Genomic DNA, 57,671 nt, shown 5'->3' with positions numbered 1-57,671 from the left:
GGGCGCGATGGGCGTGGTCTACCGTGCCTTCGATCCGCTGATCGAGCGCACGCTGGCGTTGAAGACCGTGCACCGCGCCGTGGCGGACCCGGAGCAGGCGCAGGAGATGCTGCAGCGCTTTCGCAAGGAGGCGCAGGCCGCAGGCCGGCTGATGCATCCAAATATCGTCGCGGTCCACGAATATGGCGAGACCGACGACATTGCCTACATCGCGATGGAATTCGTCGACGGCTGCCCGTTGTCGGACCTGGTGGCCGGCGCGCCGCTGCCGCTGGCGCAAGTCACGGCGTGGATGGGCGACCTGCTTGCCGCGCTGGGCTACGCCCACGCGCGCGGCGTGGTGCACCGCGATGTCAAGCCGGCCAATCTGCTGGTGACGGCCGACGGCCGCATCAAGGTCGGCGATTTCGGCATCGCCCGCATCGAGTCCTCGACGCTGACGCAGACCGGCGCCATGCTCGGAACGCCGAGCTACATGTCGCCCGAGCAGTTCCGCGGCGATACCGTGGATGGCCGCAGCGACCTGTTCTCGGCGGCCGTCGTGCTGTACCAGCTGCTGACGGGCCAGCGCCCGTTCTCCGGCTCGGCCGCCACCGTGATGCAGCAGGTGCTCACGCAGACGCCGCCGCCACCTTCGCACTGGAACGCCGCGCTCGGCGCCGGCATCGACACCGTGGTGATGCGCGCGCTGTCAAGGGAACCGGCCGCGCGCTTCGCCGTCGCCGCCGACTTTGCGCAAGCGCTGCACGATGCGGCGCGCGATGGCGCTGCGGCGGCCCTGCCCGTGCATGCAGACGTCGGCGACAGCGACGCCACCGTGCTGCGGGCCGGCACCCCCGCCATGGCGGCCCGCCTGTCCGCCGTACCCGCCGCGCGGGAAACGACGGCCGATCTGACCGGTTGGAAGATGGCGGCACTGCCACGGCTCGAAGCCTTGCTGGCCGCGCAGATCGGGCCGCTGGCCAGCCTGCTGCTGCGCCGGCTGGCGGCCAACGCGCCGGACTTCGGTGCGCTGTGCGAACGCCTGCTGCCGCACATCCCGTCGCCGGCGGCACGCGCCGCCTTCGCGGCCGAACTGGCGGCGCTGGAAAAGACCCTCGATGCGGCGCAGCGCACTGGCGGCGGCACGCAGCCCGGCGCCATGGTGCAGCTGGATGACACGCAGCCGCCCGGCGCCGATTTCGGCGCGGCGGTGACAGCGCTGCTGGCCGAGGAAATCGGCCCGATCGCGCGAATCGTCGTCAAGCGCGCCCTGCTTCGTGCGACCGGCCGGCTCGCGCTGCTCGACCTGGTCGCGCAGCAGATCGACGCGCCAGCGGCGCGCTCCCGCTTCCTCGAACAGGCACGCGCCCTCACTGGCCAGGTGCCATAGCGCCCGGCGTTGCGCCCAACATCGCGCCGAACTGGCCGGCAGGCGGCAGGCCGGCACTGATCAGCAGTGCCGGCGCCATGTGCGGCGTCCCTTCCGTCCAGAACACCGCCCGCCCGGCCAGCCCGGAAACCGGCAGCAGGCGCGCCAGCGCCGCCGCGGCTGCCTGTCCGGCATCGAGCGTGACCCAGGCCGCTTTTGGCTCCGGTCCCGGCTCCGGTCCCGCCACTTGTATCATGGCGGGGGGCGCCAGGGCCGCCAGCGCGGCGGCCAGGTCGGCCAGAGGGAGCGCGCCGCGCATCGCCTCCACGCCCAGTCCCGCCAGAGAGTCGAACCATGCCGCGCCGGCGCCTACCAGTTCGTGCAGCGCGGTGCCGTCGTCGAGCGTCGCCCCGACGGTCAGCGGAAAATGGCGCCCAACCCGGTCGACGCTTGGCACCACGACGCCGGCGACCGCAGCGCGGCCGCACAACCCGGAGGCCAGCGCGAAACGCCATACCGGCGCATGCAGGTACAGCCCGATCCAGTCCTCCCCAAGCCGGGTGCGGCTGTCTCGCATCCCTTGCTGCAGCCACGTATCCCATGGCTGCACGAATTCCGGCGGCAGGCCGCGCAGCGTGAAGTCGCCAAGGCTGGCGACCTTGCCGTACCAGCCGATGTCGCCGACGCCGGCCGTCACAGGCCTTGCGGGCACGCGAACTGCGTCGCATCGCGCCGGAAGGGATTGATCACGCTGCCGGCCGTCAACTCGTAGGCGGCCTTGCGGGCATCGATGCCGAACTCCAGCCGAAAACGCTCCGCCTGCATGACATCGAGCGTGGCGCGATCGATCAGGCGCAGCCAGGCCCACAGGCCCTCGGTACGCACTTCGGCGCCATTCGCCGGTACCGCAGCGAGCCGCGATTGGCCGCCTCCGCTGCCAGGGACCGCGAGGGACACCGTGCGCCCGGCCTGGCCGCGGGTGGCCGGCACCTGCTGGCCATCGATTTCCAGCATCAGCGACGTGATGCCGGGATCCAGCGGCAGCGGCCGCAACGTAAACCGCAGTGACGGCGCCGCGCCGCCGGCAGCAAAGAACATGTCGCGCAGCCTCGCGCCGCGCTGGAACGCGTCCAGCGCAGCCTGCGAGACGCGGGCCGGCCCGGCCGTCGCGCGCCAGCGCCAGCGCGGCCCGCCGCGGTCCACGAATGGCGCCAGTTCCTGCACGAAGAAGCCATCCAGCATGCCGCCCGGCGCGAAGAATCTGGCGAAGTCGTCAGGCGTGACATCGCGCAGGCTGCCGCGGTCCAGCGGATAGCGGCCGCCGATCGCCGCACGGCAGAACTGCCCCGGGCCGCCTTCCCACAACGCCGCCAGCCTCTCGCGCTCGCCGCCCTGCGCCAGGCCATTGCCTGCCTCGGCGATGCCTTGCAGGATCGCCGGCAACGGCGCGGCCCGCCCTTCGCCGGCCCGCTTCAGCTGCAGCAGCGCGCCGGGCGCCGGCGCCGGGGCTCCGCTGCGCCGCGCGATGGCGGCCGAGTCGAAGTACTGCGCGGCATCCCTGACCAATGCCAGCGCCTGGTCGAGCGGTGTCGGCGCCGGGCCGGCGACCAGCCGGTGCAGCGGTGCGAAGTGCTGGTCGACCGGATGCGGCGCCGCCCCATCGGCCTTGCGGCCCGCGGCGCCAGCGTCGATCGCGCCCAGCGCCGTTTCGCGTGCCGCCCGGGAAAGCAGTGCCCGCAACGGCGACCCGTCACCGCCCAGCGCGTTGCCGACCCGCGCCGCGCTGTCGAAGTCGGCCAGCGGTACCGGCCGCAGGTCGGCCAGGAACCCGTCCCAGGCGCGGACATAGTCCTCGTGGTAACGCTGCAGCACCGCCGCGCGGACAGCACCCGCATCGGCTTCGCCCGCCGCGCCCTGCTGGCGGTCCAGTACCCAGTTGTCGCGCGCGATCGCGGCGCCGGCCTGCGCATGCAGCGCCAGGAAGCGACGGTAACCCGCAACGCTGTACACGCCGCTCACGCCTGTCGACAGCGATGCGCCGCTGGCACGCGCCAGTACACCGGAACCGTCGCGCCCCAGCACGCCATTGACGGAAAACACCGGCAACCGCTCACGTTCCAGCTGATGCGTCATGCGGCTGTACAGGCGCTCGGCAAGCGGCATGTCGGCCAGCACGCGCCGCGCCTGCGCCACCAGCGGGCCATCGAGCTGCACCGGGTCAGGCGCGCTGTCGTCCTCCAGCAGTGCGGCCAGATGGGCGTGCAGCTGGCGCGGGCCACTCCCCTGCGGCAGGCGCTGGCGCCACTCCGCTTCGACCCACGCCTGCACGGCGGCCGCATCGAAGTGCTGACGCTGGCCGAGCATCAGGTACGCGCGCAGGGTTTCGTACAGCAGGTCCTGGTCGCCCGCCGCGCCGCCGCGCAGCATGTCCTCCATGCGCGCGACGATGCGCGGCAGCAGCACGCTGCGCAGCAGGCGCCGGTACGCCGCCACGGCGCCGTCGCCGAGCTTCTCGCCCTGGTACAGGCTCATGCGGTCGAGCACCGGTACGGCGCGCTCTCGTTCGGCATCGCCGGCTGGCAGCGCACGCGCCGCATCCAGCAGCGGCAGCATGGCCAGCTCGTCGCCGTCCAGGGGCATCGCGGCGATCTGCCGAGCCAGCGCATCGGTGGCCGCGCCGGCGCGCTCCACCAGCCTGTCATTGCGCAGGTAACTGGTGCACAATGCCGCACCAAGCAGGAACGCCAGCGCCGCCGCACCCGCCAGCAGCGCTGTGCCGGCCATCCGCCGCCGGCGTGCCGCCCGGGCATTCAGGCCGGCCAGACCCGCTTCGCAGAACACCACCTCGCGCAGCAGGCGCGTCAGGAAGAAACTGCGGCCGCTGTCCGGTGCCGGCGGCAGTGCCCGGTTGCCGAGACCGAACGATCCCGCCAGCGATGCCATCACGCGGTCGATCACCGTGCCGTGCTGGGTGCCGCTGGTGAAATACACGCCGCGCAGCAGCGCCGGCTGCTCGAAGCGGTTACCGGTGAAGACGAGTTGCAGGAAATTCTCCAGCGCGCCTTCGAGGGCGGCGAACTGCTGCGGAAAGCCGTGGATCAGCGCGCGGCGCGCCAGGTCGCGCTCCTGCTGCAGCCGTTCCAGCAGGCGCTCCTGCAGTCGCTGCGCGAGCGCGCGAAATTCGGTGGCGAATGCGCCCAGTGCCTGGTCAGGCATGCCATCAGCGGCCAGCGGAAACGTCATGCCCCATACCTGCGCGCGCTCTTCGCGGCCGAGCGGCGCGAAAAACTCGCCGAAGCCCGCCAGCAGGTCGCTCTTCGTCACCATCACATACACGGGAAATGCCATGCCGAGGCGTTCCTGCAGCTCCTGGATGCGCATGCGGATCGCCCGTGCCTGGGCTTCCAGCCCCGCCTGGCCCTGCTGAAGCAGGTCGGCCACGCTGATGGCCACGATCACGCCGTTGATCGGCCGGCGCGGCCGGTATTTCTTCAGCAGCGCCAGGAAGCCGTTCCACGCGGCGCGATCCACGCCGGCCTGGCTGTCCTGGGTCGTGTAGCGGCCTGCCGTGTCGAGCATGACCGCTTCGTCGGTGAACCACCAGTCACAGTGGCGCGTGCCACCGATGCCGCCGACCGCATCCGGCCCCAGCGCCTCGGCCAGCGGGAAACGCAGGCCGGACCGGGTCAGCGCCGTCGTCTTGCCGCTGCCGGGCGCGCCGACGAACACATACCAGGGCAGTTCGTACAGGTATCGCCGGCGCATGCGCCAGCCCGGATTGGCAGAACGCAGCACGGCGAGCGCTTCGCGCATGCGCCGGCCCAGCGCTTCCAGGTCCGCCGCGGCCGCACCGGCCCCGCTCCGGGGTGGTGGGTTCGCCGGTGCCGCCACGCCATCGGCCAGCGCGTCGTGGCGGCGCCGCGCCAGCCATGCGCGGCACGCGATCCAGCCGGCGGCCAGCAGCGCCAGCGCCGCCATCAGCAGCCAGCGACTGGCGGCCGATGCGAACGGCGCCCGTCCACCGACCTGGAGGAACGGCGCCTCGAACCACACGAGGCAGGCCAGCAGGACGGGCAACAGGACAAGGCCAGGCGCCAGCATCGATGGCTTGCCCGGCAAATGGGATATGAATCGGTTCATGTCGTTACATTCAGGTGCAGGGTTAGCGTAATGCCGGGGAGGCGGTGACGACGATATCGACACGGCGGTTGCGGGCGCGGTTGGCGGCACTGTCGTTCGGGGCAACCGGCTCGGTGTCGCCACGGCCTTCGCTGGCGAAGCGTTCCGCCGCGCCGGCCCGTTCGGCCAACAGCGCCGTCACGTTGCGCGCCCGTGCCTTGGACAGATCGAAGTTCGACGGCAGGCGTGCGGATAGCGCGGGGCGTGTGTCGTCGGTATGACCGGTGACCACCACCCTGCCGGGCACAGTGGCCAGCGCGTCGCCGATGCGGTGCAGCACGGGCAGCAGGCGCGGCGCGATCTCGTCGCTGCCGGAGGCGAAGCCGCCGTCGCCGCGCAGCGTGATGACGGAACGGCCGGCGCTTTCCGTCACCTCGACCGCCCCGCTCGCCACATCGGCCGCCAGCAGACCCGCCAGGCGTGCCGGAACGGGACGCTGTGCCAGCGGGACGACCGCGCGCGCCGGCGATACGTGAACCTGCGCGCGCAGCGCTGCCAGCCGGGCATACACGGGGTCCGATTGCCGGCCGAGCAGCCAGCTGAAGGTGAGCTGCAACAGCAGCAGCGACAGTGCCGCCCCGCCGGCCACCAGCCACGACGCCCACGCCGGCCCGCTCGACTGCGCCTGCGGCTGCCCGCGCCAGTGCGGCGACAGGTCCTGTTCGTGGGCCCCGCGCTGGCGCGCGATCAACGCGAGCAGGCGTTCGCGCAGCAGCGCCAGCTGCTCGTGGCCACGCTCCATCACCCGGTAGCGCCCTTCGAGCCCAAAGGCCAGGCACAGGTACATCAGCTCCAGCACATGCAGGTGCCGGCCCGGGTCGGCGCTCAGCCGTTGCAGCACGACGAAGAATTTCTCGCCGCCCCACGCCTCGTTGTGGAATGCCACGAGCAGGCTGCGCCGGTTCCACACGGCGGCGCCCCAGGGCGTGCCCGACACGGTTTCGTCGATCAGCGTGCACAGCGCATAGCGGGCGGCGGCGATCGTCTCCGCTTCGAGGCCGGCACCGCGGGCGTCGGCCTCGAAGCGGCGCACGGCGTCGCTGAGCCGGCCGCGCAGCACATCCAGGTCGGGTGCCGCCGCCGCGCCGCGCAGCGGCAGCACCAGCCCGAGCAGCGGGTTGGCGGCGCGCACCAGCGGGTTCAGTCCCGCCCCTTCCGGCAACTGGCCGGCGGCCACGCCCAGGTTCGCCGGCTGCGCGGCTTGCCGGCGCATCGGGTCCGGCTGAACGGGCGCCAGCGGAGCGGCCGGGCGGCGCGCGCCCGGGTTGGGCACCAGCAGGGTGCGGTCCGGGTCCAGCCCGGTATCGTGGTGGTCGTCAGGCTGCATGTCGGGATGTCAGGTTGCGGATCGCCCAGAACTGCAGGCGCAGGCCGGGGAAACTGCCGGCGATGTGCATGGCGAAGCCGGCGGAGTTGTTCAGTTGCTGCCAGTAGTCGCTGCCGCGGTCGAGTTCGAAGTACGTGTGGCCGGCAAGGTAAGGCAGCTGGCGCGGCGCGACCGGCAGCGGGCGCAAGGGGATGCCGGGCAGTTGCAGGTTGACCAGGTCGCGGATGGTTTCCACCGAACCGATCTTCACTTGCGGCGGAAAGCCGCTGCGTACCGCATCGGGCGCCACCTGCGCCTGCACCGCCAGCACGAACTTGGCCGACCGCAGCAGCTCGCGGTCCGGCAGCACGGCGACGCGGATGCCGAACTGGCGCTCCTCCAGCGTCAGCGCGACCGCCTGCGGATCCATCACGGCCGACAGCGAGCGGCGCAGGTCGAGCATCAGCGGCAGGAAGCTGGGCGCGATCGCGTCGTGGCGATACGGCGGATACTGCGGCGCGCGCTTGTCGGCCCGGGTGAAGGTGGCCAGCTCGCCCGCCAGCGCGCACAGCGCGCGGTACAGCTCTTCCGGATGCAGCGCCGCCGTCTGGGCCAGGTGGGCCACCGCCGGCTCGCTGCGGTTGAGCAGCTGCAGCAGCAGGAAATCGGCGATCTCGCCGGCGCCGCTGGCCTGCGGCTGCGCGAGCCGCGCAGCCAGCGCTTCGGCGCGCTGGTGCAGCAGGCCATGCAGCTCGGCGAGGAATCCGGCCAGCGGCGGCGCGGCGCGCAATGCCAGCGCCGGCGGGCAATACGCCGAATCGAGCACCACCTGGTTGTCGGCACGTCGCTCGATCACATGGGCGATGCCCAGCGTCGCGCAGCCATCGGCCACTCCCTCCTGCAGCGCCAGCCGCAGGCGCAGCTTGCCGATCTCGACGCGGGCGCTGATATCGAGTCCGTTGCTGTCCCATACCTCGGCCTCGGCGCGGCGGTGCCTGGCGCCGCTTCCAGCACCATTACCGGCACCATTGCCGGCACCATCGCCGTCGTCGACTTCGGGCACGCCGTGGCGGCGCAGCGGCAGCGCCAGCACCACGGTCATGTCGCGTGCCTCGGGCGGCACGTCCAGTGGCAGCGGGATATCCCCGTCGCCGCCCAGCCCGAATGGGGTGCCGTCCGGCAGCACGCCGCTGCAGGCGCGCAGCGCAATCTTGCCGAGTGCGAGCTGCGGCACGTCCAGCTCGATGTGCGTCAGGCCCCATGCATACGGGCGCAGCGCGCCGGCTCGGCCCTCGAGGGCCGCATCCAGGTGACGGTCGTGCTGCTGCATGTGCTGCGGCTGCAGCAGCATGCCTTCCGACCAGATGACTTTGCTATTCCACGACATGGCTGCTCCCTGGTGAAGTTGAATGATGGCCGCCGCGAAGCCGTTCGACCTGCTGCTGGTAGGCGACGGCGAACTGTTCGCCGAACAGGCGCTGCAGGTCGTCGTCGGCGTCGCGCACCAGCTCACCGTAGGACGCCACCAGGCGGTCCCACAGGCGCGCCTTGTGCCGGGCCGGCAGCAGGCGATCGAGACGGCCGCCGGTAGCCAGCCGCTGCTCGACCCGTGCCGGATCGAAACGCTGCACGACGACGGCCAGCGCGGCGCGCATGCCGGCGATGACGGCCAGCTCGTGCGCCTTCAGGTCGTCGAACGCGGCACCGAAGGCCGCCTGCGCCGCCAGGTAGCCAGGTGCCTCGGCGCCCAGCATCTGCGCCAGCGCCGTATCGGCGTCCGGGAAGAATTTCAGGGGGTTGTTGGCACGGGAGGCGATCATCGTCATGTCAATGTGGCTTTCCCGCTTCGTCAGCGCGCGCGCCGTCAGCACTTCCATCGTCCCTCGGGTGGCCGCGCGCAGCAGTGCGCCCGCCAGCCGCGCAGTCTCCTCGGGCGGCCGGTCGGCGCGCCACTGCGGCAGGCCGAGGCCTTCCATCAGCGCACGCAGCACATCGCCGCCGCCGGCCGGTGTTGGCGATGGATGCGTCGGGACTGGTGCCGGCACGGCGGGAGGCGCCGTGGTGCGTGACGGAACCGCTGGCGCCGGCGCAGCAGCGGAACGGCCGGCAACGAACAGGCTCGCCAGCGGATCATAGTCGGCCGGAATCGACGGCGGCGCGTAGGCCTGGCGCTCGGGCGGCAGGTGGTCGGCCGGCGTGCCGGTGCCGGCCGGACCGATGGGGATTGCCGGTGAATCCGGCAGCAGCCCCAGCGGATCGACGGGCGGCGCATCATCGCCGTTGCGCAGGATGCCGGCCACGGCCAGCGCATCGGCCGGCCCGGCTGGCGGTGCCAGGAAAGAGGCCGATGGCGGCGCAATGAAAGGCACCGATGGCGGTGCAGCAAAGCGTGCCGGCGCGGCGATCATCGTCGCCATCGCATCCGGCTCCGGCACGGCCGGCACGGCTGCCAGCACGGCAACGTCCAGCAGGTAGTCGCCGATCGCCACGAGGTCGCCGTCGGCCAGCGCGGCGGTGGCGCCCGCGCCCAGCGGCCGGCCGTTGACGAGACTGGGATTGGCGCCCTGGTCGGCCAGGCAGAACTGCCCGTCCGTCACCATGACCACCGCGTGCACCCGCGAGATGTACTTGCCGGGGTCGTCCAGCGCCAGCAGGTTGCCCGCCGCCCGTCCAACGGTGCCGCCCGCGCCGTCGAAGCGCGCTTCCAGTGCGGTGGGCGGCGGCTCGCCGCGGTAGCTGCGTACCCGCAGCACCAGGACGGCTGCGGCCTCCCCGCTGTTCGTATCGTTCATGCCTTCCCTTTCAGTGATGTCCATGGCGTTCATTGCTTGCCGTCGTCGGCTTCTCGCGGGTCCGCCGGCCGCGCCGGCGGCAGCATCGTGGCGGCCAGCACTGCAGCGGTGGCTGCCGTGGCGGCCGACGGCATCGGGATCGGCATGGCTGACGCCACGATCATCGCCGGCCCGATGGTGAGGAAACTGGCGCCGGCCTTCAGCGTGATCGTGGCGCCCGCCTCGATGACGACATTGGTGCCGCCCTTGATATGCAGGGACGTCCCGGCGTGCAGCCCGGCCCGCGTGTCGCCCGCCAGTACCATGTCGGCTCCGGCGGACAACGCCATGGCGCCGTCGGTCCGTTCGCGGCGCACGCCGCCCACGGCCAGGTGCCGGTCGCCACCGGTCCTTTCATAGCTGTCGCCCACGGTCAGCAGGTGGCGGTCGCGCCCGACCCAGGCAAGGAAGTCGCGCCCGACCCGATGCTCCAGATCGCGCTGGGCATGCATGTAGAATTGCTCGGCGCCCTTCCTGTCCTCGAAGCGCAGCTCGTTGTGGCCGCCGCCCCCGGGCGACGATTCGCTACGGACCGTCGAGCGCGTGGCCGATGCCGGCAGCGGATACGGCGGCATGTTGTCGGCGTTGTACACGCTGCCCGTGACGAGCGGGCGGTCCGGGTCGCCCTCGAGGAAGCTGACGATCACCTCCTGGCCGATGCGGGGCACGAACATTGCGCCCCAGCGCCGCCCGGCCCAGCCCTGGGCCACCCGCACCCAGCATGAACTGGCTTCGTCGTCGCGCCCGGCGCGGTCCCAGTGGAACTGCACCTTGATGCGGCCGTATTTGTCGGTCCAGACTTCCTCGCCGGCCTTGCCGACGACGATGGCGGTCTGCGGACCGAACACCACCGGCTTGCGGGTAGCCAGCGGCGCCCTGTAATCGCGCTGCTTCGGCATCACGTCGAAGGCGCACGTGAGCAGCGGCTCAGGCTCGGCCGGCGAGGTCGCCTGGTACGGGTCGGAAGCGAGCACATAGTCGGCCGCCACGACGAGGAATTCGCCGTTCTGGTCGGCGCGCGGATGCTCGGCAAGCCGGAACAGCGTGCCTGGAAACAGCCCGCGCGCACGCGTGGCGCCGCGCACTCGCTGGTAGCTGGTGTGCAGCGCATCGAGGCGCACGCGGGCAGCGGCGTCGCCATCGGCCCGCGCGCTGAAATTGCCGGGCCAGTCGAACAGTTCGTGGTCGGCCTGCGCGTGGCCGCGCACGGTGGCGGCCTTGACCAGCAGATTGGCGGCGGGCTGCTCGAAATCGAAATCCTTCAGGACCTGCACCCCCGGCTCGACTTCGGCGCCCATGTGCCACTCGTACACCACTTCGCTCTCGCGCATCGCGTGGTCGGCGGCCGGCATGTACAGCAGGCTGGCATAGCCGGGCGCCGGCGCATGGGCGGCGTAAGAGTCGGCCAGCACCAGCGTGTGGCGCCTGGCATCGCAGCGGAAGAAGTAATAGATGCCCGCCGCCTCGAGCAGCCTGCTGACGAACTGGAAATCCGTTTCGCGGTACTGCACGCAGTAGGGCAACGGCCGGTAGGCGCCGCCCAGGCCGGCCGTGTCGACGTCGGCGATTGCATACGGCGCAAACACGGCCTTGACGATGTCGGGCACCGACTGCTCCTGGAAGATGCGGCAGTCCGACGAGCGCGTGAGAAACCACAGCCACGGCCTGACCGTGGCCTGGTACGTGCTGAAGCGCCCCTGGCGCCCGGTCAGCGCGAAGCGCGTGACGAGGCCTTGGAAGTACCGCGTGCCGCCGCGCGGCAGCGCGATGCCGACGGACAGCGGCGTCGCCAGCAGCGCGTCCGGCTGCAGGTCGGCACGCTCGCTGTACAGCTCGAGATCGTAGCGGCTCAGCTGCGACAGCGCCTCGCTGCCGCGCATGCGGCGCAGCAGCAGCACGTCGGCACCGAGCACGCAGGCGACGTGGACGTCGCGCCTGTCCTGGGTGGTCGCCATCGCCTACCGGCTCCCGTAGTCGTAGGCCAGTTCGCCATCGCGCACCTCGACGGCGACGCTGGCGATGGCGGCGCGCGCGTCCGTGCCGGCGTCGAGCAGGCGGCGCAGGAACTCGGCGCTGAGCGCCGGCAGCAGCGTGTTGGTCAGGATCGCGTCGATCATGCGTCCGCCGCTTTCCAGCTCGGTGCAGCGGCTGGCCACCAGCGCCACCACCGCGTCGCTGTACGAGAACGGCACGCCATGGCGCTCGGTGATGCGGCGGCCGATCCGGTCGAGCTGCAGGCGGATGATGGCGGCCAGCATGTCGTCGCCCAGCGGGTAATACGGCACCGTCACCACCCTGCCCAGCAGCGCCGGCGGGAAGACCTGCAGCAGCGGTGCCCGCAGCGCCGCTGCGATCGTCTCCGGGTCAGGCGCCGCGTCCGGATCCCCGCACAGGCGCGTAATCAGCTCCGTGCCGACGTTCGTCGTCAGCAAGATCAGCGTGTTGCGGAAATCGATGACGCGGCCTTCGCCATCCTCCATCCAGCCCTTGTCGAACACCTGGAAGAACAGTTCGTGCACGTCGGGATGGGCCTTTTCCACTTCGTCGAGCAGCACTACGCTGTACGGCCGGCGGCGCACGGCCTCGGTCAGCACGCCGCCCTCTCCGTAGCCGACATAGCCGGGCGGCGCGCCCTTCAGCGCCGATACCGTATGCGCTTCCTGGTATTCGCTCATGTTGATGGTGACGAGGTTCTGCTCGCCGCCATACAGGGTCTCGGCCAGCGCCAGCGCTGTCTCGGTCTTGCCCACGCCCGACGTGCCGGCCAGCAGGAACACGCCGACCGGCTTGCCCGGATTGTCGAGCCCCGCGCGCGCGGTTTGCACGCGGCGGGCGATCATGTCCAGGGCATGGCGCTGGCCGATGATGCGGCGGCCCAGCGCATCGGCCAGGGCCAGCACGCCGGCCACTTCGTCGCGCATCATGCGGCCGACGGGGATGCCGGTCCAGTCCTGCACCACCGCCGCCACGGCATGGCGGTCGACCGTGGCCAGCACCAGCGGCATCTCGCCCTGGCACGCCGCCAGCTCGTCCTGCAAGGCGCGCAGCGACTCCAGCTGCTGCTGGCGCGACACCTCTTCGTCCTCAGCCGCGTTGCCGGTCTTGCATTGCAGCGCGGCACGCAGCGCCAGGATGCGTCCGACCAGCGCCTGCTCGGCGGTCCAGCGCGCGGCGAGCGCCGCTTCGCGTTCCCGTTCCAGCGCCAGCGCATCCTGCAGCTGCGCCATCCGCCCGCCCCCGTCGATGCCGATGGCCGCTTCGCGCCGGACGATGTCGCGCTCGGTTTCCAGCGCGGCGATGCGGCGCCGGCTGTCGTCGACCTCGGCAGGCATGGCGTGCAGCCCGATCGCAACGCGCGCGCAGGCGGTATCGAGGACGCTGACCGCCTTGTCCGGCAACTGCCGCGCCGGGATATAACGGTGCGACAGCCGCACTGCGGCGTCCAGCGCCTCGTCCAGCACCTGCACGCCATGGTGGCCTTCAAGCGCCGAAACGATCCCCCGCATCATCAGCAGCGCGCGCGCCTCGTCGGGCTGGTCTACCTCGACTGCCTGGAAGCGCCGCGACAGCGCCGGATCCTTGTCGATGTGCCTGCGGTACTCGGCGAACGTGGTGGCGCCCACCGTGCGCAGCGTGCCGCGCGCCAGCGCCGGCTTGAGCAGGTTCGCGGCGTCGCCGGTGCCGGCGGCGCCGCCCGCTCCGACCAGCGTGTGGGTCTCGTCGATGAAGAGGATGACGGGCCGGTCGCTGGCCTGCACGTCGTCGATCACGGCGCGCAGCCGCTGCTCGAACTCGCCCTTCATGCTGGCGCCGGCCTGCATCAGGCCAAGGTCGAGGGCCAGCAGGCGCACGTGGCGCAGCGCCGGCGGGACGTCGCCGCGGGCGATGCGCTGGGCCAGGCCCTCCACCACGGCGGTCTTGCCGACACCGGCCTCGCCGACCAGGATCGGGTTATTCTGGCGGCGGCGCATCAGGATGTCGATGACGCGGCGGATCTCGTCGTCGCGGCCGACGATCGGGTCCATGATGCCGGCACTGGCCTGCGCCGTCAGGTCGGTGGTGAAGCGGGCCAGGGCCTCGCCCTTGCCTGGCGCCGTCGCGGCGATCGCGTCGGCCGCCGTACCCGGCTCGCCGCCGCCTTCGCCGCCACCCATGTCCGCTTCCGGCGATGTGGCGAGCAGCGCCGCATGCCGCTCCACCAGGTCGTCGGTGCCGATCCGGCCGAACTGCGCCGACAGGCCGAGCAGGGCGTTGCGCAGGCCGCTGGTCTTCAGCAGCCCGACCAGCAGGTGGCCCGAACGCACCCGCGCGGCGCCGAACATCAGCGTGCCGTACACCCACGCGCGCTCGACGGCTTCCTCCAGCTGGTGCGACAGGTCGGTGATCGACGCGGCGCCGCGCGGCAGCCGGTCGAGTGCGGCGATCAGGTCCGCCAGCACCCGGTCGCGTTCGATGTCGTACTCGCGCAGCACGCGGTGCAGGTCCGAATCCGGCGCCTGCAGCAGCTGGTGCAGCCAGTGCGCCAGTTCGACGTACGGGTTGCCGCGCAGCTTGCAGAACACGACGCTGCTCTCGACGGTGCGGTAGCACAGCGTGTTCAGTTTCCCGAACAGGGCGGTGCGGCTGATGTCAGCCATGGGAATCTCCTTTCGATAGTGTTGCATGGGGTGGGCCGCTGCGCAGGCGCAGCTGGCGATCGTCATGGTCGGGTGCCCGCGAGCCGAGCCAGGTGCTCCAGCCGAGCCGGGACTCCCGGCCCAGCCGCAGGCGTGGCACCGTTTCCCTGGCGATGACCGGCACCAGCTCCCAGTCCAGCGCCGGGCCGGCGTACAGGCGCACCCAGTCGGCCAGCTGGCGCATCCCCGGCGTGCCGGGCAGCAGTTCCCGGGCGCGCTCGAAGTCCAGCGGGCCGACCAGCAGCCGGAAGCGGTGCTGCGCGTTCCAGACCCGCGTGCCCAGCACCGTGTCGTGGCCGAGCCGCACGGGGTGCCGTCCGCCGCGCAGCCGCGCCAGGCCATCCGCCGGCAGGCGCAACCAGCCGCCGGCGAATTCCTGCACCGCCACGGGTGCCTCCAGCCAGTCGCCGAGGATGGCCGCCAGTCCGGCCGCGCTGCGCTGGTGCGGTCCGAGCCGGCCGGCATAGTGCAGCTTGGCGTGATCGGCCACGCCGTCGCGGGCAAGCAGCGACGGCATGCCGATGCCGACCAGGGCGCCGACATAACGGGCATACGGGTCGTCGCCAGGGCGGTCGAAACCGACCGCCGGCTGGGCGCTGGCCCACGCGCGGTACAGCAGCGTCATCATCCGGTGCTGCAGCATGTCCAGGAAGCGCGCCGGCGTGGCGTCGTCATGGTGCCGCGCGCGTTCGCGGATGTATTCGGTCAGGTGCACCGGCATCGGCCCGTTCGCGCCCAGCAGGCCGAAGAAATGCAGCAGCAGTCGCGGCGCCTTGCCCTCCCCGCCGGCTTCGCCGTCGCCGCCAACCTCGCGTTCAAGCGCGGCCAGCATGTGGGGCTCGAACGCCAGCGAAGGGTGCTGGCCGAGCCGCAGCGCCTCGTCGCACGGACGCCGGGCCATGCCGATGCGCGGCAAGGCCGGATGCGCGCATTCGACCAGCCGCAGCGCGGCGTAAAAATCGAACGACGCCGGATCGGCAGCCAGCTGGTCCAGCAGTGCTACAGCGTCGCGCATCGCCCCACCCTGGCCGGCCAGGCCATCACGAGTCCCCGCGCCGCCGTGTGCAGGCGGGTTTCGGTAAAGCTGTTCAGGCTCGTGTACTTGGCGAAGAACTGTTCGAGCAGCATGCCGAGCACGAACACGCCGCTGCCGGTGAAGGCCGCGTCGTCGAACTCGACGGTGACCAGCAGGCCACGGCCGAAGCTCGCCGGCCCCGGCAGCGGCAGGCGGCGTACCACCGCTTCGGCGCGCACCGCGCGCAGGCCGTCGATCTGCCGCTGGGCCGCCAGATCGCCGCGGGCGCAGTACAGGCGCAGCATGTCGCGCAGTGCCGTGGCGCCGGCGCCGCCCGGTTCGTCGAGCAGCGACAGGTAGTTCAGCGACAGGTGGCTGGCCAGCCGCCAGGCCGTCTCGCCCTGCGCATGCGATGGCGTCGGCACGCTGGGCCCGGCCACGCAGCGCACCGCGCGCACCGGCGCGCCGGCGCCGAGCGTGAAGTCGGTGCGGCCGGCGCCGAGCGTCATGCCCAGCACCAGGTCGCGGTTGGTGCACAACGTTTCCACGCCCAGTTGGCGCAGCTCGCCGTTCCACGGCGCTGCGCCCGCATCGACCAGCGTCAGGAACACTTCGCTGCCGACATAGCCGGAACGCGCGCCGTCGCGCTGCTGGCGCGCCGACAGCAGGCGCGCATCGCGCCGCACCTGGTAATACGCGCCGGACCGGGCTCCCTGCAGGTCGTTGGCGCGGTAGAACGGCTGGAAGGCCTGCACCGCGCCGCTGCCGCTGCCGTAACCTTTCACGCCGAGCACCTGGTATACCTCGAAATCCATGGGCCGCGTGCGGTCCGGCACGACGTGGAACTCGGCCTGGCGATCCGACAGGTGGATGCGGTCGGCGTTCCTGGGAAACAGGTTGATCGCCGGCGTGCAGTACAGGCCGAAACTGGCCGTGTCGACGGCCTGCTCGAGGGCAGAGTCGCACCTGCGCAGCAGCACGACGATGTCGACCTCGTTGCCGGAGCAGTGCCGCAGTGCCGGCCCCAGTGCGCCCAGTTCGACGAACATGAAGCGCTGCGGCAGCGCGAAATACTCCTGCAGCAGGCGGTAGCCCTCGAACGTGCGCGGCCCGTTCGGCAGCAGCGCCTCCTGCTCGGCGCAACCCAGCGGGCGCACCGCATCGGCCGGCACGAAGCTGTGCGATGCCGCCTGTTTCGTCTCGCCGGCCGGTATCACGACGATGCCCGCGACGTCTGCCACGAGTTGCTCCAGCAGGCGGCCGGGCACCGCCTCGCTGCCGCGCAGGAACAGCGGCAGCGCGTCCAGCGACAGGTCGGCGAACGCCAGGCCGGCACCGCAGCGAAGCCGCAGCCGCAGCGCCGCCTTCACCGGCTCATTCGTTGCCAAACGCGAGAGGTCGATGCCGTCGAGCTGCTGGCCGCAAGGCCGGTAGCTGGCGTGGACCAGTTCGACCGGCCACAGCGTGACGTCGTGGGCGGTGCGGAATTCGCAGACCGTCTGGTCGCCCTTGCCCAGCATTCCGTGCAGCGCGCTGCCGCGCGCCACGCGGTAGCCGTGCGCGAGGCTGCCCTCGTCCATGTCCGGCTGCAGCTGGACCACCGCCATCGACGGCGTCGGCGCCAGGTAGTGCGGGTAGACCAGCTCCAGCAGGTGGTTGGTGAAGCGGGGGAACTCGGCGTCGATCTTCAGCTGGACCCGCGCGGCCAGGAAGCTCACGCCTTCCAGCAGCCGTTCGACATACGGGTCGGCGCAGGCTTCCGTCTCCAGGCCGAGGCGCCCGGCAATCTTCGGGAAATCGCGCGCGAACTCGCCACCCATGCCGCGCAGGTGTTGCAGTTCGGCCTCGTAGGCACGCAGCAGGTCCGGATTCATCGCAGTCCCGCCGCATCCAGGTCGAACAGCCGCACGGCACCCAGTTCGAGGTCGAGTTCGGTGCGGACATATAGCCGCTCGGGCAGCGGCAGCCCCCACAGCTCGCCCTGGATCTCGAACGCCAGGTGGTTCAATCCGGCCGCCGACCGGCCGCTGGCGACGACGACGCGCACGCTGTCACGCAGGATGCGCGGCTCGAAATCCCAGATCGCCTGGCGGATCGCCCGTGCCACTGCATGGCGGTCGAGGCTCGACGCGGTCTTGCCCGCCAGGTCCGGCAGGCCGAAATTGAGCACCGACTGTACCGCCAGCGGCGCGGCCTCGAACGCCACCGCGGCGGCGGCCAGGCTGGTGGTGTTGAGCAGCCAGCCCAGATCGCGCAGCACGGCCGCGCGCAGGCCGCGCAGCGACAGCACGCGCTGCTCGCGCGACTCCAGCGGCGCCTCGCTGGAGTCGTCGCTCAGGCGGTCCAGCAACGCGGGCTGCAGCCGGTCGCGGCTCAGCAGCTCAGCCATGTCGGCTTCCGTGGCGGCTTGCCGGTCGTGTCATCGGGAGCGCGCGCATCAGAAGGTCGCGTTGGTTTCGAGGTCCCACTTCTTCGGCGTGCCGGTGACGACCTTGTCGCCCGTGAACGAGTCGTACTGGTAGCTGATCTTCGTGAAGTTGATCGAGAACGTCTCGCTGGGCCGTTCACCGCCGCTGCTGACCGAGTAAGAGCTGACGATCGCTTCCTCCAGCTCGATCTTGAGGAACACCTGCTCCTTCTTGTCGGCGCCGCCCGTATGGATGAAGTGCAGCTCGGCCTTGCCCAGGCTCATGCCGCAGACGGCCTGCATGAACAGGTCCGCCGAGGCGATGTCGGTAGCCTTGCTCAGCGAGATTTCGGAGAACGACGGATTGCTCGTATCGCGGTCGGCACCGCCACCACTGCTGGAGATGGCGCGGCCGACGCCCATCTGGATGGAATCGATGGTGATCCACTCCGTATGGCCGGCAACGGTGGACGTGCCCTTGATGGGCTTGGCGAATTTCAGCAGAATCATGAGTTACCTCTGGGTTGGAAATGTTGGTGGACCGCGCGCGGCTCAGCTCTTGGCGGAAGGCAGTTTCGACACGAGACGCAGCGACACGGTGAGCCCTTCGAGCTGGTAGTGCGGGCGCAGGAAGAACTTGGCGCCGTAGTAGCCGGGGTTGCCCTCGACCTCCTCGACCAGCACTTCGGCGCCGGCCAGCGGCTTGCGCGCCTTGTCGGCATCGGTGGCGGTGGCCGGGTTGTGTTCGACATAGCGGCCGATCCAGTTGTTCAGCCACGTCTCCATGTCGCTGCGCTCCTTGAACGAGCCGATCTTGTCGCGGACGATGCATTTCAGGTAGTGGGCGAAGCGGCACGTCGCGAACAGGTACGGCAGCCGCGCCGCCAGGTTGGCATTGGCGGTGGCATCCGGATCGTCGTATTCGGCCGGCTTGTGCAGCGACTGGGCGCCGATGAACGCCGCCAGGTCGCTGTTCTTCTTGTGGACCAGCGGCATGAAGCCATTCCTGGCCAGTTCCGCCTCGCGCCGGTCGCTGATGGCGATCTCGGTCGGGCAGGTCATGTCGACGCCGCCATCGTCGGTCGGGAAGGTGTGCACCGGAAGGTTCTCGACGGCGCCGCCAGATTCGATGCCGCGGATCTGCGAGCACCAGCCGTAGCGCTTGAACGAGCGGTTGATGTTGACGGCCATTGCATAGGCCGCGTTGGCCCACGTGTAGTCGGCGGCGCGTGGCGCGCCCGTGGTTTCCTCGAAGTCGAATTCCTCGACCGGGTTGGTGCGGGCGCCGTATGGTGCGCGGGCCAGGAAACGCGGCATCGCCAGGCCGACATAGCGCGCATCCTCGGATTCGCGGAACGAGCGCCACGCGGCATGTTCGGGCGTCTGGAACAGCTTCGCCAGGTCGCGCGGGTTGGCCAGTTCCTGCCACGAATCCATCAGCATCACGCCGGGATCGGCGGCGCTGATCAGAGGCGCGTGTGCGGCCGCCGACACCTGCGCCATCTGGGTCAGCAATTCCACATCCGGCGCGCTGTTGTCGAAGTAGTAGTCAGCCACGAACGCGCCGTACGGCTCGCCGCCAAACTGGCCGTATTCTTCCTCGTACAGCTTCTTGAAGACGGGGCTCTGGTCCCACGCCACGCCCTTGAACTTGCGCAGCGTGCGGTGCAGTTCCTGTTTCGAGATGTTCAGCACGCGGATCTTCAGCGTTTCGTCGGTCTCGGTGTTGGTGACGAGGTAGTGCAGGCCACGCCAGGCGCTTTCCACGGCCTGGAAGCCGGGATCATGCAGCACATGGTTGATCTGCGCGGTCAGCTTCCTGTCGATCTCGCCGATCAGTCCTTCGATCGTGGCGAGCACGTCACCGCCGACGACCGCCGCCCCCTGCAGCGCCTGCTCGGCCAGCGTGCGCACCGCATCCTCGACGGCGTCGCGCGCCTTGCCGGAGCGGGGCTTGAACTGCTGCTGCAGCAGGCTGGCGAAGTCGTCGGATTCCAGCACGGCGAGCGCCGGCGCGGTCTGTTCTTGCATCATGTTCATCGGTCATTCCTGTGGTTGTGAATCGGCTTGCCCCGACACGCCGGCGCCGGCCGGACGCGGCACGGCGGCCAGGGCCTGCATCAGCGCCGGGTCCCGCAGCAGCCGTGCGATCAGTTCCTCGGCACCGGTCTTGCCGTCCATGTAGGTGAGCAGGTTGGCAAGCTGGCTGCGCGCTTCGAGCAGCTTGCGCAGCGGCTCGACCTTGCGGGCGATCGCGCCAGGCGTGAAGTCGTCCATGCTTTCGAACGTCAGGTCGAGCGCCAGGTTGCCCTCGCCGGTCAGCGTGTTGGGCACGCTGGCAACCACGCGCGGCTTCATTCCCTTCAAACGGTCGTCGAAGTTGTCGACATCGATTTCGAGGAACTTGCGCTCTGCCACCGGCGGCAGCGCTTCGGCCGGCTTGCCCGACAGGTCGGAGAACACGCCCATGACGAACGGCAGCTGCACCGTTTTCTCGGCGCCGTAGGCTTCGACGTCGTATTCGATCTGCACGCGGGGTGCGCGGTTTCGCGCAATGAATTTCTGACTGTTTTCCTTGGCCACGATAAGCTCCATTCAAGTGTGGACGTTCGACCGGGCGCCCGCGTCAGCGCGGGCCCGGATGCTTTGACTACCGATACGGTGGAGGTGCCGGCTATGGCGCCGGGCGCACGCCGCTGACCTGCGCCAGCTGGCCCAGGCCGTCGGGCGCGAGCTCCCGCAGCAGCTCGATGAAATTCTTGTCGACCAGGCCGATGGCCCGTTGCAGCAGCAAGGGCACCGGGCTGGCCGGTTCGTGGCGCGCATACCAGCCGCATACGCGTTCGAGCTGGCGCACGACATCGGCGCGGCTGGCGATCTCGCCATCGCGCGTCACGGCCGGCGGTGCGGCCGACCCGCCCTCCTGCACTGGCACATCCGCGCTCTCCGCGGCAGGGCCGATCCTGTCGCGGTAGGGGCCGATCGCCTGCAGCGCGCGGCGCAGCAGCCCGGCGAGCGGCGCGGTATCGAGGCCGGTGCCGGCGGGCAGCCGCGCGGCCAGTTCCGTGTCGATGGCCAGCACGCTGCCGGCGGCCGATTCCAGCGCCGCCGCCGTCGCGGCCAGCGTCTCCGGACCCGCCGCGGCGATGGCGGCTTCGATCACCACCGGCGCCGCGGCGGACGCGCCCTCTCCGTTCGCCGCGTTCTCGAAGTCCTGCAGCGCGAAGGTACCCACCGTACGCGCCGAAACCAGCGGCGCGGCGCGCAGCTCGCGCAGCAGGCCATCCGCATGCACCAGCGCGGCCAGCGTGTTGATACGCAGCGTGGGGTCGAAATCGTCAGCGGGGTCGAGTTGCGGATGCACGTCGTCCCACTGTGTTGCCAGAAGCGCGGCCACCAGCGAAAGCCCGGCCGCCAGGCCGGCGATGCCGTCGAGCCCCAGCAGCGCACGCGACAGGTGCACCGCCACGCGCAGGTCGCGGCTAGTCGCCAGCAGGCCCAGTGCCTGCTCGCGGATCGCCTTCCAGTCCGGCGCGGTGGCCACCGTGATCGTGCTGCCGTATTGCACCTCGGGCTTGCCTTTGACGGCTTCCTCCAGCGCCAGGAACCGTGGATCGTATTCCAGGTTCGCGCCGCAGGGCCGGGCCTCGTCGAGTGGTGCGGCCAGGGCCGCGATGATGGTCGGGTTGGTATCGTTCATATCGCTGTTCGCTTGTCATGACGACTTACGCAACGGCGCTGCGATTGGACGCGGACGGCCGGCTTTTTTTCTTGCGGCTGCCGGCACCTCGTCGAACCGCACCAGCACCGCCGTGACGTTGTCGCGGCTGGCGTACTGGCGCGCCAGGTCGAGCAGGCCCGCGCACGCTGCATCCAGCGGGGCCCGGCGGCACAGCAGCGCCGCGATCTGCGCATGCGGTACCCAGCCATGCAGGCCGTCGCTGCACAGCATCAGCAGGTCTCCCGCGCGCACGTCGTGGAAGGCCAGCTCGGGGACCACGCCGGGCGCCGGGCCGATCGCCTGCAGCAGCAGATTGGCCGGCGGCAGCGTACCCGGGGCGCCCGACTCCAGCGCCAGCTGGTACGCGGTCTGGTCGCGCGTCAGCTGTGTCAGCACGCCGTCGCGGCAGCGGTACAGGCGACTGTCACCGACATGGAAGGAAACGATGGCGTCGAGCCCGGGCTGGAACTGCAGGCCGGTAAGCGTGCTGCCCATGCCATGGCCCTCCGCATGGCCGCGCGCACGGTTCGCCTGGTACAGCGCCGTATTCGCGGCCTCGACGGCCTGGCGGAGCACGACCAGGCGATGCCAGCGCGGATCGATGTCGGTGGCATCGGCATCGGCACCCGGCGCCGACCGAGTCGCTTCCGCTGCGTTGCCGGCCAGGTGGCGCACCAGTTCGGCCAGCGTGCCGGTGCTGGCGAACTCCCCTTCGGCATGGCCGCCCATGCCGTCGGCCACCGCCGCCAGGCGCAGCGCGGCATCGATGACGAAACGGTCTTCGTTGCGCTGGCGTACCGCGCCCGCCTCGCTGGCGGCGCCGGTGCGCATGGCCAGGCGGCCTACCAGAACTTCACGCATGGCCCCGTCAGCACGAATGGGCTGGCCGGTACCGCGGCCGCGGGGTCCGTCTCGAAGCTCACGGCAAGGCGCGGTACCATGGCGAACACCTGTTCCGCCGGCGCGCCCAGCGTAACCGTGCGCATGCCGGCGGCGGGCACGTTGGCGATCGCCATCGGCGCGCCCCGGGCCGGCAGTGCCCACAGGCGCGCCACCCGGCCGGGCGGAACCGCCAGCGGCTCACGCAAGCGTATCGTCATCGTTTCGCCGTGGCGGTGCGACCCGACCGTCACGATCGGCGTGCCGACGTCGTCGGACAGGATGCCGACATAGCTGGCCGGCAGCGCGGCCGACATGTGGTGCATGCCGAACATGTGGGCATTACTGGACACGAAGGTGACGGCAACCAGGCCGCCGAATGCAAAGCCAAGCGCCGGGTTCAGCCAGCGGCGCTGCCAACCGCGCCAGAACGGGCGCGCGGCTGTATCGGCCGCGGCCGGGGCGCGCAGGCTCGCGGCGATCCGTGTCCACACGGCAGCTGGTGGGGCCACCGGTGCGATGGTGCTGAACAGAGGATCGAGTCGGTTGTTCCAATCGGCCACCGCGCGCTGCACGCGGGCCGAGTTCGCATGCAGGTGGGCGAAACGGCGCCGCGCGCGGCCGGCCATTGTGCCCAGCACGTAGGCGCCCGCCAGTTTTTCGAGCAGCTCCGGGCGCTCGTAGTTCATCGCGATCTCCCGGCCAGGGCCTGGCAATCCGCTTCCAGGCATTTCCTGAGCCGGTCCAGTCCGCGGCGCACCCACGCCTTCGCCGTCCCCAGGGGGACGCGCAGGTGCGCCGCCAGTTCGGAGTGCGACAGGCCGTTGTAGAAGGCCAGCGCCAGCGACTGGCGTTGTGCCGGTTCGAGCTGCGCCATGCAGCGGTTGACGGCAACCGTCTCGGTGGCGGCCGCGAACAGTTCGTGCGGATCGGCATGGGCGGCGTGGTCCGCCTCGGCGTCCTCCGGTCCGTCGAGACCGGCCTCGAGCGGTTCGGTGAGTTCCGTTTCGGTCCTGGCCTTGCGCAGCCGGTCGAGCGCCTTGTTGCGCACAATGCTCATCAGCCACGTCATCGGCGTGGACAGGCCGGCGGCATAGGTGCCGGCCTGCTGCCAGACATTGATATAGGCATCCTGCAGGGTTTCCTCGGCCGCTGCGCGGCTGCGCAGGAAGCGCAGGGCGACGCCGAACAGGTGGGCGCTGGTCAGGTCGTAGAGCTGCCGGAAGGCCGCCTGGTCCTTCAGCGCGACGCGGCCGAGCAGATCGACCAGGCGCTGGTTTTCGGGGGTGTGAGTATGCATGGTCCTGGTGATTGAGTGGAGTGCCGACATGGCATCGGCACCGCGCTCGTTGCGTGGTGCCGATGCCGGACCTGTCTACCTACGCTGCGGATCACTGCCTGGATGCACGATCGTGCGGTGGGTGGCCACTTGTTCGTATCACACGTCGATGTCGCTGGAATAGCGGCTGGATGCAAACCCTCTGGCGTCGCAGGAGAAGACGATCTTGCTGTTGGCCTGCTTCGGCACATGGTCGCCCGGGTCTTTCGACCCATGCCGGCGCGTGGTCTTTTTTCCCTCGCTGTCGACGATCACGTTCTGGACCCGGGCGTGGACCTGGTTGCGCAGGCCGTGCTGGCACAGCCGATGAATCAGGTCGCGGGCAAACGACTGTTCGCTGAGGGCCGTGGCATTGATCGCGGTGGCGTCGGAATGCACATGCGCCATCCCCCTGCCAGCCTGGCAGGAAGTAATGTTGACCTTGCAGTTACTGGCGAATCCCATGCCGACCAGGAAATTCGCCATTGCCATGCCCCCGATGCCGCAGACGGTCGCCAGGCTGCTGTTGCCGTGGCCACGCAGGATAAGTTCCGACTGATCGGTAAGGGCCGTCAGTCTCGTCCTGAATTCCCGCAGCGCGGATGCCGGCATCAATTCGCTGGGCAGGACCATCTGGCTGCTTATTCCAACCGGCATGTAGTCGTGGTAGGCGTTCCCTCGCGCGCACAGATAGGTCAGGGTGTCGACCACCCATCCATCGCCCTTCAACCGCTTCCGCAAGGCGGCGGTGCCGTCATCGATCGACTGGTCACCGTTTGCACCTGTCTTGTCCATGAACTGGATGATCAGGATCTTGTCCACGTTTCTCATTGTTACCCCTCGGGAGATGCCGCTGTACTAATAAGGCGTACCATCGATCTTGCACAGTAGCCTGGCGTAATCGGCGTGCCCTGTCCCATTTCCCTGGGGCCCGGCGAAGGCGGCCATGTGTTCGCCCGCAGTCAGCTCCTGCCATGCAGGCCCGGGGGCAATCTGGCGCTTGGCCCATGTCACGGCAGTGCCATACTCCTTTGTCATCTTCTGGACACGCAGCCAGTCCAGTTCGGTGAACGCCGTACTCTCCAGGACCGCCTTGACGAACTTCTGCACGTACACCGAGCGCGCGCACTCGCTGAAGAGAAGGATGACGACGCTGCGATGCTGTTCATTCCCGTCGGCATAGAGATTCGGGCAGTTCAGCGCTTTCTCGATCACTTTGGGAGTCAGGAGGCGCGGCCATTGATGGTTGTATTTGTCCTCCGGCCAGAATTTCACCGCCTGGTCAGGGCCGCCCGCGGTCGCACCGGTGACCTTGAAATTCTCGCGCTCGACTTGTATGAAGCCGTTCCTGGGCTTGTATTTCGTACCATAGGGGATTCTCCAGGCCTTTCCTGTGCCGCTTACGCCGACGGGGCGCGCGGTTCCTTCGTTCTGGTGCCATGCGCGCATGGCCTGGACCATTGCGGAATTATCGAAAACTTCGGAGTTGATCCTGAAAATCGGTTCCGTGTTTGCCATTCGAGAGCCTTTTTCTGAGTAATGTCTGTGACGATCAGTGCCTGATCGGCGTCTGCACTATGTACGACGGGCTTCCACGGTTGGATGCGCCGGCCGCGTCCTGTTTTGCCGCCAGCCGTTCCCGCCCGATCCAGCCGCGCTGCGCCAGCCGCTCGGCAACATGGCGGGCGATCAGCGCGTGCTCGAACGGCGTGGGGTGCACTTCGTCGGCGAACATGTAGCGTGCGACATCCTGCGCGACAAGGTTGTCGGCGGTGCACACGAGCGAACTGCCATCGAGCGGGTTGGTCCCGCATGCGGGGGTGGACGTGTTGGTCAGGCCGTGCCGCGCCGGGTTCAGCACGTGTTCGCGGCTCAGCGCACGCAAGTCCACGTACAGAACGCTGGCGTTGCCGGCCACCCGGGTTGCCAGCGTTTCGTTGAACGCATCGACCATCGCCTCGACGAGCTGCCGTACCGGCTCATCCAGTGGCACGACGCCCGGAGACATGGCGAGGTCCGGCAGGTTGTTGACGACGACACGGGTGGCGCCGCGGCCCACGATCCGGTCGCTGACGATGGCCGCCAGCTCGGTGCCGGCGGCGGCCATCTGTCCGATCACCACGTCCGCATTGGTGGCGATGACGTCGCTCGCCGCTTTGCGGCCCGCTGCCATTCCGCTGGCATCGCCCGCTGCCTTCGCCGTCACACGCGCTTTCGCCACCAGTGGCTGGAATACGCGTGATGACGCCACGGCTGCATTGCCGGGTTGCGCAGCGGCGGTCGACACCGCCGCACTGACGATGCCTTCATCGCTGGCGCCGGTGCGCGCCGCTGCGTCGATCGCGGCAGCGATGCGCTGCGTGGCATCCGCCGAATCGGCCGCGCCGGCACCGAGCAGGCTGGCAAGCGTGCCTGCAAAGGTGCGCGCCGCCACGCGGGCGCCCTCGGCGGCGCCGGCCTTGTCGGCGGCAGCGGTTGCCGACGCGCGTATGCCCCGCAGCAGGGTCAGCGCGTCATTCCCGCCGGCCATGACGAAGACGATATCGCCGGCCTCGAATTTGCCGCCGCTCCTGGCCAGATGATTGTCGACCTGGGTTGTGACAGGAATCGTCAGCGCGCCCAGCGGCGAACCGGTCGCCGCGTTGCCGGGACCGGTGGGATTCGTCACACGGGCACCGCCCATCGCGTAGTTGAAGCAGCCGGCGCGATCCTGCACCGGCACAGACAGTCCCTGGTCGGCGCGGCCTTGCAGTCCGGTCTGCGCCGCGCACGGCGCGGCGCCTCCCAATGTCCCTGCCAGCACTTCCACCCATATCTGGCCGGTCAGCGCGGGATCTTTCGCCGCATTGCCGCCATTGATGGTGAATTTGCCTCCGCCGGCCTGGCTGATCGCGCCGACCGCATACGAGCCGACGTCCGACAGGCTGTCGCCGAACGTGATCTGCCGCGTGTAGGCAGGCGTGGCTGTGTCCTCGCCTTCGCGCGAGCGGTCGCCGCCGCAGGCGGCAAGTGTGACGACGGCCAGGACGGCCGGCGCAAAACTGAAGTAACGCATGAAATCTCCGAAAGAATGGGCAGCCGGACAACCGGGCGCGTGGCGCGGAGCCACGGGGGTTTGCCCTGCCACGGGACGGGCAGGCCGCGTTCAGTCGAAATACGCCGCCGATGGGCGTTCGGACGCAGGGCGGGTCGTTCGGGGTGCGGGTGGCGAGACGCGCGGGCATTCGCGGATGGCGAAACGCATGACGCGGCAACCGGGAATGCGAGGCCTGGACCACGAAGCCGGGAGATGTGAAGCGCAGGGAATGGCCGGCGGACCGCCGGCCTGAGGAACTGCCGAACATCCACGGCCGGTACCGTGCATGGCCGTTACCGCAAGCGAACGTGCCGCTTTACAAATCGTCCCGGTAGTTTTGCCTAGTCTTGTTGAGCTGCCTGTCAATGCCTTGCCAGATAGCGATTAGCCGATTACCGATAACCCGAGACAGCATCAGCCAGCCCGGCAGATCGTTCATGTTAGAACCGTCCTGCGGACTGCTCTGCTGGCTGCTACCGACTCACCTCCTGACCTCACGGAGAGATCGCCGATCGGACGAAAGCCGCCCGATATTGCTACCGGCCGGGCGGATACTCCGGTCGGCGCATGTGGAATAACTGTTCAGGCGTGATCTCGAAATAGTCCGCCGGCCCGCCTCCGCGCAGGATCGGGCGGGCGCCGGCAGTGTCGTAGATGCCCTCCTTCAGCAGGTGCCGTGCGATGTGTACGCCAATTACTTCACCCAGGACCAGCCAGTTGCCCGTCTCGGCACCGGCGGCCGATTGCAGGGGAATGATCTGCGTGGCGCGGCATTCGAAGGCAACAGGCGATTCCGACACGCGCGGCGTTGCGATCACGCTCGAAGCAGTGGGCGTCAGGCCGGCCAGTGCGAACTCGTCCACTTCCGGAGGCGCCGGGGCGCACGTGATGTTCATGGCTTCGGCCAACGGGCGCGTCGCCAGGTTCCACACGAATTCGCCGGTCGCCTCGATGTTGCGCAGCGTATATTTCCGGCCCTGGCTGGAAAAGCCGATGATGGGCGGCACGTAATTGAACGCATTGAAGAAACTGTAGGGCGCCAGGTTCAGTACCCCTTCCGCGCTGCGGCTCGATATCCAGCCGATGGGACGCGGACCGATGATGGCGTTGAAGGGATCGTGCGGCAGGCCGTGCCCTTGCGCCGGTTGATAAAAATAGTAGTCGTCGCTCACGCGAGCTCCTGGTCAAACGGCAGCAAGTTTCCTTATCCGCCGCGTAGTGGTTCAACTGAAATGACTGACGCCTTGCGCCGGGCCGCCGCGAAGCGCCCGCGCATTCGCCATGTCAGGCGAAGAATGCATCGCAGGGGCGACTACGCCGGTCCCGCGGCACGCGTTGCACCGAACATTTCCGCGATCGCCGTGCGCAGCCATGCGATGCCGGCATCCGCGGCGAACCGCTGATGCACATGCAGCTTGACCTCGATCGGAGGCAAGTCGAAGGGCAGCGGCAGCAGGCGGTAGGCACGCCCCCGGTTGAAACGCTCCGCTATGCTGCGCGGGAACATCAAGGCCAGGTCAGTGCTGCGCACGATCTCCGGCGCGGCGATAAAGTGCGGCAGCTTGAGCACGACATTGCGCTGGATCTCCAGCTGGCCCAGCCATTTCTCGGTCAGGCCATGCCCAGTCGCGCCGCTGTCGGTGACCACATAGCGCAAGCGCCCCAGCGCTTCGCGGGTCAATGCCCGCTTGCCTTCCGGGTGTCCGGAACGGAGCATGCACACATACTCGTCGTGGAACAGTGTCTGTGACTGGCAGTCGCTGGACAGGCCGGGAACATAGCCGAGCGCGAGATCGATTTCGCCCGAACGCATGCCGCTTTCAACAAAATCGCTGCGGAGCGCCAGCTTCGGTTAATCCAGCCGGATTGACTTCGAGGCATCGTCTGACCGGTTTCATTGGACCGGACAGTGGCGATAAAACTCATGGCAGTAGAAGCACCCTTTTCACACAGTCGAATTCGACCACGTAAGTTGGCAGCGGGCGCACATCTAGTTGGGTGGCAACGACGCTGCGGAATCACAGGGAACTCTGCAAGCATCTTTCGCGGCGTCAAGAAGGCCAGCCTTAGTACCGAAATGATAATATACAGTACTGACGCTGATCCCGGCCACATCGGCTACAGTACGGACGGACGTAGCCGCATAGCCCCTCGCAGCACATAGCGTTACGAAAGCCTCGATCACACGCTGTCGGGTTTCCTTTGGTACCTCGGAGACGGGGACATATACACCATGAGGTAAGCGCCGCATCAACATGGCAGTCTCCAGCATTTCACGACGATGTGATCTTTGATCGCATGCTCCATCTGTCACCGTTGTATTTCCGGTGCGGTAGTTGTGCCAGTTCGTACGGGAACATTAGCAATGTCGTTTGCCTTGGGCGGCATGCAAACCGGTAGTGCCTGTCCCGGCAGCCGTACCGGCTCGGTATTCGCATGTTGCAGGTCGCGTTGCAACTGACAGCTGTCGTAGCTGCGCAGAAAGCGTGGCGGCAAGTAATCGACAGACCGGGCGTTAGCCAGCTTTGTCTTCTCCACGGCACGCTGCATTGCTGCAGCCGTCGTCTCAGGCCATCGGCCCGTGTCGACGCGATGCACCAGCGTGTGCCCGCTGGCCACGGTTTCCGCAGCGATAAAACCACAATGACCGGCGCTGTCCGTGTAGACCTGGCGCAGCATCGAGCCTTTCCCTGTCCGGTGCACCGCCTCTTCGTAGAAGAACTGGAAGGCAGGCGCGGAAATGGCATCGCCCAAGCCGTTCAGCGTCAGCACAGGCTTGGCGAGGTTGCCATCGAATACTCCAGTTGCGACAAAAGCCACGGCACGCGGATCGGCCGATAGACGCGCTATCCGCGCGTCTTCAGGTTATGCAAAGCAAAGCCATTTTTAATTATGTTTTGTAATGCTTTTACTTTATAACCACATTACGACAAATTCAAGCGGTTTCGCGGCGACGTGCACGATTTCTGTCAGCCTGAACTTCTAGCTGCGGGCGTTTGCCGGGGCGGTGTTGAGGGATGTGGAGCGCGTGCCGACCGATTTCCAGGTGCCAGGGCGACAGGAACAACGGTGCAATATCCTGCGCGATGTGGCTTGCGGGGTGCAATGCCGCGATGTCGGAAGCAGCCTGGTACGACGACTTCTGCCTGCTGCGTCCGGCTTGAGAAATGCGGTGCGGATGACACCTGGCGATATCCTCTGCACGCCTGGCGGGGTACCGGTACGATGACTGCGCGCGTACCGCCACACTGCCCAGCAATAGAGGTGCGCCAAGCGTCTGGCAGCATCACGATGCACGAAGACAGGGGACTGTGGCTTTGCGTGAAATAGCTTCCGACCAGCCATCAGTTGGGCCGGTTTGCCAGCATGACGACGCCAACATGACCATTACATTTGAAATATAATGATTCGCTTTACTCAGCAAATTTGCGTATGGCATCCAAACTGAAAGACACCAAGCTAGCCGCAGCGATACAGGACTGCGCCATTCAGCCGTTGAACCAGGATCTCCTGTTGAGCCTCGTCGGCTACAACTGCCGCCGTGCTTACCTGAGCATCATTCCGGATTTTGACTCGCGCATGGCGAAATATGATCTGCGGGCGGTTGATTTTTCAGTACTGAGCCTGGTTAACGCGAATCCGAATATCACCCAGAAACGCTTGTCCCAAGCGGTCAACGTTGCGCCGCCGAACATGGCGAGCCTGCTGGACCGGCTGGAGGAACGGGGGCTGCTCTTGCGTCAGCGGAATCCGCTGGACAAGCGCTCGCAGACGCTTGTGCTGACTTCCCAAGGATCTCGCCTCTGCGCTCGCGCCGAAAAGACCGTTAGCGAACTGGAAGCGGAGGCCACTTCGATGCTGTCCGGCGAGGAACTCAGCCAACTGTTGAAATTACTTCAAAAGATCTTTCTGAAGCAGGAGCAATGATCCCGTTATCAAACTGCCGCAGTACGTTCGCCAGCCGATCCGGGACGTTTGAAGTCACTTCTTGATTGTCTATCGCGCAGAAACACCTCTAGGCACTTTCGCGCGCAATCAGACGAAACCCTACATTGATTGTGTGCTCACGCGGAAGGTTACCTGCGGCGCGCTGCCGCAAGAGAGAAATTGCTTCCAAAGCGATACGCTTCCCATCAATGTCGATCGATGTGATCGTCGGGCGCATCTCGCCCGCCACCGCAGCATTACCGAAGCCGATGACGGCAATGTCATCGGGGACCTTCATGCCTGCCGCGTGTGCCTCCACGATAATCCCTTGAGCAAGCAGATCGGATCCGCAGACGATGACATCCGGTTGCACGCTTAATCTTCTCATGCGCGCGAAGGCGCCGCGTGCCTGGCCGAAGCGCAGGGGCGCCTGCAAGCTCTCTTCCGAGGGCGGCTGGTGCCCCAGTCCTTTCCAGACGTCAAGAAAACCTTGGCGTCGCTGCCGGGCGCGGGAACTCTCGCTGGTGACGAGATGCGGGCGGCCATAACCGCGCATATCGGCGAAACGGGCAACTTCTTCACCGACTGCCTTGTGCGAAAATCCGACGGCGATGTCGATCGCTTCGTCTGGCAGGTCCCAGATCTCGATCACTGTAATGTCGGCACGGCGCAGCAGATCGCGCAGATCATCGTCGATCTCGCTGGTCAGTATGATGGCATCCGCCCGACGGCTCAACGCAGCGATCACGACCTTACGCGTCTGGCCAGGATCGAAGCCCGTGAGCCCCAGCATCACCACGACGCCAGCCTTGGCCAACTCACTGGTCATCGACTCGATTGTCTCGCTGAATACGGAATTGGTCAGGGTTGGGATCTCGACCGCGACCAGATCGCTTTTCTGGGTCGCAAAGCTCCCAGCCAGCAGGTTCGGTATGTAGCCGAGCTCGGCAATTGCGGCCTGTATCCGCATCGCTGTCTCCTCGGCCACGACCGACGGCTTGTTCAGGAAACGCGATACTGTCGACGCCGATACACCGGAGCGTCGCGCCACGTCGCGTAATTTTGCACTTGGAATAGATGAGTTCAAATCAGACCTTTGGCGAAACAGCAACAACATGAAATTGCGTTGCAACCGGTTGCACTCCGATGTATTCTAAATTTCATGAACGACTTTGACCCCTCCCAACCCGAAAACATAGAGACGCCGTACGAATTGTACCGCGATCTCCGCTCCCGTTGCCCTGTTGCCCATACCGATGAGCTCGGTGGTTTTTGGGCATTGACCCGACACGCGGACGTCGCCGCAGCGGCCGCCGATTACGTCACATACACGACAACAGTTCAAAACGTGGTTCCCAAGGTAGCCGCAACGGGACGCCGTCCGCCCTTGCATCTTGACCCACCCGACCATACGCCGTATCGCCGCGCCATTACTCCGCTACTGACCGGGAAACGGGTTGAAAAACTGCGCCCCTTCATGGAACGGATGTGTGATCAATTGCTTGAACCGATGCTTGCCAAGGGCGGTGGCGATATCTGCGCCGAGTATGCTTCGATCCTGCCGATACGGGTCTTCGCCGAATGGATGAACATGCCGTTGGAAGATGCCGGATGGCTGGCGGAGGTTGCCCACAAATATGCGCGTGCCGTGGAAAGGTACGACATGGAAGCGACCAAGGATAACAGCGCACTATTGTATGAGATCGCACGAAATCTTCTGGCCAGCCGCAAGGCCGATCCGCTCGACCCGCTCGCCGACGTCACGTCAGCCCTGCTGGCGGTGCGCGTCGACGGCTCCCCGCTGAACGATGAAATGATTCTTGGCACCATTCGCCAGGTGCTGGTCGTTGGTATCATCGCCCCGCAGATTGTCTTCGGCTCCCTGGTAGTCCACCTGGCTAATGATCCTGCGCTGCAGGACAGGCTACGCAACGATCCCGCGTTGATGGCGCCATCGATCGAAGAGTTCCTGCGCCTCTATACGCCTTATCGCGGGTTCGCCCGAACCGCGACCTGCGACGTCACGCTCCATGGCGTCACCATTCCTGAGGGCGAGCCGATTGCTCTGGTTTATGCGTCCGCAAACCGGGACTCGTCAGTGTTCGAGAACGCGGAAACGTTTCAACTCGATCGGCCCAACATGAAGGACTCGCTTGCGTTCGGCAGGGGCCCGCACAGCTGTCCGGGGGCGGGCCTGGCCCGACTGCAGCTGTCCGTTGCCCTCGAAGCCCTACTGCGTCACACCACGCATTTTTCAGTACACGGCCCCATTCTCACTGCACGCATGCCGGAAATTGGCCCACTGAGCGTACCGGTTGCCTTTGGTTGAGCTGGAAAAACGACGTTAGCCTTTTTAAAAGCAGATGAAACCGGTTGCATCCTTACGCCAGCACTGGAACCGTAAGCAAATGCGAAGCTGCCATTCAAGTGCGGCGGATACTTTGCCGATTCTTCAAACAAGCAGAGGAAAGTAATGAACAACGGAGACAAAACAAACAGCGCTGCGGATTGCCAAGTCCCTGCACGCATCGAAGCCGATGCCCTTGCGCGCCGCAAGGCCGGCCTGCAGGCGCAAAATTCCTGGGCATCCCAGATTTGGTTGGCACAATGCGACAGGCAGCGGCACAGGTCGGCCGTTGGGATGTTCTGGCCTTGTACCCATTCAGCCACGTCTATTGCCCGCCTGATGGCCACCCCTGAACACCACGCTCTGAAAGCAACCCGATCCGGGAGCGCCGCATGAAACGTTTTCCGATCGAACTCCTGCTGTTGATTTACTTTCTCGCTTACGCGCCCTATGCAGTGGTGACGAAACTGATGACCAGTCCAACAGCCGGAGCTGTGAGCCGCCCTCTCACTGGTCTTGAGACGCTGCCAGCGGCGTTAATGCTCAGTGGCGTACTCGTCCTGGCGTTTGTCTGGCGCTCCGGCTGGTGGCGCAACGCCAACCGCATCAGAGCCTTGGGCGGTTTGCCTGGAGCGTCCAGGATGACCTTCGTTGCCGGCATTGGCGCAGCCATGTTGCTGGTCTCCGTTCCGCTCTCCTACACTTTCATCGGCGTCAGCATTCCGTTCGTTCAATTGCTGATGCGCGGCGATGTTCTCATCATTGCACCGATCGTCGATCTGTGCGCGGGCCGCAGGGTGCGATGGTATTCATGGGTGGCGTTCGTGCTGGTGTTGATCGGCCTCGCGGTCAACGTCAGCGCCAGGGATGGGTTCCATTTGCCACCGATGCTGATCTTCATCATTGGGGTGTACACCGTAGGCTATTTCATCCGCCTGGCCGTGATGACGAAGATAGCGAAAAATGGCGATGAAAACGCAACGCAGCGTTACTTCGCCGAGGAAAAAATCGTCTCGGTGCCGCTCTCCATCATCGCATTGATGTTGATTGCCGTTTTTGTGCCGGGACCACAAGGAGACCAATTGCATTCAGGATTTGTGAAGGTCTGGTCGTCCGATGCGTTGTGGCTGCTGGTGATGCAGTCAATCGCATTGTTTGCCATCACCGTCGTCTCCGCCCTGATTCTCCTCGACAAGCACGAGAACACCTACTGCGTGCCATTGGAGAGGGCCGGATCGATCCTTGCCGGCGTGATTGCCGCCTACGTCCTGGCAATATTTTTCAACTTGCCCTACCCGACAAGCGCCGAATTGTTCGGCGCGGGACTACTGGCGGTCGCGGTCGTGGTCCTTTCCATCGGCCCGCGCCTCGGTCAAAAAGTCCAGCCTGTTGCACCCATGCAGGGTGCCCGTCAGTAAGCCACTACAGGTCAGGCGTGCCTGGCGATTCCGCGATCCGTCCTGAAATGACCGAACTCGGCGCGATGTGATTCTGCCGAGTTTCACAGGATTAGCTGACCCGTTCGGGACGGGCTCACGGTTGCTTTCCAACGACACGCCGGGGCCGCGCGCACTGAACAAGGCACGGCTCGAAGCCATCAACAAATGTTCAACGAAGCATATCCACTGAAAGGGGCCAACACGACCTTTTATATATATTTTATAAGTATTATTATTTATACTTAAATTGCTAGCGTACGCGAATTCGTTCACCGCCGGCCTGGATTGAAGGAGCCCGGCACGCCGCTCTTTCGCAAGCAGCCAGCGCCGGGCACACCGACCGATCCTCGATTCGTGCAGGCGCCCGCACAGATCGACAGAAACAGACCGACGCGGCTTTCCAGACATGGTCGCTGTCAACCTAAAAACTATATGGAGATAATCATGTTGGAAACGCCCCAAGGCACATCCAGGCCGCCCTTCAATGCACGCCATCATGCCTGGTCGGTCGCCATGCTGATGGCATCGACGCTCGTCACAGTTCAGGCGCAGGAAACGCTACCTGCACCGCGAGTCGACGCTGCGCCCGAAGCGGACACCGCAAAAGTCGTGGTGACCGGCAGCCGGATTCGCGGCGTCGCGCCGGTCGGCTCAAGCCTGATTCAGGTAGGCGTCGAGGATATCAAAAGGTCGGGCGCAGTAACCACGGCCGAGCTCCTGAAGGAAGTCCCGCAGATCACTTCGCTGGGATTCAACGCAGAAGGTTCCCTGGGGCCCGCAGCGCCGGCGAATATCACGCGTTCGACCGCCCCCAACCTCCGCGGCGTCGGCCCCCAGGCCACCCTCACGCTGCTCGACGGCCAACGGATGCCGCCTACGGGCACGATGGGCAATATCGCCGATCCCTCGTTCCTTCCGCCGCTGACGCTCCAGCGCGTCGAAGTCATCGCCGACGGCGCTTCAGCCGTCTACGGCTCCGATGCGGTCGCGGGCGTCATCAACCTGATTCCGCGGAAACGGTTCAAGGGGGCGGAGATGATGGCCCGGGTCGGTCTCGCCGATGGCTATAGAGACCACCAGGTTGGCGGAATCCTCGGCACTGCCTGGCAGGGTGGTTCCGGCATTCTATCCTTTGATTTTTCCCATAACGATCGGCTGTCTGTCACCGATCGCGACTTCGTCACGCCGGATCGCCGCCGCTTCGGTGGTGCGGACGGACGCTCCAACGCGTGTGCTCCAGGCACTGCTTCGCTCAGCGGAACGTCGTATGCTCTACCTGCCGGTATCGGGCAGGGTGTACTGCTGTCGAGCCTGGCACCAGGTTCGTCGAATCGCTGCAACGTAAACCAGTTCGACACGTTGGTTCCCGAGTCGACACGCAAAAGCGTGTTCGGCTATGCCGAGCAAAAAATCTCGGCAACAGCCAAGGTCTACGTCCAGGGCTTGTATTACGACCGGGATTCCCGTGCCAGCAGGGCCATCTACACCTTGACGAACTATGCTGTCCCGAAAACCAACGCATTCTACCCAGCCGACGCGCTGGCAAACCCTGCCAGCATCGTCGTCAACTATTCACTGCAGGATCGGTTGGGCGCAAACGTCGCCGGCCAGACCAGCGAGCTGTACCAGGTTCTCGCCGGATTGGAGGGTGATATCGGCAATTTTCGCTACAAGCTTGCGGCGTCGACCGGCGAAGGCAAGGACAAGGAAAACAATCAGGCGGCGCTGAGCGCCTTTGCTGTCGCACAGGCGATTGCCAGTTCGAATCCAGAAACTGCGCTCAACGTGTTCGGCGGACCTGACGCCAATAGCGACGAGGTACTGCGGCGGCTGCCGACCGGGCACGCAGTCATTGCTGGCCGCACCAAACTCCAGACGGTATCGGCCGGCATAGACGGGCCATTGTTTGATACTCCCGCCGGTGAAGCACGCATTGCGTTCGGCGGGGAAATACGCCGAGATTCGCTCGAGGCCTCCAATTTGAACAACAACAACAGCCGCATCAGCGCTGCCGATGTCACCTCGGTCGGTAAATCGTCGCGGACTATCAAGGCCGTGTATAGCGAGCTGTATGTACCGGTGGTCAGCGCCAACAACAGTTTTCCCGGCGTACGGAGACTTGACCTGTCGGTGGCCGGGCGCTGGGAAGAGTACAGCGACGTCGGCACCACCAGTAATCCGAAGGTCGGCGTAACCTGGACTCCCATCGATGATGTGATGGTGCACGCCTCCTACGGCACGTCGTTCCGTGCTCCATCGTTGACGGAAGCCGATCCGAAGAGTTCGGGAGCCGGGATCTATCAATCCAGCCTCTCCGTCCCTGGCCGCGGCCTGGTGCCTGTGGTACGACTCGCGGGCGGCAATCCTGATATCGGGCCAGAGGAGGCGAGCACCAGGTCGCTAGGAATCGATTGGTCACCAGCATCACTGCGCGACCTGAAAATCGGCGTGACATATTTCGATCTGGCGTATGACAACCAGATCGTGGACGGCTTCGGCTACTCGGTACAGTACCTGGCCGATCCCGTCACCTATGCCGCCAATGTTGCCTATCCCGGCGCCGCAAACTACAGCCAGCTGAGAGCCCTGATCGAGAGTTCACCGTTCGCGACGCCTGGCGCGATCAATTACACGGACGTTGCCATCATTGATGCGCGAAGACGCAATCTGGCGTCGGTCAAGGTCAACGGCCTCGACCTGCAGGCCAGCAATATATGGCGAACTGCCATCGGTAACATCACGCTGCGTGGCAACCTTACGCATTACAGGACATTCGACGAAGCCGCCAACGGCAGGGATTTCATTAGCCGGAACAATGTCATTGCCTATCCGGCCCGTAATGCTGGTCGCGTCAGCACTGCCTGGACTCGAGAGGGCTGGTCTACCCAGCTGACGGCTAATTACACTGGTGCCTATCGCAACAACCTGTCGCTCCTTTTGCCAAAGGTACGGTCTCATACCACCGTCGATGCGGATGTGGCGTATCGCTTTGACGGCGGCGGATTCCAGGATGGTATCCGGATCGCACTCAATGTGAGGAACCTGGCCGACAGGGAACCGCCTGTCGTGGACCTCAACAACGGGTACGATCCATCCAAAGCCAGCGCGATGGGCCGGACCGTCGCGATGACCGTCACCAAAGCGTGGTAATCGGCACGCCAGCGCAGTCACATCTCAGGCACTGCAGGCGGCGCAGTCGCGCGCACGCCTGCGGTGCAACGCCCAATGAGTGAATGAGGTAAACATGCATTTCACGAGGAACCGGTCTTTGAAAACCCGTGCTTGCCCCTCGCTGCGGCGTGCGCGCAGCGCCGCAAGGATAGACTTGCACCGCATCCCACTTCTGCGCATCGCGGCCTCGATTGCCAGCGTGTTCTGTTCCTGCAGCTTCATCGCTGCCTGGGCAGATACCCCGGCGGCCCCCGACACCGCGAGCATAACGCGACCTTATGACGGGTACGTGCGCAGCTCCCAATACATCACCAGCGCCGACGGTACGAAGATTGCCGTCGACGTATACCGGCCAACCCGCAATGGCATCGTCGCCAGCGAACCGCTGCCAGTGATTTTTACCCAATCGCGGACGCAGGACAGGACGCAATCGGCGGATCTCGTTAAACAGTTCACCGCAGGAGGTTACGTCTGGGTTGCACAAGATCGTCGCGGCAGCGGTGCCTCGTTTGGCGTACAGAAGGGATTTGTCACGCATGACGATCGGATGGATGGCAAGGCGGTTGTCGAGTGGGCTGCGGTTCAGCCCTGGTCGACCGGCAAGGTTGGCTCGACCGGATGTTCGAACCAGGGTGCACACCAGTACACGTTGGCGACCGACGCCCCAGCACACCTGGTTGCCATTGCCCCTGAATGCGCCTCGCCGGCGTTTTTCGATTCGATGATTTCGCCCAACGGCGTTTCAAGTTTCGCGTTGGTGAAGCGACCACCATACGATGGCAGCTGCGACCAGCCATCCACTTCTGGGCTGCCGGTGGATGAGGACCGGGGACCGGCGTTTCCACTGGCCACCGCGGCCGGTATGGAACACCGGTGCAATGCCAAGTTCCTCGGGCAGTACTGGGCCAACATGTACCGGGACAGTGTCCACCCGTATCTGCAGTACCAGCCGGGCATGGCCGACAGCGCGGCAATGCATAGCGAGGCCGTGAAATCCTCGGGCGTCCAGATCCTCAACGTCGGCGGTTGGTTCGACGCTTCCCCTGCGGGCGCCTTGCTGGCGTGGCAACTGTGGGGTGGCCGGGTCATTATCGGACCATGGAAACACGGCGGAACGAAAGGGCCGGATGCATCGTTCGGTAATTCCGACCTCGACCGTGCGGCGTTGTATATGAAATGGTACGACTACACACTTAAGGGCAAGGCGAACGGATTCGATAGCGAGCCTCCAGTCGCCTATTACACGATCAATGCACCCAGCGGGAAAGAATGGCGCCGGGCTGCGCAATGGCCGCTTGTCAATGCCCAGCCCACCCGCTTCTACTTCGCGCAAGGCAAGACAGGTACCGTCAGGTCTTTCAACGATGGACTGCTGAGCAAGTCCGCGCCAACGGGAACCGCAGCGGATACCTATGTCCCGGACTACTCGGCGTCGCTGTTCGATGGGAAATTCAGCACCCTGGATCGACATTGGGACGGCGACATGCGTGCCTCGACGGACGAGAAAGGCCTGACCTACACCATGGCGCCACTGACGTCGGACGTCGAGGTGACCGGGCATCCCATCGTCAACATGTGGGTGACGTCGACCGGCAGCGATGAAGATTTCTTCGCGATCCTCGAGGACGTCGCGCCTGACGGCAGATCGACTTATGTCACCGAAGGCAAAATCAGGGCGTCACGCCGCAAGGTCGAGACGGCGCCGTGGGGCGATACCGGCCTGCCTTACCATCCGCAACGCCAGGGAGAGGACGAACCACTGCAGCCAGACCAACCGTCTCAGCTGGTATTCGATATCCTGCCGACTTCCTATGTGTTCAGGCAGGGGCATCGAATCCGGCTAGCAATCGTCAATGCGGGTGGCCCGGCTTTTCAGGCGCCGCCCGGGCAGGACCACAACAGGCCGCCGTCGATCCGGGTGCTGCGTACTGCAGCACATCCCTCCTACATTACGCTGCCGATCATACCGAAAGCCTCGTCCGTTTACCGCGGAGAGATAACGGTCAATACCGCCGATGTCCGCTATACAGGTCCGGGAGCGATGTACACCGCGCCAAAAGGTACTTACATCCGCTACGGCGACAAGTGGCTCAGGTACGGGGAAAGCTTCAACGCGAAAAAGTCCACGTATCAAGCGGCGGGAGCATCAGGAACAATATCGATCAGCCTTGTACGAGCCGGCCCGGGCCGCCGCTTCGCCACCGTCAAAGGAAGCGGCGTGCTGTTTTCAGGTACCGGTGACGACGTGAGCGAGTAGGCCGACATGTTCACAGCGGTCATACGCTTGCCCCGGTGGAGGAATGATGTGCCGTGTTCCGCACCAGCCCAACGCCATGCTGGAGAAAAACAAATGACGATTCAAAAACTGACCGTGAAATTTTTTGCAGTTGCCTTGGCCAGCGCTACAGTAACGCTTGCATCCGCGCAGACCGCGCCAGCGCCTCAAACCTTCAAGGGAACGTTGCCCGACGGCGCCACCTGGTCTGCCACCATCCCGATCAACTGGAACAAGATCCTTTTGCTCTACAGCCGCGGCTATGCGACGAAACGGGCATCCGAAGTTCAGGAAGCGCCCGGGAACGTACGTCTCGCACTGCTTGAACAGGGATACGGCGTCGTCGCATCCGACTACGCAAAAACCGGCTGGTCAGTCGAAGAAGCTATTGCCGACCAGGTCGATACACTGGCGGAAGTGCGCAAACGCATCGGGAAACCCGCCAAGGTAATCGCGTGGGGATTTTCGATGGGTGGCCTGGTGACCACGGCGCTTGCCGAACAACATGCAGACAAGCTTGATGGCGCCCTGAGCATGTGCAGCTCGATGGCTGGAGCGGTGGGCATGATGAATATGGCCCTTGACGGCGCTTTCGCATTCAAGACCTTACTGGCTCCCCAGAGCAACATCGCACTGGTGCGTACACGTGACGACCGGGCCAATGGCGCCAGAGTCGCCGCTGTGCTCGCCGAAGCGCAAATGAGCGCCGCCGGCCGGGCGCGGGTTGCATTGGCCGGCGTGCTGGCCGGGATCCCCGGGTGGACCAGTGCATCGGCGCGCCCTTCCGCTACCGATTTCGCGACGCAGCAGCAGGAAATAGCAAAAACTTTCGTCATGGGAGTGTTTTTACCCCGGGCAGACCAGGAATTGCGCGCTGGAGGAATCTTCTCCTGGAACGATGGCACGGACTATCGCAAGCAACTCGCGAGTTCGGGACGCTTGCCCATGGTCGAGGCGCTGTACACATCAGCAGGTCTCAGCCTTGACGATGACCTGTCGAAGCTGGATCACGCGCCGCGCATCAAGGCTGACCCTGCCGCTGTCGATTACATGAAGCGCTTCTATACACCGACCGGGAAGCCGGGCATACCGATGTTGGCGGTACAAAAAATCGGGGATGGAATGACGTCACCGTCGCTCCAGGATAACTACGCGCAAGCTGCAGATCGGCAGGTGCCAGCAAAGCAGTTCAGCTCCAGGTGGATCGCACAACCCGGACACTGCGATTTCTCTGCCGCCGACATGCTCGCCTCGGTCGACTTGATACGGGAAAGACTGGGCACCGGTGCATGGCCACCGATTGCCGCGCCATTCGTCCAACACACGCCGGCACCGATGCTCCGTGCCTGCATCGTTGGCGGTACGTGTAATTAGCAGGTCATCGCTGCACTCGATCGTCGCCGGCGGCTTACCCGAGGTGTCATACACGACGCGATCGAGCCCACGCACCTGGTAGAGGATGCGGTTCGACGCCGGGCCCCGGCAACTCGTGCGGAAGGTGCGCCCAATGCGCCGTCATGAAGTCTTGCGCTTGCACCGCGCGCAGTGCGACCTGCGCTCGCAAGAGTGCGCCCATGCTGGGCGCATGCATTCGCATGCTGGCACGCGCGCCCTCAAGACGCCGCAGCCGCCTTCAGCGCCGCCGCAAGGCGCGCGTTCTGGCGCTCCGCGTAGCTCTTCAGGAACAGGATCAGCACCGCGGAGAATATCGCCGCTCCGGTCAGCGCGTACCAGCCGGCGTGAAAGCCGCCCGACCAGTCGCGCAGCCAGCCCAGCGCCTGTGGCCCGAGAAAGCCGAAGATACCGCCACCGAGTGCGGTGATCCCCATCAGCGGGCCCACGTCTCGCCCGCGCATCAGTTCCGAAATGGTCGGGTAGAGCTGGTTGGTCGAGGCCAGGCCCAGCGAGATCAGCAAGGCGGAGGCGACCTCGAACACCAGCAGGTTATGCGAGGTCATCGCGAGACAGGCAGGGATCATCAGGATCATCATGCCGGCCAGGACGTTCCAGCGGTTGAAGCGGTCGGCCAGGTAGCCGCTCAGCGGATTCAAGACGATGGCCAGGATGTAGGACATGCTGATCACGGCCGCGGCATCCGATGCGCCGAGCCCGAAGTCGGCTTTCAGCACCGACGGCAGGAAGAAGGTCGCTGCGAAACCGCCTGCATTGGTCAGGCCGAGGAGTGGAATCGTCCATACGATCGGGTATCTGAAAGCGGAGAAGGCGCCCTGCCCTTTCGTGCCGCCTTTCTGGATCACTTCCGGCCGCTGGTGGTAAAACATCGAAAACACGACCAACCCAACGATGGTCATGCCGCCGAAGCCCATCACGGCTTCACGCCAGCCCCACGCTTCAGCCAGGCTAGCGCAGAACGGCGCACCGAGCACCGTGGCCAGGGCCGAGCAGGCACCCAGCACGCCCATCGCGCGTCCTTTCAGGTGCGGCGGCGCGGTCAGGGCAATGGCCGTCATCACGCACACGAAGGCCAGGCGATAGCCGAAGATCCACAGGGCGCGCGCGGTCAGGCCCTGGCCGAAGCTTTCGGCCACCGAGAGACCGAACAGGCCCGTGGCGAGGATCGCCATGCCGATGATCAGGATGCGCTTTTCGCCGTACTGCTTGGCCAGGATGCCGGCCGGGATGCTCACCACCAGCGCCACCAGTCCGTACACGCCGGTGAACAGCCCCATTTCCGAAAAGCTCATCGCGAAATCGTGCTGGATCGCCGGCAGCAGCGGCGCGAAGCCCAGGCTGGACATCTGCAGCGCCATCATCGCGATCACGGTCGCCAGGTAGTAGATGACCCAGCGCTTCTGGGGCGCCAGTGCCGGTCCTGCGTTGTCTGCCATCATGTTCGTGTCTCCTTGGATGTTTTTGATCGTGCTTTGTCAGATGGCACCGTCAGCCTTCAACCGCTCGAACTGTTCCTCGCTGTAGCCGAGCAATTCCCGATACACTGCCTCATTGCTGGCGCCCAGCGTCACCGCCGGCTTGTCGAAGCCCGTGAACGAACCCGACATCCGGATCGGCAGGCCGCCGACCACGATGTCTTCCACGGCGCCATAGGTCGGGTGCTCGAGCTTGGTGGTCTCGCCGCGCATCAGGAGATTCGGGTCGCGCATGGCGTCGGCGGGGTTGCGCACCGGGCCGCTCGGCACCTCGAAATCGGCCAGCAGGTCGGCTGCCCGGGCGGTCGTCATGGTGCGGGTCCACTGGCTGATCATGTCGTGCAGCGCGACGTGGTTGCGCACGCGCGCGTCGCGCCCGCCGAAGCGATCATCGGCCAGCAGCTCTTCGCGGCCCATGGCGCGGAACAGGCCGGCCACGAATTCGTCCTTCGGCGCGCAGATCGAGATGTAGCCGTCGCTGGTGGGGAACACGCCGAACGGGGCCAGGCGCGCCATGAAGTTGCCGGACCGGGTAGGTCGGCCCAGCTTGACCATCATGTCGAAAGGTTCGGCCGCCACCAGCGCGCTCAGGGCTCCCAGCAGCGAGACGTCGACGTGCTGGCCCTGCCCGCTGGCGCGCGCCTGCATCACCGCGGCCAGGGTGCCGATGGTGGCGAACAGGGGCGCGGTGAGGTCGCCGAACGGGACGCCGACCCGCACTGGTGGATCGCCTTCATTCCCGGAGGCCAGCATCATGCCGCTCATCGCCTGCACGATGTTGTCCATCGCCTTGTTCTGCTTCGGGTTGACGTTGGCCCCGAAGCCGCTGATCGACGTGAACACGATCCGCGGATTGACTTCGCTGCAGGCGCGGTAGCCGATTCCCAGACGGTCGGCCACCCCGGCGCTGTAGTTCTCCACCACCACATCGGCGTTGCGCACCAGATCGAAGAAGATCGCACGCGACTCCGGGTGCTTCATGTTGAGCGTGATGGCTTCCTTGTTGCGGCCGCGTTCCAGCATGGCGAGCGACAGGTCGTCCTCGTGCTGTTTCGCCACCTTAATGCCATCGCGGCCCAGGTAGGGCGAGTTGGTGCGGGCCGAATCCGGATTTCTCGGGTTCTCGACCTTGATCACGCGCGCGCCCAGGCCGGCAAGCAGCAGGGTCGCATAGGGACCGGCGAGCGCCGTGGTGAGGTCCAGCACGGTGACGCCCTCGAGCGGGCGCGGAAGGTTGTCGGTATTTTGTTGCATGCTGGTCTCCTAGTTCTGCTTGTTTGCTTGAATGCGGTTCGCGATGAATTCTTCGACGATGAGGGTCATGGCCGCGTCGTCCCACAGCCGGGCGTCGACCATGTTGGCTTTCAGCTCGACCACTGGAATGCCGGCGTCTTCCAGCGCGACTTTCGTCATGCGGTTGCCGAACGAGGCCATCCGGTCGTGCGTCGGGGTCAGCATCACCGCGCCATCGGCGCCGTAGATGCGGGCCTGCTCGATGATCCAGTCGGCCATCCATGGCGGCACGTGCAACTGCTCGTTCATGCTGACGTGGCGCGAAGCCAGCGCGCGCATTGCCTGGCCCGGCTCAGCGCTGAAGTAACGGCGGTAACCATCGGAGAGGAAGTTCGAGTACATCGACCAGACGAAGACGGCGCCGTATTTCTCCTCGAAGGCGCGGTAGAACTTCGTGTTGAACCACAGGCCGTTGCCGACCCATAGCAGGCGGATGCGCTCATTGCTGCAGGCACCGACACCGGCAGCGATGCGCTCCCGGACCTCGTCGCGGTAGGCGCGCAAGTGCTTCACAGACCAGTCACTGCCGCGGTCCCAGGTCGGTGCCATGACGTTGGCCAGCTGTTCGGTCAGCGGCACCGGGCACGGACGGGCAGCGGCGATCAGGTCGCGCACCTCTTCCACGATCTCGCCAGCCTCGTTGATCCGGTCCATCTGGCGCACGAACTCGGCATGATCGAAGCCGCGGCCGCTGAGCGTCTCAACGGTGCGTACCAGGGCGTTGAGCTGATCGACCTGGAAGTCGAGGCGATGAGTCTCATACAAGGCTTCCCAGTCGTGGTGCGAACGGGTCCACCAGCGCTCGCCCAGGACGGTGCTTGAACTCGACTCGAGAGGGAAACAGGGCACGCCGCCGTAGGCCTGCGACCACTTCTCCATGATGCGCTGGCCATAGTCGTCGCGGAAGCGGTTCAGGAACAGCATCGGCTTGGGCAGGCCGCCATACGGCGCCAGGCCCGAATCGGTATCGAGCGTGGTCATCAGCGGCAGGCTGGTGTAGCGCGGCAGGCGTTCGTGGTAGCCCAGCCTGTCCATCACCGAAAAATAGTGCGGCGACAGCTGTTTTGCGGCCACGATCGCCGAGTACCACACCACGGGCACGACGGGGATGTCCATGGCGTGCAGGATCTCGGCCGGCGCCACGGCATCCGAGATCACGTAGGGCTCGCCCCCTTCCAGCACCCGTTTGCGAAAACCGATGAAGTCCTCTTTCTGGTGCTGGTTCGCGAGCAGCGTCGAGCGCAGGCGCCCGTCCTGCGGGTTGGGTTCGTTGCTCATGGCACCCTCTCTTCGAGCAGCGCCCGGATCGCCGCCTGCTGGGCGGCGCGGTCGGGCGCGCGATAGGATTGACGCTGCAGGAGGACAGCCGGGATCCCGCGCGCCTCCAGCAGCCGTTTCTGTTCCGGATAATCCCAGCCGAGGGTGTCGTCGAACTCGTCGTGGAAGAACACGACGCCCTCCACGCGCGCCTGCTCGACGATCTCCACGAAGCGCCGGTCCTGGGCAGCCTGGGGGAAGGAGCGGATGCCCGGCGTGTGCAAATGGTAGTGCTGCGCCAGTGCAGCGAGCGGCTCGATGCCTTCGTCCACCAGGTGCTCGAAACTGCGTTCCCCACTGACATGGTCGTCGGCCACGATATGTGCGTTCAGCGACTCGACCAACTCGTAGAACGCGGCATTGTCGTGCGGCGCTCCCTTGACCATCAGGCGCATGCCGGTGCGCAGCGGCATGCGCGCGACCTCATCGCAGGCATCGCGCAGCATGGCCGCGGCCGCGGCCGGCCCGGCATAGCCCGCGGCGCCGGTGGCGCGCAGCATGTCGGCGCCCGCAATCCGGCCCTCGCGGCGCAGTGAATTGAGCGCCTGCAGGGCCGCCCGGCTGCCGTTGACGACGGCGATCGCCTGGCGCAGCCCGGCCGCGTCGATGGCGCGCCCGCCCAGCTTCTCCAGCCGGGTCTTCAGTGCGGCCAGCCGCCCCAGTACGTACTGCCCGGTAGACAGGTAGGGAGTGTGCAGCACGTCGAACAGCACCACTTCGGGAAACGTGGTCTCCGGCAGCATGCGGCGCGTCTCCAGCAGGAAGTAGTACAGGTAGAGGTAACCGTTCGAGCTGCGCGGGATGACGATCAGGTCGGCCAGGTTGTAGTGGCCGGTGACGACGCGCTGGTACACCGAACGCAGGTCGCCGTCGAAGTCGTCGTCCAGGAAGCGCTCGGCCAGCGGGGTATCCTCGCGCGGGTCGCCGCTCATCAAGAGTGGATGGGCGCCCGCTGCGACGATCAGTTCGACCGGGGTAGCATTGCCGAGATAGGCCACCACGGGAGTGCCGGCTGCGCGCGCGCGCGTCGCGCCGGCAAGGCGCTCGTCATAGGCCCGGCGCAGGGCGTCAAGCGGTCCGGGTGGGCTCATGCGTTCATTCCTTTCTGCGCCTGCGCGCGCGGATCGGTGACTACGACGCGCTCGCCGTCCCAGGCGAACTGCGCCTTCATCCCGGCCTCGCTGGTGATTTTCTCGACATAGGCAGCCACCGCACGGCCACGCTCGCAGTCGCCGAGCACCTCCGGCTGGCCGCTGGGGCGGATCCAGACCGGCCGGAAGCCGGCGCTCACGCGGCCGCCGGCACCGATCCGGAAGTCGGCGATCATGGTGTTGCGCGATTCCGGGTGGAATGGATAGCACGCGCATTCCGGGTCCGGGGTGAAGCCGAACAGCTTGCGGCGGCGCTCTGCCCAGGCCAGGCGCGCCGGGTGTGCATTCTTCTCGACATTCAGGGCGCGGGTTACGGTGACGAAATTGCCCAGGCCGTGGAAGATCGGCCTGCCCTCGTGGAACTCGATGCCGCGCGCAATGTGCGGATGGTGACCGACCACGATGTCGGCGCCAGCCTCGATGGCGGCGCGCGCCACCGGACGCTCGTACATCGCCAGCTGGGCCGGGGTATGCACCAAGCCCTTGTGCAGGGCAACCACCAGCACGTCGACCTCGGCGCGAAGAAGCTCGATGTCGGCCTGCATCGCCTCCAGCGTGGCCGGCGTAGCGAAGGTATAGGTAAGGGGCGGCCCGCCCGGATTGGCGCCTTCCTGCTCGTAGTGCGAGAGCACGTGGACGTAGGCGCAGCCGGCCTTGCCCGCCCCGGCCCAGGAGTCCCTGGGGCCGACGCAGTTGTAGCTCAGGAAGCCAAAGCGCAGGCCGTTACGCGTCAATACCGCCGGCTGGCGCGCCTCGACCAGGTTCTGGCCGGCCCCGAAGGACGCGATCCCGTTCCCGCGCAGGGCAGCCATGGTGTCCTCGATGCCCTCTGCACCGCGGTCGTAGACGTGGTTGCCGGCCAGGCTGGCGGCATGGAAGCCGGCCCGCGCCAGCGCGGCGATCTTGCCCGGGTCGGCTGCTTCCGCCGGAATGTCCGACTGCAGCTCGGTCCCGCGCAGCGTGTACGGCGTCTCGACATGGCCGACCAGCAGGTCTGCACTGAGCAAAACCGCGCGCGTGGGCTCGAAGAAGAAGTCCGGGTCCGGTTCGTCGAGGACCAGGTCTCCGACCATCATCAGGCTTGTCATGGATTTCCTTTCACGATGGGCAGCACCAGGTGCGAGGCGTGCACGGTGTCCCGGTAAATGGTCCAGCTGGGGACAGGGTCGCGCACCGCGCGCAGTTTCTCGCGCGGGTCGGCGCCGGTCAGGGTCAGGCGGTAGCGATGGCCGGCCTGGAATACGTAGGACACCGGCATCAGGTCGAATTGCAGGCGCACCGGCCGGCCCGGCACCAGCGGCCTGGCATCGGCTTCCAGGTAGGTCGGCCACAGCATGCCATCCGGCAGCCTGTAGGGCGCCGTGCCGAGCTTGCGCAAGGAGGCCTTCAGGCGTCCTTCGCTCACCATGGTGATCCCGCCATCCGGGGCCACGTCTTCCAGGTAGGCGAACAGGGGACCATCCGTGGCGGTGGTCGATACCCACAGGTCGGCCACCGGGAAGCCAGTGACTTCGGTGTCGGCCTCGAGCACCGGACTGGTGAAGGTCAGGCCCTTGCTGTCCTGCGGACAGGTCGGTCCCAGGACACGGTTGCCGTGCGGGCAAGGCAGCGGCTCGTAGTCGACCTTGAACGTGATCGGAGCAGCCGTCGCGCTGGGGGAACCCGTCCCGAAGGCATGATCGTTTGGCGCGAGCCGCGAGGGCGCGCCCAGGTAGAGACGGGTCTTGCGCGCGGGGCGCAGCGGCCATTTTTCTGCGGTACGCCATTCGTGGCCATAGGGCATGCCTCGCACGTTCGCGGTGGTGTAGTGGATACGCGGCTCGTCCATGATGCCGTTCCTGGCATCCTTGAGCCAGTAGTCGAAGAAGCGCAACGCCTCGGCGGTCATGGAAAAATCCCTGCTTTCGCAGTGGCCCCAAGGTCCGATGATCAGTTTCGTCGGCTGCGGCAGGTTTTCCAGCACGATCAGCCCCTGGCCGCGGAAGTCGTCGTTCCAGCCGCCCTGCACGTAGACCGGGACCCTCGACGCCCGCACCTGGTCGACATAAGTGCCGATGCTGCCCTCTTCCCAGAACCTGCTCCCGGTCAGCGGTGATACCGAATCGCGGAACGGCATCCCGCTCCACAGCTCGAGCAGATTGGTGTTGGCGGCGTGTTCGCGCGCGGCCTGGGCGAGCAGGACCTTGTCTCCGTCGCCGTCGACTGGCGTGGACCGCATGTCCTGCTCGAAGCTGCCTTGCGGCCCGGTCCCCCAGTTGGCCAGGATTCCGCCGCGCAAGCCGCCACTGTACTTGTCCCAGTTGAAGCAGCCCGCGAACACGGCCTTCAGGGCCGGACTCGGCATGGTCAGGAAATGCATGGCGGCGTCGCCGGTGTTCGAGCAGCCGAAGCCGCCCACCTTGCCGTTCGACCAGGGCTGGGTGGCGGCCCAGTTGATCAGGTACTGCGAGTCGGCAGCTTCCTTGCGGTCGTGGTAGCCGCGGCGTACGCCAAAGGAAGCTGCAATGCCGCGCCGCTCGACCTGCATGTAGACATAGCCGTGCTTGGCGAGCTGGATCATCTGCAGGCTGAAGCCGCCGGCACCGGAACGGTCATCCGCGTCCTTCATGCGCTGTCGTGCCGCGGTGGCGTGGTAGATCACCGGGAACGGGCCGGGCAAGGCCACGCCGTCCTTTGCCGGGCGGTAGATGTCGGCCGCCATCCGGGTCCCGTCGGGCATCGGAATGTACATCGAACTCATCACGACCTCGTTCAGCGCGGCAGGCAAGGGCTTGCCGAAGGCGCCTGAGGGCGCGGGGGGGGCCGACGCCGCAGCGGCCAACGACGCCGTGCCGGCCGCGCACATTACCGCGAGCAGAACGACTGCCAGTCCGGATCTCCTCATGACTGTTCCTTCCGGTCCGCGGGGCCAAGCGTCATCGGACTGGCGCAGGAGCCGGAAGTATGGTTTGCGCTGCAGCGGGAAGTGCCTGTCATGCCATGCCTCCAGAATGTAGTTTTTGCTTATATTGGTTATATCGCATAATTGTTTTCTACCGGAACGCAAAGCGAAAATCCATGGGCGCCGGTGTGGAAGTCGAAGCCCGCCACGACGCGTGGTCCCATAACCAACCATCGCAGTCAGGCAAGAAAATCCGCAGGCATCCCCGCACGGCATCCCATACCCCGGTTCTTGCATATAATGCTGTCCGCACATAATCAGGATCAGCACGCCCAACGGGCTGGGCTTCACTCACTTTCGCCGCCATGCCGACCAAAAAGCAAAAAGAGTTCGTCGACGCCGTCCAGGAAGCCGCCGAGCAGCCCCTTAACCAGGAGATGCTGTTGAGCCTGGTTGGCTACAACTGTCGCCGCGCGTACCTGGCCATCATGCCGCTGTTCCACGAGCGCATGAGCGAACTCGACCTGCGAGCGGTCGACTTCTCCGTCCTGAGCCTGCTGCTCGCGAATCCGAACATCACGCAGAAGCGCCTGTCCGGCGCAATCAATGTGTCGCCGCCCAACCTCGCGATCCTGCTCGATCGCCTGGAACTGCGCGGGCTGCTGGTGCGCCAGCGTAATCCGCTCGACAAGCGCTCCCAGACCCTGGTACTGACAAGGGAAGGAGCGCGCATGGCCGCGCATGCCGAGCAACGCGTTGGCGCGCTCGAAGCGGAAGCGACGGCGGCACTCTCCGATGCAGAGCGTGCCCAGTTGCTCAAGCTTCTCCAGAAGCTCTTCACGCCGGCGTGGGAATGATCCCGCATCGTCCCGCCGCGCATGAACAGTGTCGGGATCGGTATCCGCATGATGCCGACCCTGTTACCACTTCTTGGTGAGCGACAGCGACACGAAGCGGCCGACGGCGGAAGCGATCTGCGAATCCCAGGCACTCTGACCGTTGATCACCACCGGCGGCTGGCGATCGAACACGTTCAGGGCATTAGCCGACACGATCACGCCGCCCAGGCCATAGCGCACGCCCTTGTCGAACGTGTAGGTAACCGTCAGGTCGGTGGTCGTCTGGCTCGGCACGCGCGTGTTCGGCACGAGCGCCGTGTTGGTGTAGTCGCCGGTGTAGTTCGCGAACACGCTGGCACTCCAGTTGCCCGTTTTCCAGCCGAGGTTGGCGCGCATGCGCAGGCTGATCGGGTTGCCGAGAGTGTCGACGGCATCCACGAACGGGCGGCCTGGCACGCTCGAGCGTTCCAGCTTCAGGATCTTGGCGACGTTGAAACCGAGCAGCCAGTTGCCGTACGCGTTATTGAAGGTGTAGCGGCTATCCAGGTCCAGCCCCTGCTGCCTCAGGCTGCCCAAGTTGCTGCGGCGGCCGTCGACGATGACGCCGATGTTGCCCGGCGCTTCCGGCGGGCTTTGCAGGTTCGGGCTGGCATACAGGGCGTTGACCGTGGCGGCCGACGGGTTGCGCTGGATGTAGGAGGCGAACAGCGCCTCTTCTGCCAGCACGGCGCCTGGCACCACGTCGATGCGGTCGGTGTAGTTGATCTTGTAGTAGCTGGCCGTCAGGTTCCAGCCGCGCACGGGTTTGATGTCGAGGCCGAAGGACCAGGTTTTCGCCTCTTCCGGTTTCAGGTCGGGATTGCCGCCGTTCACCAGGATGCCGCGCCGCACGCCACCCGGCGCGGTCGGGTCGGTAAAGTTCTGGACGAAGATGTTGGTAAGTGACAGGCTGGACAGCGAGCCGAGATTGTCCACCAGCGAAGGCGCACGGAACGAGGTGCCGTAGGTCGTATTCAGGCTGAACTTGTCGTTGACCGCCCAACGCACGCCCACTTTCGGATTGGTAGTGCTGCCGAAGTCCGAATAGCGCTCGTAGCGGGCTGCCAGCGACAGTTCGAGGCGCCTGGCCCAGGAGGTTGCGTTGGCGCTGCCGATCAGCGGCACGAACAGCTCGGAGTACACCGACTTGACCTGCCTGCTGTTCTGGAGTTCCGAGAAGGCCGGCGTCGGGGTAGGAGTGGTGACGTTCTGCAGCAGGCCCTGCTCGAACTCGACGTGGCGCGCCTCGGTGCCGACCGCGAGCCGGACGTCGCCGCCGGCAATCCTGAACAGCGGGCCGTCCAGCTTGACGGCAAACGCGGCCTCGGTATTGATCGCGTTCTGCTCCCGATAGGCCACCACGCCAGGGAATCCGGGATTGCTGCCGGCAACCGCGCTGAATGGATTGAGGCTGCCGTTGGCGATCGCCACCGCCAGTGCGCGCGTATTGATCAGGCCCACGCGGTGGACGAAACCCTTGGTGCGTCCGAAGGTGAGTGAGCTGTTGGCCTGCCAGCCGTTGTCGAACGAATAGGTCAGGCCAACCGTGTTCAGCGTGTTCTTCTCCGTGCCGCCCAGGTTGAGGTCGACGTCGTCGAACAGGAAACGGTAGGCCACGGTCTGCGAGGTGGCCGGTGGCGAGCCGGCCGGACGCACGAAATACGGGCTGGTGCTCGGGACGGTCAGGTTGGAGCCGACCGGCGCCACCACCTGGTTGTAGTCGCGTTCGGAATACAGGCCCTCGTAGAACACTTCGAGGCGGTCGTTGAAGCGGTGGAACGCATTGCCGTAGACGGTATCGCGCTTCTGCGACGGAAGGTAGTCGCCGAAGGCGCCGGCGTCGAAGCGGTTGCCGGTGCCGGCCACCAGCTGGGCCGGGGTCAGGCTCGCGCCATTCTGGCCAGCAGGGATCGGATAGATGGTCGTCCCGATGAGCACGTTGCCGGGCGCCGACTGGGTCGAGCGCTGGTCGGTGCCGCCGTAGCGGCGCAGGTCGTTCGAAAAGAACGGGCGCGCGCTGGCAGACAGTCTGCTGCGGTCGTTGTGCTCGTAGGCCACGAACACGCTGCCCTCGTCCCAGGTCTTGCCGAAGGTCTGGCTGAAGATCTTGTGGTTCATGCCGTCGGCGTGGCCGTAGCGCACCGATGTTTCGGCGGTATCGGTGTTGCTGCGGGTGATGATGTTGACCACGCCTGCCACCGCGTCCGAACCATAGATCGCCGACGCGCCGTCCAGCACCACCTCCATGCGCTGGATCGCGGCCGCAGGGATCTGGTTTGGATCGGACAGCGACTTGACGACCCCGCTGGCGGCCACGCGGCGGCCGTTAACCAGCAGAAGCGTGGCTTCGTTGCCGATGCCGCGCAGGTTAATGCCGGAGGTGCGCGTGGTATTGGCCGAGGCGTCCTGGGCGCCACTCAGACGACTCTCGTCCGCGCCCAGACTGATCACCTGCGGCAACGTACGGGCGATGTCGCTGCTGTTGGTTGCGCCGCTGGCTGCGATCGCATCGCGGCCCAGCGAGAGCGCGGGCGAACCGACCGCGCCTACGCCACGGATGCTGGAGCCGGTCACCACGACCTCCTGTATTTTTTGGGGCGCGGCAGTGGCAACGGGTTCGGATGGCGGAACGGGCGCAGCCGATGCGTCGGCCGCGCTCTGGGCTAACGCCGTTGCGGGAATGCCGCAAGCCAGGCACATAGCAGCGAAGGCGATCACCGTCATGCGTTGGCGCGTGGCCCCGCGGGCGCAGCGGTATTCGGCCACTCCAGCGCCGGAACGGGTGGATGGGTAGCTAGGCACGTTCGTCTCCATATCATGGTTATAAATCTTATTGTTTATATCCTATAACGATTTCCAGCGATTGCAAATACTTTTTGCGATTTCACAGCGATTTTGCGGTTCACAATAATGGTTATGTGCCATAAGCGGATGAGCGTAACAAGGATCGGGTGGCGGCCACCTGCCGCGATGAATCGCTAAGCCGGGGCGAGAGGACCCTGCCCGCGAAGGAGGGCAGGAAAAGGAAGAATTCAGGTGCGCGCCCCCCTGCGTCGCGCGGCGCCGGTATCGCCGGGGCCTCGCGCGGCGCAAAAGCGCAGCGTTATTTTGTACGGATGGGTTGCGTCGCCATGCAGCGCGGCAAGACCTGTCCGGGAAGGGCGAACGGCGCAGTGCTGGCCGCCTCCAGGGTCCCCAGCAGCGTGCACGCGTCGTAGGGCCGCAGGAACGGCGCCGGCGCATAGTCGACGAAGTGCGATGCGCCCAGCCCGGTGGCGCCGGCCAGCGCCGTCATGCCGCGCGCCGACGTGTCGGGCCAGTTGCCGCTGCGGATACGCCCGACCAGCGCATGCACGCCCGCCACTACCTCGGCCGGGGTGAAGGCGCAATGACCGGCGCTGTGGGTATAGGTCTGGCGCAGCTGCGCGCCCTTGCCGGCCCGCTGCACGGCCTGCTGGTACGCGTGTTGCGAGGCCGGCACCGAGATCGCGTCGCCAAGTGCATTCATGGTCAGCACCGGCATCGCCAGGTCGCCGTCGAACACGCTGGTCGCGACATAGGCCAGGGCCTGCGGATCGGCGCGCAGGCGCGGCGCCCGCTCCAGCGCGGCCAGGTCCTGGTCGAGCGACAGCCCCGCCTTGCGGTACATGCGGCGCACCAGACCGTCGCGGTCTACCGCGGCCAGCAGCGCGCCGTAGTCGACGCCGGTATTGGCGCTGACGTTGCCGCCGCTCAGCCTCTCGAGCTGGTGACGGCTACCCATGCCCTGGCGCAGAAGGCCACGCACCAGGCTGTCGGCCAGGCCCCGCGCGCGCGCCTCGTCGTCACTCGCAGCAGGTTCCGGTTTGCGCGGATCCGACCATTCGGGCAGCTGCGCGATCCGCGCCGCAAGGGCAATGCGGGCGCGCCCGGCCGGCGTCTTCTCAGCCGCTTCCAGCATTGCGGTCCATGCGGGCCAGGCGCCGGTTTGCCAGTCGTCCGGGATGCCGGTCACCGGCAGGCCGGACTCCGGCGCCAGCAAGACCTTGGCAATGAACAATCCATCCAGCTTGCCTTGCCACTGGCCGACCGCCCCCGACAGCCCGCCGCAGCGGATCATGGCGCCGGCCCAGCGCTTCGGGTAGGCCTGCATCGACACCGCCCCGATGTGGCCGCCCTGCGACTGGCCGAACTGAATCGGCATTGCAGCCTTGCCGTACTTGGCCTCGAACAGGTCGAGGGTCTCGATCGCGTTGGCGGCCGCCTGGTGCAGCTTCCAGCCTGTCACCGTGCGGGTGGTGCCAGCGGTCGCGTAGCCTTCGGCCTGCAGCGCCAGGGACTCGGGACCCGGCGCGGCGCTGGCATAGTCGAGGCCGACCAGCACGGCGCCGTTCCAGCGCTCGGGCATATCGAGGCGGTATGGCGTGCCGTCCTTCAGCCTGCCTTCGCTGGTCTCAACAGGACCGGCGGCGTGCGCGGCGCCGGCCAGCGCGGCGCAGGCAGCGAGCACCAGGAGCTCTCTCCGCCCAGCCACGTCCCGCCCCATGCGAATGCCCGACAGCGGCGTAAGCTGTTTCTCGCAAATCATCCTGGCCTCCTAAGTGCATATGAAATTTAATATTTATATACTATAACGAATACGCGATGTCGTTCAAGCAGGTTAGTTATTGCTCATAACAATTGCTGCTTTGGCGGTGGAGACGGCCGTGGCGCTACTGGGTGATGTTGGGATTCGCGTTCAGCAGGCTGAGCACGACGAAATCGACGGCGCGCAGTTGCAGCTTGCCCATCCGTTCGTCGAAATGCGGGATGATTGTCGGGTAGGCGCGCCGCACGTTGTAGCCCACCAGACTCAGCAGCAAACGCTGATCGAGCGGCTGCCCTGCGGCTTCCTCCACGGCGTCGGCGGGTTTGGGGTCTACGCTTTACCATGGTCATAGTTTTGCAATAAAACGATCACAAGTAAAAAATGTTGGCGGACAAACCGCATATCGCTAGTGCATGGCTTGCGAATCCATTGGGGTGATGGCCGACATTGCGGGAAACAAAAGGCCGTTAATCAATGACATGTGTGATCAACGGCCCTTGCTTACCAGTCCAAAATCGGTTCTCGGCGAGCTCCGGCCACTCCCACTCAATGGTCGCGGACGGCTTCCCGGAAATAAACAACCCGGTTCAACCCGCGCCCCTCGTTGATAGTGCGGTTCGACACTCGCCCCTTGTCGAAGCCGAGCACCATGACCGCCTGGTGCGCCATGTGGCGCCCAGCTATCGCGTGCTGCGCGCCTTACCGGACTACCTGCGCCACGGGGAACCCACACATCCGGATCAACTGGCCGGGTATCAGTGCATCGTCTATAGGGCGCGCAATGCCCGGCACTGGCTCTTCCAGGGCAACGATGCGCACGTGGCAACCGAGATCCACGGCACATCTGGTTGCAACGACGGGGATGCCGCCAGTGTGCTGGCGATGGCTGGCGCCGGGATTTTTGCAAGTCGATCTGGGCGGTCGGTGCCGATTTGATGGGCGGGCGGCTGGTACATGTCATGCCCAAATATGGAGCGGTCACAGAACCGCTGCATCTGGTGCACTAGATTGCGCTGAATGGCACGGTCCGCGCCTGTTCGCTTGGCGTAATTCAAAGCCCAAAAATAATGGCTCCACCTGGTGCCATTATTCGACAACTAGAGACACATTACACCCTGATCCGTCTACTCCCACTCGACTATCAATGGGTTTCGACAACTAGTTGAATTCGATAGCGAAACAGGCGGGCCCTACCGTCCGGATATCATTCGAAATACCATGACTGCTGAGTCGCTCCGACTATGAGCTCTGAATCTCTCATGACGACAAATTATCGCTCAGCAATTTGTCAGGTCGCGACATCAAGGAACCTTGGCATTCCGCTTGCCAGATAGCGATTAGCCGATTACCGATAACCCGAGACAGCATCAGCCAGCCCGGCAGATCGTTCATGTTAGAACCGTCCTGCGAACTGCTCTGCTGGCTGCTACCGACTCACCTCCTGACCTCACGGAGAGATCGCCGATCGGACGAAAGACGCCCGATATTGCTACCGGCCGGGCGGATACTCCGGTCGGCGCATGTGGAATAACTGTTCAGGCGTGATCTCGAAATAGTCCGCCGGCCCGCCTCCGCGCAGGATCGGGCGGGCGCCGGCAGTGTCGTAGATGCCCTCCTTCAGCAGGTGCCGTGCGATGTGTACGCCAATTACTTCACCCAGGACCAGCCAGTTGCCCGTCTCGGCACCGGCGGCCGATTGCAGGGGAATGATCTGCGTGGCGCGGCATTCGAAGGCAACAGGCGATTCCGACACGCGCGGCGTTGCGATCACGCTCGAAGCAGTGGGCGTCAGGCCGGCCAGTGCGAACTCGTCCACTTCCGGAGGCGCCGGGGCGCACGTGATGTTCATGGCTTCGGCCAACGGGCGCGTCGCCAGGTTCCACACGAATTCGCCGGTCGCCTCGATGTTGCGCAGCGTATATTTCCGGCCCTGGCTGGAAAAGCCGATGATGGGCGGCACGTAATTGAACGCATTGAAGAAACTGTAGGGCGCCAGGTTCAGTACCCCTTCCGCGCTGCGGCTCGATATCCAGCCGATGGGACGCGGACCGATGATGGCGTTGAAGGGATCGTGCGGCAGGCCGTGCCCTTGCGCCGGTTGATAAAAATAGTAGTCGTCGCTCACGCGAGCTCCTGGTCAAACGGCAGCAAGTTTCCTTATCCGCCGCGTAGTGGTTCAACTGAAATGACTGACGCCTTGCGCCGGGCCGCCGCGAAGCGCCCGCGCATTCGCCATGTCAGGCGAAGAATGCATCGCAGGGGCGACTACGCCGGTCCCGCGGCACGCGTTGCACCGAACATTTCCGCGATCGCCGTGCGCAGCCATGCGATGCCGGCATCCGCGGCGAACCGCTGATGCACATGCAGCTTGACCTCGATCGGAGGCAAGTCGAAGGGCAGCGGCAGCAGGCGGTAGGCACGCCCCCGGTTGAAACGCTCCGCTATGCTGCGCGGGAACATCAAGGCCAGGTCAGTGCTGCGCACGATCTCCGGCGCGGCGATAAAGTGCGGCAGCTTGAGCACGACATTGCGCTGGATCTCCAGCTGGCCCAGCCATTTCTCGGTCAGGCCATGCCCAGTCGCGCCGCTGTCGGTGACCACATAGCGCAAGCGCCCCAGCGCTTCGCGGGTCAATGCCCGCTTGCCTTCCGGGTGTCCGGAACGGAGCATGCACACATACTCGTCGTGGAACAGTGTCTGTGACTGGCAGTCGCTGGACAGGCCGGGAACATAGCCGAGCGCGAGATCGATTTCGCCCGAACGCATGCCGCTTTCAAC

44 protein-coding genes and 2 pseudogenes (1 of these 46 running past the window's edge) are annotated in these 57,671 nt (G+C 66.1%); 9 read left to right on the top strand and 37 right to left on the bottom strand.

All coding sequences use genetic code 11. From position 1 onward, the window contains the following. On the top strand, nucleotides 1–1,372 hold the 3' portion of the coding sequence (locus ACY34H_RS28170) for a serine/threonine-protein kinase (protein ID WP_464980734.1). The gene continues 65 nt to the left of window position 1, outside the view; only the last 1,372 of its 1,437 coding nucleotides appear in the window; the start codon falls outside the window, past its left edge; the stop codon is at nucleotides 1,370–1,372. On the opposite strand, the gene tagF is transcribed toward ACY34H_RS28170, so the two are convergent. The 24 genes and pseudogenes from tagF to ACY34H_RS28050 all read right to left on the bottom strand — a co-directional run bounded on the left by tagF (nucleotide 1,353) and on the right by ACY34H_RS28050 (nucleotide 29,579). Then, on the bottom strand, nucleotides 1,353–2,063 hold the full coding sequence (tagF, locus tag ACY34H_RS28165; RefSeq protein ID WP_464980733.1) for a type VI secretion system-associated protein TagF: 711 nt from the start codon (nucleotides 2,061–2,063) through the stop codon (nucleotides 1,353–1,355). The genes ACY34H_RS28170 and tagF overlap by 20 nt on opposite strands. After that, the gene (gene tssM, locus ACY34H_RS28160) at nucleotides 2,045–5,491 is read right to left on the bottom strand and encodes a type VI secretion system membrane subunit TssM (RefSeq protein WP_464980732.1); all 3,447 of its coding nucleotides are present in this window, start codon (nucleotides 5,489–5,491) and stop codon (nucleotides 2,045–2,047) included. Before tssM ends, tagF begins: the two co-directional genes overlap by 19 nt. Before the next feature lie 22 nt (nucleotides 5,492–5,513). Next, nucleotides 5,514–6,857, bottom strand: coding sequence for a type IVB secretion system protein IcmH/DotU (gene icmH, locus ACY34H_RS28155; protein WP_464980731.1), 1,344 nt, complete (start codon nucleotides 6,855–6,857; stop codon nucleotides 5,514–5,516). Beyond that, nucleotides 6,847–8,223, bottom strand: a complete 1,377-nt coding sequence (tssK, locus tag ACY34H_RS28150; protein WP_464980730.1) for a type VI secretion system baseplate subunit TssK — start codon at nucleotides 8,221–8,223, stop codon at nucleotides 6,847–6,849. Before tssK ends, icmH begins: the two co-directional genes overlap by 11 nt. Beyond that, nucleotides 8,210–9,652, bottom strand: coding sequence for a type VI secretion system-associated FHA domain protein TagH (tagH, locus tag ACY34H_RS28145; protein WP_464980729.1), 1,443 nt, complete (start codon nucleotides 9,650–9,652; stop codon nucleotides 8,210–8,212). The genes tssK and tagH overlap by 14 nt, the downstream gene beginning before the upstream one ends. A gap of 5 nt (nucleotides 9,653–9,657) precedes the next feature. Next, nucleotides 9,658–11,622: a type VI secretion system Vgr family protein gene (locus ACY34H_RS28140; protein ID WP_464980728.1), complete on the bottom strand. Its 1,965-nt coding sequence runs from the start codon at nucleotides 11,620–11,622 to the stop codon at nucleotides 9,658–9,660. A gap of 3 nt (nucleotides 11,623–11,625) precedes the next feature. Beyond that, nucleotides 11,626–14,304: a type VI secretion system ATPase TssH gene (gene tssH / locus ACY34H_RS28135; RefSeq protein ID WP_464980727.1), complete on the bottom strand. Its 2,679-nt coding sequence runs from the start codon at nucleotides 14,302–14,304 to the stop codon at nucleotides 11,626–11,628. Continuing rightward, the gene (gene tssG, locus ACY34H_RS28130) at nucleotides 14,297–15,358 is read right to left on the bottom strand and encodes a type VI secretion system baseplate subunit TssG (protein ID WP_464980726.1); all 1,062 of its coding nucleotides are present in this window, start codon (nucleotides 15,356–15,358) and stop codon (nucleotides 14,297–14,299) included. The genes tssH and tssG overlap by 8 nt, the downstream gene beginning before the upstream one ends. Beyond that, nucleotides 15,343–17,232, bottom strand: coding sequence for a type VI secretion system baseplate subunit TssF (gene tssF, locus ACY34H_RS28125; protein ID WP_464980725.1), 1,890 nt, complete (start codon nucleotides 17,230–17,232; stop codon nucleotides 15,343–15,345). The genes tssG and tssF overlap by 16 nt, the downstream gene beginning before the upstream one ends. After that, nucleotides 17,229–17,747 (bottom strand): type VI secretion system baseplate subunit TssE, encoded by a 519-nt coding sequence (gene tssE, locus ACY34H_RS28120; RefSeq protein WP_464980724.1) that lies wholly within the window; start codon nucleotides 17,745–17,747, stop codon nucleotides 17,229–17,231. The genes tssF and tssE overlap by 4 nt, the downstream gene beginning before the upstream one ends. Nucleotides 17,748–17,795: 48 nt before the next feature. Further along, a complete protein-coding gene (locus ACY34H_RS28115) occupies nucleotides 17,796–18,275 on the bottom strand; it encodes an Hcp family type VI secretion system effector (RefSeq protein WP_464980723.1) in 480 nt (159 codons plus the stop codon). Between the two features lie 42 nt (nucleotides 18,276–18,317). Beyond that, nucleotides 18,318–19,805, bottom strand: coding sequence for a type VI secretion system contractile sheath large subunit (tssC, locus tag ACY34H_RS28110; RefSeq protein ID WP_464980722.1), 1,488 nt, complete (start codon nucleotides 19,803–19,805; stop codon nucleotides 18,318–18,320). A 3-nt stretch (nucleotides 19,806–19,808) separates the two neighbouring features. Next, the gene (tssB, locus tag ACY34H_RS28105; protein WP_464980721.1) at nucleotides 19,809–20,360 is read right to left on the bottom strand and encodes a type VI secretion system contractile sheath small subunit; all 552 of its coding nucleotides are present in this window, start codon (nucleotides 20,358–20,360) and stop codon (nucleotides 19,809–19,811) included. A 79-nt stretch (nucleotides 20,361–20,439) separates the two neighbouring features. Further along, the gene (gene tssA, locus ACY34H_RS28100) at nucleotides 20,440–21,465 is read right to left on the bottom strand and encodes a type VI secretion system protein TssA (RefSeq protein ID WP_464980720.1); all 1,026 of its coding nucleotides are present in this window, start codon (nucleotides 21,463–21,465) and stop codon (nucleotides 20,440–20,442) included. Nucleotides 21,466–21,480: 15 nt separating this feature from the next. Further along, complete coding sequence (locus ACY34H_RS28095; RefSeq protein ID WP_464980719.1) at nucleotides 21,481–22,347, bottom strand: PP2C family protein-serine/threonine phosphatase; 867 nt, start codon at nucleotides 22,345–22,347, stop codon at nucleotides 21,481–21,483. Beyond that, nucleotides 22,329–23,054, bottom strand: a complete 726-nt coding sequence (locus ACY34H_RS28090) for an anti-sigma factor (protein WP_464980718.1) — start codon at nucleotides 23,052–23,054, stop codon at nucleotides 22,329–22,331. The genes ACY34H_RS28095 and ACY34H_RS28090 overlap by 19 nt, the downstream gene beginning before the upstream one ends. Further along, nucleotides 23,051–23,665, bottom strand: coding sequence for a sigma-70 family RNA polymerase sigma factor (locus ACY34H_RS28085; protein ID WP_464980717.1), 615 nt, complete (start codon nucleotides 23,663–23,665; stop codon nucleotides 23,051–23,053). The genes ACY34H_RS28090 and ACY34H_RS28085 overlap by 4 nt, the downstream gene beginning before the upstream one ends. A 138-nt stretch (nucleotides 23,666–23,803) precedes the next feature. Beyond that, entirely contained in the window at nucleotides 23,804–24,505 is a 702-nt protein-coding gene (locus tag ACY34H_RS28080; RefSeq protein WP_464980716.1) for a C80 family cysteine peptidase, read from the bottom strand. 36 nt (nucleotides 24,506–24,541) lie between these two features. Continuing rightward, nucleotides 24,542–25,201: a hypothetical protein gene (locus ACY34H_RS28075; protein WP_464980715.1), complete on the bottom strand. Its 660-nt coding sequence runs from the start codon at nucleotides 25,199–25,201 to the stop codon at nucleotides 24,542–24,544. Between the two features lie 34 nt (nucleotides 25,202–25,235). Further along, nucleotides 25,236–26,738, bottom strand: a complete 1,503-nt coding sequence (locus ACY34H_RS28070; RefSeq protein ID WP_464980714.1) for an SGNH/GDSL hydrolase family protein — start codon at nucleotides 26,736–26,738, stop codon at nucleotides 25,236–25,238. 557 nt (nucleotides 26,739–27,295) lie between these two features. Continuing rightward, nucleotides 27,296–27,931, bottom strand: coding sequence for a flavin reductase family protein (locus tag ACY34H_RS28065; protein WP_464980694.1), 636 nt, complete (start codon nucleotides 27,929–27,931; stop codon nucleotides 27,296–27,298). A 140-nt stretch (nucleotides 27,932–28,071) separates the two neighbouring features. Next, nucleotides 28,072–28,584 (bottom strand): annotated as a pseudogene (locus tag ACY34H_RS28060) (LysR substrate-binding domain-containing protein); the annotation flags it as partial. 165 nt (nucleotides 28,585–28,749) lie between these two features. Then, entirely contained in the window at nucleotides 28,750–29,010 is a 261-nt protein-coding gene (locus tag ACY34H_RS28055; protein WP_464980745.1) for a TetR/AcrR family transcriptional regulator, read from the bottom strand. Nucleotides 29,011–29,069: 59 nt separating this feature from the next. Beyond that, nucleotides 29,070–29,579: a hypothetical protein gene (locus ACY34H_RS28050; RefSeq protein WP_464980713.1), complete on the bottom strand. Its 510-nt coding sequence runs from the start codon at nucleotides 29,577–29,579 to the stop codon at nucleotides 29,070–29,072. A gap of 612 nt (nucleotides 29,580–30,191) precedes the next feature. Here ACY34H_RS28050 and ACY34H_RS28045 point away from each other — a divergent pair. Beyond that, entirely contained in the window at nucleotides 30,192–30,686 is a 495-nt protein-coding gene (locus ACY34H_RS28045; RefSeq protein WP_464980712.1) for a MarR family winged helix-turn-helix transcriptional regulator, read from the top strand. An 88-nt stretch (nucleotides 30,687–30,774) separates the two neighbouring features. Here the strand turns inward: ACY34H_RS28045 and ACY34H_RS28040 are convergent, their stop codons facing one another. Continuing rightward, entirely contained in the window at nucleotides 30,775–31,818 is a 1,044-nt protein-coding gene (locus ACY34H_RS28040) for a LacI family DNA-binding transcriptional regulator (protein WP_464980711.1), read from the bottom strand. Between the two features lie 30 nt (nucleotides 31,819–31,848). Here ACY34H_RS28040 and ACY34H_RS28035 point away from each other — a divergent pair, with 30 nt between their 5' ends. From ACY34H_RS28035 to ACY34H_RS28015, 5 genes are all read left to right on the top strand, one after another. Next, a complete protein-coding gene (locus ACY34H_RS28035) occupies nucleotides 31,849–33,015 on the top strand; it encodes a cytochrome P450 (RefSeq protein WP_464980710.1) in 1,167 nt (388 codons plus the stop codon). Between the two features lie 410 nt (nucleotides 33,016–33,425). Then, entirely contained in the window at nucleotides 33,426–34,451 is a 1,026-nt protein-coding gene (locus tag ACY34H_RS28030) for a hypothetical protein (RefSeq protein WP_464980709.1), read from the top strand. A gap of 465 nt (nucleotides 34,452–34,916) precedes the next feature. Then, nucleotides 34,917–37,622: a TonB-dependent receptor plug domain-containing protein gene (locus ACY34H_RS28025; RefSeq protein ID WP_464980708.1), complete on the top strand. Its 2,706-nt coding sequence runs from the start codon at nucleotides 34,917–34,919 to the stop codon at nucleotides 37,620–37,622. 175 nt (nucleotides 37,623–37,797) lie between these two features. Beyond that, nucleotides 37,798–39,900: a CocE/NonD family hydrolase gene (locus ACY34H_RS28020; RefSeq protein ID WP_464980707.1), complete on the top strand. Its 2,103-nt coding sequence runs from the start codon at nucleotides 37,798–37,800 to the stop codon at nucleotides 39,898–39,900. Nucleotides 39,901–39,993: 93 nt separating this feature from the next. Then, nucleotides 39,994–41,292, top strand: coding sequence for an alpha/beta hydrolase (locus tag ACY34H_RS28015; protein ID WP_464980706.1), 1,299 nt, complete (start codon nucleotides 39,994–39,996; stop codon nucleotides 41,290–41,292). Between the two features lie 15 nt (nucleotides 41,293–41,307). On the opposite strand, the pseudogene ACY34H_RS28010 reads toward ACY34H_RS28015, so the two are convergent. The 7 genes and pseudogenes from ACY34H_RS28010 to ACY34H_RS27980 all read right to left on the bottom strand — a co-directional run. Then, nucleotides 41,308–41,470: pseudogene (locus ACY34H_RS28010) on the bottom strand (GMP synthase (glutamine-hydrolyzing)); the annotation flags it as partial. 61 nt (nucleotides 41,471–41,531) lie between these two features. Further along, the gene (locus ACY34H_RS28005) at nucleotides 41,532–42,770 is read right to left on the bottom strand and encodes an MFS transporter (RefSeq protein ID WP_464980705.1); all 1,239 of its coding nucleotides are present in this window, start codon (nucleotides 42,768–42,770) and stop codon (nucleotides 41,532–41,534) included. A 36-nt stretch (nucleotides 42,771–42,806) separates the two neighbouring features. Beyond that, a complete protein-coding gene (locus tag ACY34H_RS28000) occupies nucleotides 42,807–44,060 on the bottom strand; it encodes a CaiB/BaiF CoA transferase family protein (protein ID WP_464980704.1) in 1,254 nt (417 codons plus the stop codon). Between the two features lie 9 nt (nucleotides 44,061–44,069). Beyond that, on the bottom strand, nucleotides 44,070–45,377 hold the full coding sequence (locus ACY34H_RS27995; RefSeq protein WP_464980703.1) for a 2-hydroxyacyl-CoA dehydratase: 1,308 nt from the start codon (nucleotides 45,375–45,377) through the stop codon (nucleotides 44,070–44,072). Further along, a complete protein-coding gene (locus tag ACY34H_RS27990) occupies nucleotides 45,374–46,507 on the bottom strand; it encodes a 2-hydroxyacyl-CoA dehydratase (RefSeq protein WP_464980702.1) in 1,134 nt (377 codons plus the stop codon). Before ACY34H_RS27990 ends, ACY34H_RS27995 begins: the two co-directional genes overlap by 4 nt. Then, nucleotides 46,504–47,655 (bottom strand): CapA family protein, encoded by a 1,152-nt coding sequence (locus ACY34H_RS27985; RefSeq protein ID WP_464980701.1) that lies wholly within the window; start codon nucleotides 47,653–47,655, stop codon nucleotides 46,504–46,506. Before ACY34H_RS27985 ends, ACY34H_RS27990 begins: the two co-directional genes overlap by 4 nt. Further along, nucleotides 47,652–49,451: a CocE/NonD family hydrolase gene (locus ACY34H_RS27980; protein ID WP_464980700.1), complete on the bottom strand. Its 1,800-nt coding sequence runs from the start codon at nucleotides 49,449–49,451 to the stop codon at nucleotides 47,652–47,654. Before ACY34H_RS27980 ends, ACY34H_RS27985 begins: the two co-directional genes overlap by 4 nt. Nucleotides 49,452–49,813: 362 nt before the next feature. Here ACY34H_RS27980 and ACY34H_RS27975 point away from each other — a divergent pair, with 362 nt between their 5' ends. Continuing rightward, a complete protein-coding gene (locus tag ACY34H_RS27975; RefSeq protein ID WP_464980699.1) occupies nucleotides 49,814–50,305 on the top strand; it encodes a MarR family winged helix-turn-helix transcriptional regulator in 492 nt (163 codons plus the stop codon). A 63-nt stretch (nucleotides 50,306–50,368) separates the two neighbouring features. On the opposite strand, the gene ACY34H_RS27970 is transcribed toward ACY34H_RS27975, so the two are convergent. The 3 genes from ACY34H_RS27970 to ACY34H_RS27960 form a co-directional block, all read right to left on the bottom strand. Further along, nucleotides 50,369–52,900: a TonB-dependent receptor domain-containing protein gene (locus tag ACY34H_RS27970; RefSeq protein ID WP_464980698.1), complete on the bottom strand. Its 2,532-nt coding sequence runs from the start codon at nucleotides 52,898–52,900 to the stop codon at nucleotides 50,369–50,371. Nucleotides 52,901–53,429: 529 nt separating this feature from the next. Then, nucleotides 53,430–54,815 (bottom strand): hypothetical protein, encoded by a 1,386-nt coding sequence (locus ACY34H_RS27965; RefSeq protein ID WP_464980697.1) that lies wholly within the window; start codon nucleotides 54,813–54,815, stop codon nucleotides 53,430–53,432. 202 nt (nucleotides 54,816–55,017) lie between these two features. Then, entirely contained in the window at nucleotides 55,018–55,167 is a 150-nt protein-coding gene (locus ACY34H_RS27960) for a hypothetical protein (RefSeq protein ID WP_464980696.1), read from the bottom strand. A gap of 275 nt (nucleotides 55,168–55,442) precedes the next feature. Between ACY34H_RS27960 and ACY34H_RS27955 the strand changes: the two genes are divergently transcribed. Beyond that, nucleotides 55,443–55,829, top strand: coding sequence for a LysR substrate-binding domain-containing protein (locus tag ACY34H_RS27955; RefSeq protein WP_464980695.1), 387 nt, complete (start codon nucleotides 55,443–55,445; stop codon nucleotides 55,827–55,829). A 553-nt stretch (nucleotides 55,830–56,382) separates the two neighbouring features. On the opposite strand, the gene ACY34H_RS27950 is transcribed toward ACY34H_RS27955, so the two are convergent. Both ACY34H_RS27950 and ACY34H_RS27945 read right to left on the bottom strand, forming a co-directional pair. After that, on the bottom strand, nucleotides 56,383–57,018 hold the full coding sequence (locus ACY34H_RS27950; RefSeq protein WP_464980694.1) for a flavin reductase family protein: 636 nt from the start codon (nucleotides 57,016–57,018) through the stop codon (nucleotides 56,383–56,385). A gap of 140 nt (nucleotides 57,019–57,158) precedes the next feature. Beyond that, nucleotides 57,159–57,671, bottom strand: a 513-nt coding sequence (locus ACY34H_RS27945; RefSeq protein WP_464980693.1) for a LysR substrate-binding domain-containing protein, incomplete at its 5' end; no start/stop codon positions are given.

The sequence above is a fragment of the Pseudoduganella sp. jia 9 genome, from assembly GCF_055502615.1.
Note: the sequence above shows the minus strand (reverse complement) of the source record. Positions and strands in the feature narration are given on the sequence as shown.

Coding starts and splice junctions, on each gene's coding strand:
- tssM (WP_464980732.1), bottom strand. CDS start 5,491: ATGAACCGATTCATATCCCATTTGCCGGGCAAGCCATCGATGCTGGCG.
- icmH (WP_464980731.1), bottom strand. CDS start 6,857: ATGCAGCCTGACGACCACCACGATACCGGGCTGGACCCGGACCGCACC.
- tssK (WP_464980730.1), bottom strand. CDS start 8,223: ATGTCGTGGAATAGCAAAGTCATCTGGTCGGAAGGCATGCTGCTGCAG.
- tagH (WP_464980729.1), bottom strand. CDS start 9,652: ATGGACATCACTGAAAGGGAAGGCATGAACGATACGAACAGCGGGGAG.
- ACY34H_RS28140 (WP_464980728.1), bottom strand. CDS start 11,622: ATGGCGACCACCCAGGACAGGCGCGACGTCCACGTCGCCTGCGTGCTC.
- tssH (WP_464980727.1), bottom strand. CDS start 14,304: ATGGCTGACATCAGCCGCACCGCCCTGTTCGGGAAACTGAACACGCTG.
- tssG (WP_464980726.1), bottom strand. CDS start 15,358: ATGCGCGACGCTGTAGCACTGCTGGACCAGCTGGCTGCCGATCCGGCG.
- tssF (WP_464980725.1), bottom strand. CDS start 17,232: ATGAATCCGGACCTGCTGCGTGCCTACGAGGCCGAACTGCAACACCTG.
- tssE (WP_464980724.1), bottom strand. CDS start 17,747: ATGGCTGAGCTGCTGAGCCGCGACCGGCTGCAGCCCGCGTTGCTGGAC.
- ACY34H_RS28115 (WP_464980723.1), bottom strand. CDS start 18,275: ATGATTCTGCTGAAATTCGCCAAGCCCATCAAGGGCACGTCCACCGTT.
- tssC (WP_464980722.1), bottom strand. CDS start 19,805: ATGAACATGATGCAAGAACAGACCGCGCCGGCGCTCGCCGTGCTGGAA.
- tssB (WP_464980721.1), bottom strand. CDS start 20,360: ATGGAGCTTATCGTGGCCAAGGAAAACAGTCAGAAATTCATTGCGCGA.
- tssA (WP_464980720.1), bottom strand. CDS start 21,465: ATGAACGATACCAACCCGACCATCATCGCGGCCCTGGCCGCACCACTC.
- ACY34H_RS28095 (WP_464980719.1), bottom strand. CDS start 22,347: ATGCGTGAAGTTCTGGTAGGCCGCCTGGCCATGCGCACCGGCGCCGCC.
- ACY34H_RS28090 (WP_464980718.1), bottom strand. CDS start 23,054: ATGAACTACGAGCGCCCGGAGCTGCTCGAAAAACTGGCGGGCGCCTAC.
- ACY34H_RS28085 (WP_464980717.1), bottom strand. CDS start 23,665: ATGCATACTCACACCCCCGAAAACCAGCGCCTGGTCGATCTGCTCGGC.
- ACY34H_RS28075 (WP_464980715.1), bottom strand. CDS start 25,201: ATGGCAAACACGGAACCGATTTTCAGGATCAACTCCGAAGTTTTCGAT.
- ACY34H_RS28070 (WP_464980714.1), bottom strand. CDS start 26,738: ATGCGTTACTTCAGTTTTGCGCCGGCCGTCCTGGCCGTCGTCACACTT.
- ACY34H_RS28055 (WP_464980745.1), bottom strand. CDS start 29,010: ATGCGGCGCTTACCTCATGGTGTATATGTCCCCGTCTCCGAGGTACCA.
- ACY34H_RS28045 (WP_464980712.1), top strand. CDS start 30,192: ATGGCATCCAAACTGAAAGACACCAAGCTAGCCGCAGCGATACAGGAC.
- ACY34H_RS28035 (WP_464980710.1), top strand. CDS start 31,849: ATGAACGACTTTGACCCCTCCCAACCCGAAAACATAGAGACGCCGTAC.
- ACY34H_RS28030 (WP_464980709.1), top strand. CDS start 33,426: ATGAAACGTTTTCCGATCGAACTCCTGCTGTTGATTTACTTTCTCGCT.
- ACY34H_RS28025 (WP_464980708.1), top strand. CDS start 34,917: ATGTTGGAAACGCCCCAAGGCACATCCAGGCCGCCCTTCAATGCACGC.
- ACY34H_RS28015 (WP_464980706.1), top strand. CDS start 39,994: ATGACGATTCAAAAACTGACCGTGAAATTTTTTGCAGTTGCCTTGGCC.
- ACY34H_RS28005 (WP_464980705.1), bottom strand. CDS start 42,770: ATGATGGCAGACAACGCAGGACCGGCACTGGCGCCCCAGAAGCGCTGG.
- ACY34H_RS28000 (WP_464980704.1), bottom strand. CDS start 44,060: ATGCAACAAAATACCGACAACCTTCCGCGCCCGCTCGAGGGCGTCACC.
- ACY34H_RS27995 (WP_464980703.1), bottom strand. CDS start 45,377: ATGAGCAACGAACCCAACCCGCAGGACGGGCGCCTGCGCTCGACGCTG.
- ACY34H_RS27990 (WP_464980702.1), bottom strand. CDS start 46,507: ATGAGCCCACCCGGACCGCTTGACGCCCTGCGCCGGGCCTATGACGAG.
- ACY34H_RS27985 (WP_464980701.1), bottom strand. CDS start 47,655: ATGACAAGCCTGATGATGGTCGGAGACCTGGTCCTCGACGAACCGGAC.
- ACY34H_RS27980 (WP_464980700.1), bottom strand. CDS start 49,451: ATGAGGAGATCCGGACTGGCAGTCGTTCTGCTCGCGGTAATGTGCGCG.
- ACY34H_RS27975 (WP_464980699.1), top strand. CDS start 49,814: ATGCCGACCAAAAAGCAAAAAGAGTTCGTCGACGCCGTCCAGGAAGCC.
- ACY34H_RS27955 (WP_464980695.1), top strand. CDS start 55,443: ATGGTCGCGGACGGCTTCCCGGAAATAAACAACCCGGTTCAACCCGCG.